This window comes from Mariniflexile aquimaris, assembly GCF_042676825.1.
GTDB classification, from domain to species: Bacteria; Bacteroidota; Bacteroidia; order Flavobacteriales; family Flavobacteriaceae; genus Mariniflexile; species Mariniflexile aquimaris.
Genome location: NZ_JBHTIB010000012.1, coordinates 1,095,633 through 1,153,303 on the forward strand (window position 1 = coordinate 1,095,633; position 57,671 = coordinate 1,153,303).

Annotated in this window: 46 protein-coding genes (2 of these 46 cut by a window edge); 21 read left to right on the forward strand and 25 right to left on the reverse strand. The window is 31.9% G+C overall.

Going from position 1 to position 57,671, the window contains the following annotated elements:
• The 5 genes in view from ACFQ0I_RS12915 to ACFQ0I_RS12935 are tightly spaced (at most 16 nt apart) and all read left to right on the forward strand, a layout consistent with a single transcriptional unit that may run on beyond the window.
• Window positions 1–178, forward strand: the 3' end of a protein-coding gene (locus ACFQ0I_RS12915) for a hypothetical protein (RefSeq protein WP_379942896.1). Its footprint begins 665 nt before the window's first position; 178 of the gene's 843 nt are visible here — the last part of the coding sequence; its start codon lies beyond the left edge, outside the window; it ends in the stop codon at window positions 176–178.
• Window positions 179–194: 16 nt separating this feature from the next.
• On the forward strand, window positions 195–812 hold the full coding sequence (locus ACFQ0I_RS12920) for a conjugal transfer protein TraK (RefSeq protein WP_379942898.1): 618 nt from the start codon (window positions 195–197) through the stop codon (window positions 810–812).
• 2 nt (window positions 813–814) lie between these two features.
• Complete coding sequence (gene traM, locus ACFQ0I_RS12925) at window positions 815–1,744, forward strand: conjugative transposon protein TraM (protein WP_379942900.1); 930 nt, start codon at window positions 815–817, stop codon at window positions 1,742–1,744.
• Between the two features lie 10 nt (window positions 1,745–1,754).
• The gene (locus ACFQ0I_RS12930) at window positions 1,755–2,588 is read left to right on the forward strand and encodes a DUF4138 domain-containing protein (protein ID WP_379942902.1); all 834 of its coding nucleotides are present in this window, start codon (window positions 1,755–1,757) and stop codon (window positions 2,586–2,588) included.
• A 6-nt stretch (window positions 2,589–2,594) separates the two neighbouring features.
• The gene (locus tag ACFQ0I_RS12935) at window positions 2,595–2,957 is read left to right on the forward strand and encodes a hypothetical protein (RefSeq protein ID WP_379942904.1); all 363 of its coding nucleotides are present in this window, start codon (window positions 2,595–2,597) and stop codon (window positions 2,955–2,957) included.
• A 6-nt stretch (window positions 2,958–2,963) separates the two neighbouring features.
• On the opposite strand, the gene ACFQ0I_RS12940 is transcribed toward ACFQ0I_RS12935, so the two are convergent.
• The 6 genes from ACFQ0I_RS12940 to ACFQ0I_RS12965 all read right to left on the reverse strand — a co-directional run bounded on the left by ACFQ0I_RS12940 (window position 2,964) and on the right by ACFQ0I_RS12965 (window position 7,400).
• Window positions 2,964–4,604: a type IV secretory system conjugative DNA transfer family protein gene (locus ACFQ0I_RS12940; protein WP_449288679.1), complete on the reverse strand. Its 1,641-nt coding sequence runs from the start codon at window positions 4,602–4,604 to the stop codon at window positions 2,964–2,966.
• Window positions 4,561–5,589: a MobB family relaxase gene (mobB, locus tag ACFQ0I_RS12945; protein WP_379942905.1), complete on the reverse strand. Its 1,029-nt coding sequence runs from the start codon at window positions 5,587–5,589 to the stop codon at window positions 4,561–4,563. The genes ACFQ0I_RS12940 and mobB overlap by 44 nt, the downstream gene beginning before the upstream one ends.
• Window positions 5,590–5,592: 3 nt before the next feature.
• Entirely contained in the window at window positions 5,593–5,985 is a 393-nt protein-coding gene (locus ACFQ0I_RS12950) for a BfmA/BtgA family mobilization protein (RefSeq protein WP_379942907.1), read from the reverse strand.
• Between the two features lie 392 nt (window positions 5,986–6,377).
• Window positions 6,378–6,575 carry a hypothetical protein gene (locus ACFQ0I_RS12955; protein ID WP_379942909.1) on the reverse strand — a complete coding sequence of 66 codons (198 nt, stop codon included), beginning with the start codon at window positions 6,573–6,575 and terminating at the stop codon, window positions 6,378–6,380.
• 11 nt (window positions 6,576–6,586) lie between these two features.
• On the reverse strand, window positions 6,587–6,967 hold the full coding sequence (locus ACFQ0I_RS12960) for a DUF6876 family protein (RefSeq protein WP_379942910.1): 381 nt from the start codon (window positions 6,965–6,967) through the stop codon (window positions 6,587–6,589).
• Window positions 6,968–7,043: 76 nt separating this feature from the next.
• Window positions 7,044–7,400: a single-stranded DNA-binding protein gene (locus tag ACFQ0I_RS12965; RefSeq protein ID WP_379942912.1), complete on the reverse strand. Its 357-nt coding sequence runs from the start codon at window positions 7,398–7,400 to the stop codon at window positions 7,044–7,046.
• 1,022 nt (window positions 7,401–8,422) lie between these two features.
• Between ACFQ0I_RS12965 and ACFQ0I_RS12970 the strand changes: the two genes are divergently transcribed.
• Entirely contained in the window at window positions 8,423–9,757 is a 1,335-nt protein-coding gene (locus tag ACFQ0I_RS12970; RefSeq protein WP_379942914.1) for an exonuclease domain-containing protein, read from the forward strand.
• A 999-nt stretch (window positions 9,758–10,756) separates the two neighbouring features.
• Here ACFQ0I_RS12970 and ACFQ0I_RS12975 read toward each other — a convergent pair.
• The 11 genes from ACFQ0I_RS12975 to ACFQ0I_RS13025 all read right to left on the reverse strand — a co-directional run bounded on the left by ACFQ0I_RS12975 (window position 10,757) and on the right by ACFQ0I_RS13025 (window position 31,387).
• Entirely contained in the window at window positions 10,757–14,041 is a 3,285-nt protein-coding gene (locus ACFQ0I_RS12975) for a type I restriction endonuclease subunit R (RefSeq protein WP_379942916.1), read from the reverse strand.
• A complete protein-coding gene (locus ACFQ0I_RS12980) occupies window positions 14,041–16,368 on the reverse strand; it encodes a DUF262 domain-containing protein (RefSeq protein ID WP_379942918.1) in 2,328 nt (775 codons plus the stop codon). Before ACFQ0I_RS12980 ends, ACFQ0I_RS12975 begins: the two co-directional genes overlap by 1 nt.
• A 6-nt stretch (window positions 16,369–16,374) precedes the next feature.
• Window positions 16,375–18,231: a DUF262 domain-containing protein gene (locus tag ACFQ0I_RS12985; protein WP_379942919.1), complete on the reverse strand. Its 1,857-nt coding sequence runs from the start codon at window positions 18,229–18,231 to the stop codon at window positions 16,375–16,377.
• A gap of 12 nt (window positions 18,232–18,243) precedes the next feature.
• Window positions 18,244–19,503, reverse strand: a complete 1,260-nt coding sequence (locus tag ACFQ0I_RS12990) for a restriction endonuclease subunit S (protein ID WP_379942920.1) — start codon at window positions 19,501–19,503, stop codon at window positions 18,244–18,246.
• Complete coding sequence (locus ACFQ0I_RS12995) at window positions 19,500–21,623, reverse strand: type I restriction-modification system subunit M (protein WP_379942922.1); 2,124 nt, start codon at window positions 21,621–21,623, stop codon at window positions 19,500–19,502. Before ACFQ0I_RS12995 ends, ACFQ0I_RS12990 begins: the two co-directional genes overlap by 4 nt.
• A gap of 20 nt (window positions 21,624–21,643) precedes the next feature.
• Window positions 21,644–22,630, reverse strand: a complete 987-nt coding sequence (locus ACFQ0I_RS13000; RefSeq protein ID WP_379942923.1) for a hypothetical protein — start codon at window positions 22,628–22,630, stop codon at window positions 21,644–21,646.
• A complete protein-coding gene (locus tag ACFQ0I_RS13005; protein WP_379942924.1) occupies window positions 22,614–24,587 on the reverse strand; it encodes an AAA family ATPase in 1,974 nt (657 codons plus the stop codon). The genes ACFQ0I_RS13000 and ACFQ0I_RS13005 overlap by 17 nt, the downstream gene beginning before the upstream one ends.
• A 24-nt stretch (window positions 24,588–24,611) precedes the next feature.
• Window positions 24,612–29,411: a RecQ family ATP-dependent DNA helicase gene (locus ACFQ0I_RS13010; RefSeq protein WP_379942925.1), complete on the reverse strand. Its 4,800-nt coding sequence runs from the start codon at window positions 29,409–29,411 to the stop codon at window positions 24,612–24,614.
• A 191-nt stretch (window positions 29,412–29,602) separates the two neighbouring features.
• A complete protein-coding gene (gene rnhA / locus ACFQ0I_RS13015) occupies window positions 29,603–30,289 on the reverse strand; it encodes a ribonuclease HI (RefSeq protein ID WP_379942927.1) in 687 nt (228 codons plus the stop codon).
• A gap of 56 nt (window positions 30,290–30,345) precedes the next feature.
• Window positions 30,346–30,975, reverse strand: coding sequence for a hypothetical protein (locus ACFQ0I_RS13020; protein ID WP_379942928.1), 630 nt, complete (start codon window positions 30,973–30,975; stop codon window positions 30,346–30,348).
• A gap of 154 nt (window positions 30,976–31,129) precedes the next feature.
• Window positions 31,130–31,387 (reverse strand): hypothetical protein, encoded by a 258-nt coding sequence (locus ACFQ0I_RS13025; RefSeq protein ID WP_379942929.1) that lies wholly within the window; start codon window positions 31,385–31,387, stop codon window positions 31,130–31,132.
• Between the two features lie 234 nt (window positions 31,388–31,621).
• Between ACFQ0I_RS13025 and ACFQ0I_RS13030 the strand changes: the two genes are divergently transcribed.
• From ACFQ0I_RS13030 to ACFQ0I_RS13100, 15 genes are all read left to right on the forward strand, one after another.
• Window positions 31,622–32,344 carry an endonuclease domain-containing protein gene (locus tag ACFQ0I_RS13030; RefSeq protein WP_379942930.1) on the forward strand — a complete coding sequence of 241 codons (723 nt, stop codon included), beginning with the start codon at window positions 31,622–31,624 and terminating at the stop codon, window positions 32,342–32,344.
• Window positions 32,311–32,574 carry a hypothetical protein gene (locus ACFQ0I_RS13035; RefSeq protein WP_379942932.1) on the forward strand — a complete coding sequence of 88 codons (264 nt, stop codon included), beginning with the start codon at window positions 32,311–32,313 and terminating at the stop codon, window positions 32,572–32,574. Before ACFQ0I_RS13030 ends, ACFQ0I_RS13035 begins: the two co-directional genes overlap by 34 nt.
• A gap of 30 nt (window positions 32,575–32,604) precedes the next feature.
• Window positions 32,605–33,069, forward strand: a complete 465-nt coding sequence (locus tag ACFQ0I_RS13040) for a TIR domain-containing protein (RefSeq protein ID WP_379942933.1) — start codon at window positions 32,605–32,607, stop codon at window positions 33,067–33,069.
• Window positions 33,069–33,908, forward strand: a complete 840-nt coding sequence (locus ACFQ0I_RS13045; RefSeq protein ID WP_379942935.1) for a RipA family octameric membrane protein — start codon at window positions 33,069–33,071, stop codon at window positions 33,906–33,908. Before ACFQ0I_RS13040 ends, ACFQ0I_RS13045 begins: the two co-directional genes overlap by 1 nt.
• Before the next feature lie 12 nt (window positions 33,909–33,920).
• Window positions 33,921–34,292 (forward strand): TIR domain-containing protein, encoded by a 372-nt coding sequence (locus ACFQ0I_RS13050; RefSeq protein WP_379942937.1) that lies wholly within the window; start codon window positions 33,921–33,923, stop codon window positions 34,290–34,292.
• A gap of 422 nt (window positions 34,293–34,714) precedes the next feature.
• Window positions 34,715–35,212: a GNAT family N-acetyltransferase gene (locus tag ACFQ0I_RS13055; RefSeq protein ID WP_379942939.1), complete on the forward strand. Its 498-nt coding sequence runs from the start codon at window positions 34,715–34,717 to the stop codon at window positions 35,210–35,212.
• A 162-nt stretch (window positions 35,213–35,374) separates the two neighbouring features.
• The gene (locus tag ACFQ0I_RS13060; protein ID WP_379942941.1) at window positions 35,375–36,304 is read left to right on the forward strand and encodes an ester cyclase; all 930 of its coding nucleotides are present in this window, start codon (window positions 35,375–35,377) and stop codon (window positions 36,302–36,304) included.
• Window positions 36,305–36,484: 180 nt separating this feature from the next.
• Window positions 36,485–37,066, forward strand: coding sequence for a porin family protein (locus ACFQ0I_RS13065; protein WP_379942943.1), 582 nt, complete (start codon window positions 36,485–36,487; stop codon window positions 37,064–37,066).
• A gap of 62 nt (window positions 37,067–37,128) precedes the next feature.
• Window positions 37,129–37,830 carry a hypothetical protein gene (locus tag ACFQ0I_RS13070; RefSeq protein ID WP_379942945.1) on the forward strand — a complete coding sequence of 234 codons (702 nt, stop codon included), beginning with the start codon at window positions 37,129–37,131 and terminating at the stop codon, window positions 37,828–37,830.
• 38 nt (window positions 37,831–37,868) lie between these two features.
• A complete protein-coding gene (locus ACFQ0I_RS13075) occupies window positions 37,869–38,387 on the forward strand; it encodes a hypothetical protein (RefSeq protein WP_379942947.1) in 519 nt (172 codons plus the stop codon).
• Window positions 38,388–38,499: 112 nt separating this feature from the next.
• Window positions 38,500–39,621, forward strand: a complete 1,122-nt coding sequence (chrA, locus tag ACFQ0I_RS13080) for a chromate efflux transporter (protein WP_379942949.1) — start codon at window positions 38,500–38,502, stop codon at window positions 39,619–39,621.
• A gap of 207 nt (window positions 39,622–39,828) precedes the next feature.
• Complete coding sequence (locus tag ACFQ0I_RS13085; RefSeq protein WP_379942950.1) at window positions 39,829–40,371, forward strand: DUF7010 family protein; 543 nt, start codon at window positions 39,829–39,831, stop codon at window positions 40,369–40,371.
• Window positions 40,372–40,549: 178 nt separating this feature from the next.
• The gene (locus ACFQ0I_RS13090; RefSeq protein ID WP_379942952.1) at window positions 40,550–42,271 is read left to right on the forward strand and encodes an amidohydrolase; all 1,722 of its coding nucleotides are present in this window, start codon (window positions 40,550–40,552) and stop codon (window positions 42,269–42,271) included.
• Between the two features lie 154 nt (window positions 42,272–42,425).
• Window positions 42,426–42,953 carry a hypothetical protein gene (locus ACFQ0I_RS13095; RefSeq protein ID WP_379942954.1) on the forward strand — a complete coding sequence of 176 codons (528 nt, stop codon included), beginning with the start codon at window positions 42,426–42,428 and terminating at the stop codon, window positions 42,951–42,953.
• A gap of 1,789 nt (window positions 42,954–44,742) precedes the next feature.
• Entirely contained in the window at window positions 44,743–46,659 is a 1,917-nt protein-coding gene (locus ACFQ0I_RS13100) for a glycoside hydrolase family 97 protein (protein WP_379942956.1), read from the forward strand.
• A 373-nt stretch (window positions 46,660–47,032) separates the two neighbouring features.
• Here ACFQ0I_RS13100 and ACFQ0I_RS13105 read toward each other — a convergent pair whose 3' ends face one another.
• The 8 genes from ACFQ0I_RS13105 to ACFQ0I_RS13140 all read right to left on the reverse strand — a co-directional run.
• Window positions 47,033–48,736 (reverse strand): sodium:solute symporter, encoded by a 1,704-nt coding sequence (locus tag ACFQ0I_RS13105; protein ID WP_379942958.1) that lies wholly within the window; start codon window positions 48,734–48,736, stop codon window positions 47,033–47,035.
• An 11-nt stretch (window positions 48,737–48,747) separates the two neighbouring features.
• Window positions 48,748–49,950 carry an aldose epimerase family protein gene (locus tag ACFQ0I_RS13110; protein ID WP_379942959.1) on the reverse strand — a complete coding sequence of 401 codons (1,203 nt, stop codon included), beginning with the start codon at window positions 49,948–49,950 and terminating at the stop codon, window positions 48,748–48,750.
• A 21-nt stretch (window positions 49,951–49,971) separates the two neighbouring features.
• On the reverse strand, window positions 49,972–51,480 hold the full coding sequence (gene araA / locus ACFQ0I_RS13115) for an L-arabinose isomerase (protein ID WP_379942961.1): 1,509 nt from the start codon (window positions 51,478–51,480) through the stop codon (window positions 49,972–49,974).
• A 21-nt stretch (window positions 51,481–51,501) separates the two neighbouring features.
• Window positions 51,502–52,203, reverse strand: coding sequence for an L-ribulose-5-phosphate 4-epimerase (locus tag ACFQ0I_RS13120; protein ID WP_379942962.1), 702 nt, complete (start codon window positions 52,201–52,203; stop codon window positions 51,502–51,504).
• Window positions 52,187–53,878, reverse strand: coding sequence for a ribulokinase (locus ACFQ0I_RS13125; RefSeq protein ID WP_379942963.1), 1,692 nt, complete (start codon window positions 53,876–53,878; stop codon window positions 52,187–52,189). Before ACFQ0I_RS13125 ends, ACFQ0I_RS13120 begins: the two co-directional genes overlap by 17 nt.
• A gap of 72 nt (window positions 53,879–53,950) precedes the next feature.
• Entirely contained in the window at window positions 53,951–54,790 is an 840-nt protein-coding gene (locus tag ACFQ0I_RS13130; RefSeq protein WP_379942965.1) for an alpha/beta hydrolase, read from the reverse strand.
• Between the two features lie 12 nt (window positions 54,791–54,802).
• On the reverse strand, window positions 54,803–56,818 hold the full coding sequence (locus ACFQ0I_RS13135) for an alpha-L-arabinofuranosidase C-terminal domain-containing protein (RefSeq protein ID WP_379942966.1): 2,016 nt from the start codon (window positions 56,816–56,818) through the stop codon (window positions 54,803–54,805).
• Window positions 56,819–56,827: 9 nt separating this feature from the next.
• Window positions 56,828–57,671, reverse strand: the 3' portion of a protein-coding gene (locus ACFQ0I_RS13140; protein ID WP_379942967.1) for a glycoside hydrolase family 43 protein. It continues 104 nt past the right edge of the window; the window shows 844 of its 948 coding nt (coding positions 105–948); its start codon lies off the right edge, out of view; the stop codon is at window positions 56,828–56,830.

Genomic DNA, 57,671 nt, shown 5'->3' on the forward strand with positions numbered 1-57,671 from the left:
CAATGCTATTTACACAGAAATCAATACTAATTTTTGGGTCAATCTTTTCGGAACAGATGTTGGCAGTCGGTTTTTTGCACCTGTAGTTCAGCTCGGTTCTGTAGTATTTATTGTGTTTTTAAAATTCAAACTCTACAAGCGTGCTACCTCATTTACTTTAAGGTTATTCACCGCATAAAACTTAATCATAACAAATGAAAACATCATACAAAAACATATATGCAATTTTGAACATCAACCGATTCATTGTGATTTCTGTCATTCTATGTGCTTTAGGTTCTAGTGCTTTTTCAGGATGGATCGTTTATGACATTCATAAAAAAGCACTTAACAACGCCTTTGCAATAAACACGGATGGATCTGTTATTCCATTAAAATGGGTCACACAAAAGGAAAATTTTCAAGTGGAGGCCTTAGCCCACTTAGAGTTATTTCATACATACTTCTACAATATCGATGCAAGTAATTATGAAAAGCATCTGGAAAAAGCTTTATGGCTTGGTAATAGTTCTGTCGATAATCTCTACCGACAAAAAAAAGCGGATGGGGTTTACAATCGCTTATTGCAATATTCCTTGGTTCAAAAAGTATTGAGCATTGAATCACAGTTAGATATTCAAACCGAACCTTATCAATTTAAAACAACCACTGTTTTTGAAATAAATAGAGGAACTGTTGTTGACACTTACGAGTTGGTTTCTACAGGAAACTTGCTAGTTGTAGATCGTAATTACCCGAATAATACCCACGGCTTATTAATTACAAATTACTTTGAAAACACTTTAAGAAAGGTCCAAAATAAACACCATTAATTATGAAAATAGAAAAAAATAAAATCGTTTTTGGTTCTGTATTAGCTATTATCTTAATATTTCTAATTTCCTATTCCGCTTTATTAATGGGAGATGATGAAACTGAAAATGACAATCTTAAACAGACCCTAGTTCCAGAACTTGAACAAGAACAGGAAGACTACTCCACAAAATTAGAAGCAATTGACGATCTTAAGGAAGTACGCGAAACTAATGCTCCAAGCATTTATGACGAAAAACTGATTGATTCGATGGGTTATTATGACCCGGACTTATTGGAAAAGGACAAAATACGTATTGTAGATAGTATCTATAATTTAGGAAAGATAAACTATACTGAAAACCAATACAGAGGACAAAAACCAAAGCCTACTAATGCAACATCCCAAAAGAAAACAGATTCTATAATTTCCAACACCAATCAAAAAATCCTTCCAAAGGAAATCGGATTGGAGCATCAACTGTTTTTTGCTTCTAATCCTCAAAAAAGTGCCTATCCAAACACCTTAAAAACAGATTCCACAATATACGTAGTTGTAAACGGGAACCAAACGGTTAAGAAAGATTATCGTTTACGCATGCGCCTGGAAAAAGATGCTGTCATCAATAACCGGGTTATCCCAAAGAACACCGCGGTTTACGGCTTCATTAGTTTTAAACCAAACAGGGCAATCATTGAAATTGAAAATATATTACATCAACCGGTACAATTAAAAGCATACGACTTTCAAGATGGTAGTGAAGGCATTTATGTAGAAAACAATTTTAGGGCTGATGCTACAAGTGAAGTTGTGGAAGATGTTGTTGACGATATTAACATCGCTGGAGTTCCACAAGTAACAGGTGTTAAAAAAATATTTCAACGTAGTAATAGACAAGTAAAAGTTACCGTAATAAACAACTACAAACTCATTCTAAAACCACAACCATAAATTTTAAATTATGAAAAAACAATTAATAATACTCAGTTTAATTTTGGTCTCCGTTTTTGTTAAGGCACAAACAAAAATGAATTTAGATACCATTTATGCCAATGACCATAAAAATGTTGCCTTGTTCTTTCCTAACCCAATACGACAAGGGATTACGGGTTCAGAAAACTTTGTTTTTACCTATAACAGAGAAAAAGAACAGTATTTCGGTTTACTGCAAGCAACACCCGGAAAAGAAAGCAATTTACTGATTATCAACAATAATGGTTCAATTTTTTCGTATATTGTGAGGTATAAAGAGCAACTTGAAACTTTAAATTACTTCATTACAGATTCGACATCTATTGGTAATGAAAAGCCGTTTTTTGAAACAACTGATGACGAAAATAAGACTATTGAGCGCTTTGACTTTAAAACCGATTATTATGAGCGCTTTTGCGCTTATCTTGTTGAAAGAAGACAACTCATTGGTAAGCTTAAAAAACGACAAAATGGAATAATTCTAAAGATTGAAAATATCGTTTTTGACAAAGAGGAATTATACTTTGTTATGACTATTGCAAACAAATCGTCTTTGGATTATGATGTAAATTTCTTGAACCTAAATATTCAAACACGCCAAAAAGGAAAGAAAAAATCATTACAAAATCTTTATTTAAAACCTGTTTTTGAATATAATAAGCCATTAAAGGTTAAAAAAAACCAAACTGTAAGGATGGTATATGTCGTTCCAAAGTTTTCTATCAGCGATGAACGAAAGGTTGTTTTAGAACTCAATGAAAAAAATGGAGAACGCAATATCAAACTTAAAATATCAGATAAAACCATTAATAACCCAAACTAAAATACCATGAAAAAGATGATTGTTTATTTACTGATTTCATTCGTAATGGGATGTAGCCAACCCCAATTGTCATATACCGATACTGCAAAGATTGTTGTTGAGAGTTTTTATAAAAATGACAATACCGTACTAAAAAAACACACTACTCCAGAAAGTTATGCGTCATTTATAGCAATTCAAGCTATGGTTGCGCCTGAGAATGATAATCCGTCAAACTTTAAATTAATTGAAGAAACTGTTGATGGCGATATAGCTTGGGTTAAATTCTCAACATCCTATGAAGAAAAACCAGAAACTTTTAAATTGGTAAAAGCAGATGGACAATGGAAAGTCGCTGAAAAAGGGTTGCGGGAGCAAGCTCCTTTTTAAAATTCATCATCGATTAAATATTGACCTTGCCTCTTTATAAATTCTTTCAAAATTCTCTTCCAAATCTGATTCTGAATAATATTGCCTAATTGTCGGCAAGTGTTTTTCTATTTTAGATAATTGGAAATGCACTTTTCTATCTACGCCATCAGCAAACGTAATAAACTCTCCTTCTTTTAATCTAAAAAACACATCCGCTCTTATTTTGGCAACTTCACGCTCTCCAGTTGTTATTCTGGTGTCAAAATTAAGATTGTGCCCTCGATTAATACTTGTGGTTTCTTTCTTTACGATTTCAAAAAAACGTTCATAATATTTGGCAGTATCTGGGTCATTTACCTTTCCAAAAAATTGATAAGACAAATTACTTAAAATAGCTTTACTAGCCTTATCTCCATACATCATATCGTTCTGTATCTTGTCTTGCATCACGTAAATGGTTGCGATATCATAGCTTCGTAATGTAGCTGGAATTCTGTGCATATTTAACAATCTAATCGTTGGCGCTTCTTCCATCATCAAAAATGAAGGATTGGCATTTCTAATACTCATTTGTTTTGTGATGGTATGAATTATCGTAGCAATGATTGGTGAATAAGCTGTTTCATATTTCGGGTTGTTCACGACTGAAATCACTAAAGGCTGTTCCTGATTATTAACACCAAGTGGCACATCGTCTGCAGATAAGACCATAAAAATACGTTGTGTGCTTACTTTCTTAAGCGCATTCGCTAAGGTACTTTTTACACCAGCTGTTTGTCTATCGGAATCTTTACCGCTTATAAAAGCATCTGCCATGGCTCTGGAGGTTGTATTGGAACTCAAAAAAGCAATTAGGCTATCGGTGTCCAAAAATTGGTATATAGCGATAAGATGGGGCAGTGTGCAATATTGCGGATAATTGGTTTTAAGCTTCCAGATTAATCCGCCTATAAGGCCTTCTGCTGCATCATTAAAAAATTTAGTTGTTCCTATACTTCCTGACTCTCGTTGCTCCAACAGGTTTTCAATAAGCACTCGGGCTACTTCATTGACACTTTCTTCATTGGTCATATATTTTGGTGCTATGGGATTCACTTTATCATAAATAGTGTCGAATGAAATGACTTTAAAATCAATTTCATTTTTTTCGAATAATGGATATGCCATTTCAGTGATTTCAAAATTTTTGTAATCATGGATAACGCCTGAAAATTTATGTTTGCTGAAATGCTGAAGAAAATTATAAACCACACTTTCTGTTTTACCACTTCCTGCAGAACCTATAATGGAAACTCCTCGTTTTATGTTGTTTATTTTAAAACTACCTTGCTTCACTTTAAATTGAACTTGAAATTTATTATTGGAATTGAAAGTTTCATTTTCAGTGTGCAGAAATACATATAAAACCGTATTGATTAACAAGAGTGGACATCCAATGTAAAGTATGGACACAAACCATATCAATCCAAATACCCTCATTTTAAACGCTATGAATAAACTTATAATAATCAGCATCAGGTTTATTATAAATCCATAGCGCATTATTTTGAGAAGTATTGAAAACACCAAAAGCATTCCAACCAAAAATCCAACTAGTAATGAGATTCCGAATGCTTCCATATTATATACCAATTGAACCAGATTTAATCGCCACTTGCACTCCATGTTTTAAATAACGGATAGTTTTGAGTGCCAGTTGAACTTTATTAGTTGGAATGCTAGCCATTGGAACGCCCGTTTTCGCCAGAATTTTAAAGGCAATGGCTTTCTCACTTGCTGGCAAACCTAGCAAAGTTGTGAAATACAATTTTGGATCTTTAACAAAATCTTTCTTTGATCTATAGGATTCTGCGTAGTTACGATTGTAGCCAAAGGTTTTATCAAAAGTAACTTCAGCTTTTGTGAAAAAGGCGTCTCTATCAAACCCACGTTTTACTAACTTACCGTGCATCTCAACCACTGAAGCTTTGTGTTTGGATCCTGGCGATAAACTCACAGAATTTGAGGCATCCTTCCGACTGACGATGATATGGATATGACTTTGATTACCCTCTTTTTTCATGCCTTGAACAATTCGTTTTCCGTTTTGTTGGTGTGGTGCATCAGCTTCTAATTTTGAGATTTGCATTTTTATTTTCTTGACATCCCCTTCCAATTGTTGGTGCTCTATTTTTCTAATCTCATTTTTAAGATGGAGTATTTTTGTCGCAAAAGGTTGGTTCTCCCGCACTTCTTTGTCAGTGCCTTTAAAGCTGCGTTGATGTTCTATTTTGGCAAAATATTTTATATCATTAACGGTAATAGGTTTGCCATTAATTTCTCTATTAAATGATGTTGCATAATCGCGCATAATTGCTCTAGTATATCGTTTTAAATCTTCGGAAATATTCTGCAACTTTTCCAACTCATATTTACTGGGACTCACGGTGATTGAATAAAATTTAGGCTCCCTGTTTTTGAGTTTTGCAGTGTTGCCATCGATTTCCTTAACCACTTCTTTCGCATCTATCTCATCCCCATATTGATTGAAAAAATGCTCCATATCCTCTTGTTCCAAACTCTGGTTTTCCTTCTCTAGATAGTCTACAAAATCCGCCGAACTTTGTGAATAATCCCCACCTAATTTTTGGGCTGTCACTGTGATATACATAATTTATAATTGATTATCTGAATTTCTCTTCTCTTCAAACTGCACTTTGTTTTTCTGAGGCTCCTTCTCCAAAAGGAGCTTTTTCTCTTTAGGTTCAAACTCCATAAATAGGGATTGCAACATGGCCGTTGTGGGCTTGTCATGGTGTTTTTCGATGTCTTTTATTATCGCGATTACGGCATCAATCCGTTTCTTGATTTTACTTTCCAAAGTTTGCATATTTGGTCCTATATTTTCATTTGGCGAAATACCATTTTCCTCAAAAAAATCGAGCATCAAAAGCAAGGTCATCGACTGTGATTTGGATAGTTTTTTGCTAAATTTCCTAAATCTTTTTGCGACTGAAACTTTGATTCCTAGCATCTCAAATCGTTCTTTTTCATATCCTTTATCCATTTTTTCTGAAAAAATTTATTGGTTTTATTGGGCTGCGAGGGTTTTTTCTGAAAAAACGATGCAAATAATTCAAAACTCAAAACAAAAAACCGCTGATAAGCACTGATTTTACTGATGTTTTGTAAATACCAAAAATTGAAACATCGCGCTAGCGTGTTACCCTCTTGCTATTCCTTTTCGTCCCGATTTATCGGGACAAAAAAATACCATTCCATCTAAAAATGTAATGGCTTTTGCTTTAATAAGAATAGAAATTCGATTTTTTAAGAGTGCTTAATTTGAAGTTTAAAATAATTCTTTGCAATCCCCTCATTTTATTGCAAAATTCAAAATAACAGAACAAAAAAAAAGGACCTTTAAAAACTTAAAGATCCTGAGTTTATAATTAGCTTTTAAATATTGAAAACATAGTCATAAGAATAAAGGTTTCTTATGGCTTCTTCTTCCAAAAGCGTTTCATATTTTAAATGATGTTCTTTGGCGTATCGTTTCAAATCATTTCCAAATTTCTGTTCAACATCTTTTTTGGAAATCGAAACCAAACGTTCTTGGGTTTCGTTATCGAGGTTTGTATAATTGAGATATACCATGACCAAAAAAATCAGTATTCACTGGGAAGCATCAGCGTATTATCTACAAAAAACAATCGCAATTCATCCAAAGGAAAATCAGTTACATTGTACCTATGCGTTTCAAAAATGTTATCATTTCCATCGCTATAATTAATGATAGCTTCACATTGTTTTTCTGCTCTTTCTTTTTCGGAAAGCCGTTTAAAATCGATGGTTACAAAATAGCTTTTAGTCATTAAACTTTTTGCTATTACTGATGCATCGGTCACTAACCAAAAGCACTCAGCTGTATCTGCCAAATATTTTATCCCATCTGTAAATTTAGTTCCTATTAACGGAATTTTATAAAAGGTTTCTGAACCTATAAATTGTTGCAGATCCTCTTTTATTTTGTTAACTTGTGTCTTCATTCTGATTCTATTTTTAGAAGTTAATAATGAAAAAGAGGGCGCAACTTTCCACGGGAACGCCCTCTTTTAATTTTAGTTATTCACTAGTGTTTCCATCACCTTTAATTCCCATAAGAAGAATTTCATTGGCTACCACTTCGGTAACATATCTTTTCTCTCCCTCTTTGGTTTCATAAGAGCGTGATGTCAATTTGCCCTCTAAGGCAACTTCTTTTCCTTTGCCTACATATTTTTCTACGATTTCGGCAATTTTTCCCCATGCTACGACATTGTGCCATTGGGTGTTTTGTTCTTTCTCGCCATTAGAATTTTTGTAAAACTCATTGGTTGCGATTGAAAATTTAGCGACTTTCTTTCCGCTGTCTAGGTTCGTGATTTCTGGCTCGTTCCCTACGTTACCAATTAACTGTACTTTGTTTTTTAGAGTACTCATAATTATAAAATTTAAAGATTAATATTGCCCCTTCTGAACCCTTCAGAAAGGCTTTGTTATTGATTTACTTATTATATCCAGAGCGTTTTCCTTCTTTTGTTTTTTTAACTTTTGTTCCGCTTCCTTTTTATTGATTTTGTAAGATTTCATAAGATTTATTTTAGATTTACTTCCCATAGAGCCGACGCTGTTACCTTTTTTTGTTGCTTGGACCCTTTCAATATTCAGGTTTGTGAAGACATATAAAAAGTGCGAAGCATGAGCCTGGTTATGCTGTCGTTCAAAACTGAATGTTGTTTTTTTGCTGTCAAAAAAAGGTATAGCGGTGTTGGCTCGGGATGTAAGTCTAAATTCCTTGTGAAATACAAAAGCATGGGAAGTGGAACAAAAATGATAAATATTGAGTTCCTATTAAGCGGACTTGATTCCCGCTTTTTACTTGGAAATGAAGTGTTCCTTTCCAGCGAAGCGGAAAGGGTTAACGGAATGAAAAGTAAAAAGCGGGGATTGTGTCCAAGACCTGTTATAATGAAGCTCTTTTCCCGGAATGTAGTTTTTACGAAATGTAGGGGAATGTGCTGATTGGCTTAGAAACTAAATTAAAATAGCTACCAAAAGTTTAATTTCAATTAGTAACTAATTTTATTTTACTAACTTTTTAAGTTTTGATATCTATTCAATCTATCCATTTCAATTGTAGTACATCACTAACTCTAATACCAGCAAAATAAAAACTTAACAACCAAGCATATAATGCATTACTTTGAACTAAAGCGGATAAGAAACAAATTCGTGCTTAAAAAAGCAAAATCAATGATTCAAAAGTGTACTAAAGTGCTCGAATCTAACCATTGATTTATGTCATTTTCTGAATTTTTAATACATTTCAAATTTGGAAGAAGAATTTTAGTTATACTAACACGCTGAACGCATATTAATTTTAAAATCAATTCCGAAGATTTACCAAATTCAATGAGTAAAATTGAAGATGAAAAAGTGGATTAACTTATTATATTGAATTTATGTACACCATTGTAGATATTGAAACTTCTGGCCCAGGAAATAAAATTACTGAAATATCTATTTTCAAACATGACGGCTTACAGATTATTGATGAATTTACATCTTTAGTAAATCCTGAAACTTATATCCCAGATTACATTACTGCTTTAACAGGTATAGATAATTATATGGTTGCCAAAGCACCCACATTTCCTGAAGTTGCCCAAGCTATTTTAGACATTACAGAAGAAACTATTTTTGTGGCGCATAGCGTCAATTTCGATTACAACGCGATTCGGAATGAATTTAAAGCTATTGGCATTGATTTTAGACGAAAAAAATTGTGCACAGTACGGCTGTCCAGAAAATTAATCCCTGGTCATAAATCCTATAGTTTAGGAAAAATTTGCGCTGCGCTGGATATTTCTATTAACGGCAGGCATCGTGCGCGTGGTGATGCTGAAGCCACGGTCATACTTTTTGAAAAATTATTGAATACCGAAGCTTCTGAAATCGTGTTTAACGATTTTCTAAAAAAATCATCTAAAGAAGCGACTTTACCACCACATTTACCGAGTGCTGTTTTTGATGGGATTCCAAACGAAGCAGGCATTTATTATTTTAAAAATAAAAAAGGTAAAGTCATTTATGTAGGCAAGGCAAAAGATTTGAAGAAACGGGTTTTAGGTCATTTTTATAACAAAACGGAAAAGGAACTCAATCTTTGCAGAGAAACGGCAGACATCGATTTTGAACTTTCAGGAAGCGAATTTATCGCACTTCTTATGGAAAATGCAGCTATAAAAAAATACTTTCCAGAGTTTAATCAAGCCTCCAAAAGAAACCCAAAAACTTATGCTATTTTCAAATTTGAGGACCGAAACGGCATCATCCATTTGGCATACAATACCCTAAAAGCAATACCATGCCCTCTACTTACTTTTTATAATATTACCGATTGCCGACAATTTTTAGAACGCCTTTGCATGGAGTACGAATTGTGCCCAAAATATTGTCATTTACAAGAAGGTGTTGCCCAATGTTCGCATTACCTTATTAAAACCTGTCAAGGTATTTGTATTGAAAAAGAACCCATAAAGTTATACAACGAACGCGTGCAAAAAGCCATCAAAAACACGATTGAAAACACCAAAGATGTTATCATTAAACAAAAAGGAAGGCATGCTGATGAAGAAGCCTTTGTTCTTCTAAAAAACGGCTTATATATGGGTTATGGATTTGTTGATAAGTCTGAACAAATTACATCCCAGGAAGATTTGGAAAACTATTTGATCCCTCAAAAGGATAATGCCGATATTCAAAAAATAATTAGAAGCAAGCTGGTGGACTTATGATTATTTGATTTTTAACCACGACTTGTTTATTAATCCATTTAAAATAAGCTAATATGTTCTCTATTAATTCAGGTATTTAACATCAGATAAATAGTTATCGATAGATAAACGACTCAGCTTAATTAATCTGAAAACTCTTGTTTGATTAGTGATTTTAGACTTGCAGTATAGTTCTTCTCTAATTATACCACCATTCTGTATAATCGATTGTTTAAATGCTATATTCCAAAATTTAATAGAATTTGATTGGTCAATAAAATTTTTATTGTTTTCCCAAGAAAATTTAAAATCATCCATATCACATATTTTAAGTTGAACAAATAATAAAAACCACAAAGAATATTGTGACTTTTTGCTAGATTTAGACTACTAATATATTAAATATTTTCATTTAATCCGATAAATTATACTTTTTATCGATATAATGTATAATTGTTTAAAGATTATGTATCCTTTTTGTTTAATATTTAATTGGATACTAAGTGAAACAAAATTGTTCTAGTTTGTAGCGTCTCTAAAAGGCTCATTTATTCACTAATTATTTTAAAACACCATACACATATCATGGATAATGGAATAAAGACTTTTAACAAAAAGGAAGATATGCTGATGAAGAAGGATTTGTGCTCTTTAAAAACGTTGTTTATCTAGGTTATGGTTTCGTTGATTGGTCGGATCAAATTACCCGCGAGGCAGAATTACCAGAAGTCCCATCGCCAACTTTAAATTCTATAACAAAAATAAAATGCTTAATAACAACATCAACGAGATTTCCCATTCTAGGAATGCCAAATTCAAAGTAAACTTGACCATTTTCAAAATCTCGTGGTTGGTCTTTTAATATTTGAATTTGACTAACCCAAGTATTCCTTTGAAGTTCTTCTAATGCAAATGGATGATTAAAGTTTAATTCACCTAAAATATTAAACTTATCATCTACAAGAAACTCCTTATTTGAATTTGAATATTACGCTCATCTCATAAAAAAACATATACACTTTAAGCCGCAAAACCTCTTCCTTGCTCTGCTAATTCATAAAAATGCTTAAATATAACTTCTGATTTTTCAGCAAAAATATTTCTATCATAAGAAGAGGGAAGATCCTTGTGCAAAATTTTCTGTATTTCCCTTTTCACCATCTCTTGGGTTGCCTTTTCTTTATGCCATTCTTGAATTAAAATTTTATTCTTAGCATCAAATAAAATTTTGAGTAAATCTAATGCTGCTAGTTTTACATTTTTTTCTTCTGCTTTGGTCAACTTATCTTTTTTAAGCAAGTCAAACAATTCTTGCTCGGCTTCCGTCATTTCGTTTCTTGCCGCTCTTTCCTGTTCTTTTGTTAAATCTTCTGCCTGCTTAACCAACTCTTCATATGCTTCATCAATTGACAAACTGCCAGAATTATAATCTTCTATTATTTTTTCAAACCGACTTAAAAATGATCCTCTTGTTTTATTTTGAGACACCATTTGTTTGAGCTTAATTTCCATCAACTCTCTCAAATCAGCGAACTGAATGTTTTTATGTTTTTTATCTGGAAATTCAGCTCTTAACTTATTGAAATCTAATTTACTTAAATCAATTTGAGATGAATTATCTATTGTATATTCATAGCCCTGATCTCGCAAATCTCCTTTACCAATAACACTTGTATCTAATAACTCATCTATCTTTTTCTTTGTTCTTTCTATAGCTTCATCTTGATCGACATTTCTATCTACAACTTTTCGAAGATATTCAAAAACATCTCTAGCTTTTTTAATTTCTGGATGACCATAAATTTCTGGTTTAGCCGAATCGTACAGCCCTACAATTGTATTTACATATAAACCTAATTGCTTTCTATATTCATCTTTTTCCAATAACAAATTAGCGTATTCCTGAAATAATTCAACCTCTTTAAAACCTTTTTCTCCAAGATCTAGAATCTTATCAATATCTGCATTAATTTCCTTGCAAAATATTTTGGTTTCAATAATAGCCTGTTCTAAAAGTTCTAATAATTCCTCAACCTCTTTAACAGGAAATTCATCCAATTCATCTTCTGATTTTCCTTTCGATCCTTCAGCATAATCCGCTAATGCTTTTTTAAGATTTCTAAAAACTCCAAAGTAATCAACTACTAATCCATTTTTCTTACCTTCAATTACCCTATTAGCTCTTGCAATGGCTTGCATTAATGTGTGATTCTGTAAAGGTTTATCTAAATATAATGTTGATACTGCTGGTGCATCAAACCCAGTTAGCCACATGGCAGTTACAAAAACTATTCTATACGTGCTATTGGGATCTTTGAAATAATCTTCAATATTGCGCCCATCGTCATCAGGATAATCCATCAATTTCCTGTGTGGTGTTATATTTAGACCTTCCTTTTCAAAGGCTTCTTTCTCTTCCTTATCAGATCCTTCTTGACTCACTACAGCAGACATTCTTGTCTCTTCCATAAAAGTTATCGCTTCTTTATAGCGTTCCTTTATTTCAGTATCTTTTTCCTTGACTATCTTTTTTCTTAAATCTTTAATTTCTTCTTTTTGTGCTTGCTGAACAAATTCATACATTCTTACAGCTGTAAATTTATCAATACAAACAACCATAGCCTTCATTGGCTTTTTTTGTTTTTCATCATTGTAAACATTTAAGCGATATGGATAATGCTGTACAATATGCAGGGCAATTTCTCGTAACCTATCTTCTCTTTTTACAACATGAAGTAATGTTGAATATTCTCGATCTAATTGTTTCTTTCCCTCTTCAGTCAGGTTCTCATTTTCTAAAATCGTAGCGGCATCCCCAACTAAATCTTCATTTATTTGCTCAACTCTAGGGACACTTTTCTTATAATACAATGGCACTGTGGCTCCATCTTCAATACTTTGCGCAAAATTATATTCAGAGACGTAAGGTCCAAACCAATCTTTAGTTAACTCACTTCTTAACAATGGGGTGCCTGTAAAAGCAATATATTGTGCATTTGGTAAGGCAATGCGCATATTTTCGCCATATCCTTTATATTGTGTTCTATGAGCCTCATCAACAATAACAATCCAATCTTTTCTATCGGTTAATTGCGGATATGTCTTTCCTTTTTCTATACCGAACTTATGAATAAGACTAAAAACAAACGTTCTATTTGATTGTAAATATTCTTGCAGTGCATCTCGATTACTTGGTCTATAATAATTGGCCTTTTGATCTTTAGTCTCAATAATTATTTCAGTCTCTTGAAAATTACGATAGATTTGATCATCCAAATCTGTTCTGTCTGTAATTATTAAAAACGACCAGTTTCCTTCAATTTTACGTCTTATTTTTTGAGAAAAGAAAATCATAGAATATGATTTGCCTGAACCTTGTGTATGCCAAAAAACACCAAGTTTTCCCTTCTTATCATCTTTATAAATTAATGACTCTATAGCATTATTAACTCCTAAATATTGATGGTTTTTGGCAATAATTTTAACCTTGTTTTTATGATATAATATAAAGTTTTCAAAGTAATCTAAGATTTTATCTTTTTTACATAGCCCTTCACCAAATAGTTTTAAACTTAATCGTTTATTAATTTTTTCACTTTCCTTTTCTACTTCAATACGTGTTTTTTGATCATGAGAAACAGCAGTGTCTTCTAATTTTATCCAAGAGAAAAAATGTTCCCAAGGAGCATTGAAAGATCCTACACGTGTTTGAATACCATTAGAAATACAAACAAACATATTATACCAGAACAATTGAGGAATATCTCTTTGATAATCCTTTAAATTTTGATCATAGCCAACTTTTACTTTTTCGGTGGCATTTTTTAATTCTATCATTACAAGAGGTAAACCATTAACATATAGTATTAAATCTGGTCTTCTTGTAATGCCATCGGTTTGTAAATACTCTATGCTGAGTTGAGATACTACTAAAAAACCGTTGTTAGTTTCATCGTCAAAATCTAATACTTTTACGTACCCATTTTCTTCTCTACCTTCCTTATTTTGGTAAGAAACAGGAACACCATTTTTAATTAGATTGTAGATTTCTTTGTTAGCAATTACAGGTGTTAAACTTGCACGACTTTTGCATAACTCATCAACAGCAAACTCAATACATTCTTTGGGTAAATTGTCATTAAGCCTAATTAATGCTAATTTTAAATCGTCTTTTAAAACTACATCTTTTAAGCTATCCCTACCAATGAGTTTTTTCTCCCAAGCATTTATATGTTGGTAACCCAATATCAATTCAAAAAATTGAATATCGGCTTCTTCTATATGTGATTCGTTTAAAAATGCCATTAACTCAGATAATTAGATTGTAAAACTTTTGTACAAAATAGGATTGCTGTTTCTATTTTATCTGTTCCTTTTAACTCTTTTAGAATATAATAATCATCTTCCTTTTCCATATTAAACTCATTTATAATATATTGATGATTTTTTAAATTAACCAGATTATGGAGTTTAAAACAACCATAATCAACATAAAGTTTAATATCTTTTGGCAAACTCAAAAAACTCAACTCTTCTGAATATCTCCCATTGTAGTGTTTAACAATTTCTGTACTAAAACCACACTCAATTAACTTTTTTCTAATGGTTATTAAATATGGATTTAAATGATGTGACGCTAGGGGCTGTACTCCAGAATTCCCCAAACTATTAATATTGAATCCATCTTTATCATTCCAAGAAAATAGATTTAATCGGCCAAAATAAGGTGAGGTTATTTCTTTATATTTTATAAAATAATACCTCCAATCTTTATCTTCTGATGAATAGGCATTTAACATTTCATCTAATCTATCTAAGATGGCATCTTTTACTGAGTTAATATACTCGGTTAAAAATTGATTTAATATTTTTTTTGTGTTTTGTTTTTCATCTTCATTTGAAGGTGCTATAATTCTATTCCAATAGTCTTCTGTTCCAAAATACTTTATATACCCTAGTTTGGAATAATCGTGAGTAGTTACTGAAAAATCTCCTTTTGTTAAAAGTGCCCTTACCAATTCAGAATTACTGACTTTATCAAAATTCCATATTTCATAAAAGGCTTCTACTTTCTCTTCAAAATTCTCATCTTCAATAATAAAATTATCTGGAATACCATATACATAATTATGATCTTCTAACTTGTAGATGTTTTTTTCTATTTGCGGATTTTTAAGAAGTGAGTTTATTTTTTTCTTCTCTAATGTAAATGAGTCTTGCGTAAACCCTTTAAAGGAATTGTTCACAAAAGAGTGATATACCGCTTTTTCTTCAGTTATATTTTTAATAAAACCGTCAATAAATTGCACATAGCTATTGAAGTATGGTAAGCGTAAATTAGATATAACTTCAATACGTTTTGAAGTATTTATTTGCCTTACCCTTAAAAGCATATTTCTTAATATGCGAATAAAGTTAATGAGATCGTCTGTTGGTTGTGTTGTTTTAGTTTCGATTAAATACTTTAACAAGCCATAAAACAAGACTCTCAATAAAACCTCAAAAGAACTGTTTGTAAAAGACTTAAAAAATAAATCTGTATTGGTTTCTCCAAATAATTTCACCTTACCTATTTGATACTCATCAATACTGAAGATTGTATCGAAAAATAGTTTTTTATCCTTAATACCAACTAATAAATCTAAAGATTTAAAAAGAAAATCAACGTTCTTTTTTTTCGAGAATACCGTTTCAAGATATTCAAAATTTCGTTGAAAATCATCTTCCTTATTTTCTCTATAATGAAGCATTTCTGCGATGTAATAAAAAAAGTTCAGGAAATTATCATCTAAATTATCACGAGTATCTTTATAATCCCAAAATAAATCTGTCCACTTACCATCAACTTTGAATGAAAAATATTGTTGGTAAGTAACTTTACTGTTTTCGTACTCAATTTTTTCTTTATAATAATCTGAATTTTCATCGTTTAATACTTGAGAAAAAATAGCTTTGAAATTTTCAAAAGGTGTCAATGGTTTACCTCTTGAATTCATTTTTATATATAATTCATCTGTAAGTTTAAACTCTTCAGATTTTATATCTATGTAGTCAAAAGTTATTCTGTTTTCTTCAGTTAATTTATGCCAAACATTTTCGATACTGCACATTCTGGTGTGAATTGTGTCTATCATGTTCAACATGGCCTTAATTGTTGGATCATTGTTCCAAGAGGACATAAACCATGATGCATCAACAATTTTGTCTTTTAACGATTTCGTTTTGTTATCAAAAATCAGTGGGTTTTGCACTAGCTTTTCACAAAAACGTTTAGATGAAATTCTGGTTTCATAGGTAAAACCTAAAAGTAAAATTTCTGAGTTTTTGTCCCGACCATCTTTGAGAATCCCTTCTTTAATTGCAAAATACCAATGTATTAACCATAATGTCGTTAAACGTTGCTGACCATCTAACGGAATAAAATTTAAATTATCATTAGAATGCTTGGTTGTGTAACCGTAAACAAAATCTAAGTTTAGTTTTTTGTTTTCTTCTAATAAGTTGGATTTAATTTTATCAATAAAATCATTACGAACCTTTTCTTCAGAAGCTCTTCCTTGTGCGTAATCCCTTTGTATTAATGGGATTTTTACCGTGTTTTCTTCAAGTAATTTATATAGTGTATACCCCATTATCCTCTAATTTCTCACGAAATAATTATATGTTTTTACAATACTTTCTAAATAATCTTCTCTATCAGTATCTGTCCAGTAAGCATTATTTTGCGAATAACTTGTATACGCTTTTAAAAACACATTTCTAGAAGATACTGGTATATAAAACCCTTTTAATTCTCGTTGCTTTATTATTTCGCGTTTAACATCAAAAACGGCCTTGTTTAAGGCACTATTTGTATTAGCATCTAGTAAACACAAATTACTTATCAGGTGTTTGTTTTTATCATTGATACCAGATTCTGTATCTATTAAATCATAAACTTCATTGTAAATATCATCAAATTCATCTTGCTCTATTTCCTCTTTATTAGAAACTTTCTTCATTTTACTTAGAACCTTTTTAAACTTCTTTTTATTTAGTTTTTCAACCGATTTTATATGCTCTTTTAACCAAGATTTTTGATGATCTGCATTTGAAATAGCATCAGAGTTTCTAGCATGAATATGCTCTAAACTCCATTTTTCATTTTCCTTCGTTTTTTTGTAGAGGTTAAATGGAAATTTAGCCTTTTCCTTTTCTGATTTTTGAGTGGCCACAACGTTATGTAGAAATAAAATTCTTGTAATAAGCGGCTTGTCATTTCGCTTATTAACCTCATCTTCATAACAAAGATGTTTTAGTAGTAGAGGATGTTCCTTACCTTCATTATCGGTTATTATACCCGAAACTTTAATGACTTTAGAAATTTCTTCTTCTAAAAATACTACAAATTCCGTTTTGGTAAGTTTTTTAGAATTAGCAATATAGGCATCTATAATTCCAGCACCTTTTATTTCTATTAAATAACCTATATAATGGAATAACTCTCTATTATTAAACCATTCTTTAAAATATTCAAAGTAAGCAGTAATCTTATCCCAGATTTCTTTTACAACTTCTATTCTATGTTTTTGACGATTAGTAATTTGATCTTCTAAATAGGCAGCCAATATTAAAAATGTAGCGTGTTTTAAGTTTTTAGTTTCTAAATAATTGAATTCTTTTAAAAAATGATGTTCTTTTTCTATGGATTGTGCGATTGCATCAAAAATAAACTCAATGTGTGTTGGCTTTGTGTTGTCTTTATTGTTTAAGAAATACCAAAACTCTTCTTGTTGCAAAGTATATTCAATGCTATCCCATTCTGACGCTATTTCAAATAGCATCATTTTGATAAACTTTAAATCTTCTTTAGGATATTTATCACTTTGAAGCAATAACGCTTTTATCAACTCTGCATCAGTTAGCGGTATTTTACCCACATTTAGTCTAATAAAAACATCTATGGGATTAGTAGATTTAGGCACTTGATACCAAATGAAACGAATATTACGATTACCTAAACCATTATCGTCCAACAAAACAGGAATCATCTTACTTTTTGCTCCTGCATGATTATGAAACCAAGATTTAATGTAATTATAGCTTTTAGAAATATGATCGAAATCTATATTGGAATCATCTATTTTCTCTTTAAACTTTTTATCCTTTAAGAAAGATTCACTGTTTGGTCTTGTTTCGTACTTAAGCCTAAATAAAGGTTGATTATAACCATCTTCAAAACGTCTTTCTTCTAAAAACATTATAATTAAATACAATGTGGTTAATCGCTGTTGCCCATCTAGTACAATATATTTTTCTTCGATATCAACTCCTTCCTTTTGCACAACGATTGGCTGCAAACAATAAAACTCACCATTGTTTGATGTTTTGGTGAAATACCATATATCGTTTAGAAGTTCTGTAACCTCTTGTTCTCCCCATCGATAGCCACGTTGGTAGTGAGGTATAATAAAATCTTTATCAAAAAGAGCTATAAGTGGTTTTGTTTGACTCATTTAATTACTATATTATTCTTGAGGCTCTGCAGCCATATGTAATGTTTCTAACTCCAAATTTTCCACAGATAACTTACCACTTATTAAACGTGGTAATAATAAATCTCTAGTTTCTTGAAGTACTATATTTTTATCTGACAGAACGTGTATTTCTTTTATCATTGGAAAAACAATTTCTTCAAACGATTTTAATAAATCGTCAGTAGGTTTATTAATGGAATAATTTTGGACTTCATTCCAAGAAATCGTTGGCATTTTAGTGCCATTACTAAAGTTGATTGACCAATTAATAAATTGATTACTGAAAAATGTAAAAAGTGAATAACTTCTATAAATCTCTTTTTTAGGTCTAAAAATTAAAACAGAAACATTGGTTATTCCATTCTTATTAGCACTACTCACTTTATGAAAATACGACCTTATAGAACCAAACAAAATGTCATTTTCTTTAAATATTATACGTGATGATTCAAGTTCGCCAGAATCTCCAAACTGTGGAATTAAAAGACTTTTTCTCGGCATTCTAGATAAATCAAATATTCCTAAATGAAAATGCTCTTCTTCCTTATACTTTTCTTTTTTATTATGTACAATCTCTTTAATAGATTTTTTCTCCCATCCATCAGGAATAGCCCCTTTTGTTCCAGGAGCAACTTGCTTTCCGTCTTTATCTAAAAAGACCGCTTCGTTATACCCAGGAAAACGCAACCGTACAAACCACTCTTTGTAGATTTCTTCTGCCATGTCTTCTAAAAGCTTGATGCGTTGGTTGTTGTTTTCTATTAAATCATCGTAAGCAGAAAGAATGGAGGCTATTTTTTTTTGGGTTGAGGGATTTGGAAGATAACTAATTTTTAAACCTCGTATATCCTTCATGTTCAAATGAGCTACAGTTGCACCACTTGTTTTTGTCAAAATTTGACCTTGAGCCTCATTTCCTAACAAATAATAACAAAGATATCTTGAATCAACTTTATCATTATTAGGCCTAACCAAGACTGTCCTCTGTCCGAGACAAACTTTTAACCCTTCAGGAATAATAGCCACATTTCCAACTGGTGCCTCACGTGCAATAATTAAATCACCTCCTTTAGGCTTTCCTCTTTTTGTCCAGTCTTGATAAACTTCTTCAGAGACACGATTTACATCTTCTAAAATTAAGTTTCCTCTTCCAATATTTGGAGTTCTTATTGATGGATAACCCGTTTCTTGAGTAGGAGCTGTTTTATGCTCACAATCAATTATAAATTCACATAAATCATTTAAAATCATTCAACAAGACATTTTGAGTTAGCAATGATTTTATTTTCTAAGTCTTGACCACTTTCAACTAAAATCTTAAAATTATCTTGTAAGCTTTTGAATTTAGAATTAAACTCTTCTTTATTAATTAAATCATCTTCAAATACAACTCCAACATAACGTCCAGCATTTAAAGAATAATCTTGTTCTTCAGCATACTCTGTTTTATCCGCCATTTTACATAAACCCACTATATCTTCATATTTTGCTTCAGGAAAACGAGATTGTAACCAATTTATATTGTTAACCCAATAAGTTGCTTGTTCTGTAGCTTCTATATAGTTTTGTAAGGCCTCTTCTAAAGGTTTATCTGCTCTGCTTAAGCTGTTTATTGTCCAATCTTTATCTGTAGGTAACTTTAAGTTTTGGTCGGCTATTTTGTACAAATCTAAAAGTGTGTTAACATCTTGTTTAAGCGCATCTGCATTTAATTGGTTTTGGGTTACACTCCATTGCAAATGAGCTGCCGCCTCTAATTGCGCATCGTTTTCTAAAGGTGTATTTTCAATGGGGTGTGCTAAATTGCCCAACACCGTTTCATTTGTTTTTGCAATTGCCTTAGTAAAACTTTCCACTTTTTTAAAGAAATCTGTTTCTTTTAAGGCCTTTACTTTGGCAGGCGTACGTTGGGCATCTTTGGTATCTGCTACGTATTTCTTTAAACGTTTAATTAGCTTTTCAATTTGTGCCTCTAAAGCTTCCATTGCTGGTTCAACCTCATTTGCCGTTACAGCTGCTTGTTTTATATAGCTATATATTAATTCTAAATAGCGTTCTGTTTCACCACGATATAAACGCACAATAGCTGCTAAATTTTGTTGGTTTTCTGTGGTCCATTCTCTATGCGCACGATCAATTTGATTATACACATTACGTGCATCTAAAAACAAAATTTTGTCTTTACGTGCAGTATGTACTTTTTGCTTATCGAAAAACCATAAGGTTGCAGGCAATGTTACTGTTAAAAACATATTGGTTGGCATACTTACCATACAATCTACAATGCCAGAATCCACAATATTTTTACGAATGTCGTGTTCCGAATTACGGGCATCAGACGCTGAATTAGGCATAACAAAACCTGCACGCCCATTTTTATTTAAAGAAGTTGCAAAAAGTGAAATCCATAAGTAATTAGCATCACTTATTTTATCGTCGCTTTTTCCTTTGTTTTTTGGTAAACCATATTCGTAAAAACGCTTGTCGTTTTTAACGGTGCTTTCTTTTACCGATTTTACGTTAAATGGTGGATTAGCCATTACAAAATCAAACTTTCCATACCCATCATATGGATCGCTATCATAAGAGTTAGCTTCGGTAATTTCGCCACGTAAATTGTGCACCAGTAAGTTCATTTTTGCCAAACGAACGGTTTCTCCCATATACTCTTGCCCATAGACGTAAATATCGTTTAAGTCGTGACCTTCGTGTGCAATAAAATCAGCAGATTGTACAAACATACCACCAGAACCACAGGCTGGATCGTATATTTTACCTTTATAAGGTTCTATAACCTCAACAATAAAACGTACTACTGAAGTTGGCGTAAAGAACTCGCCACCTTTTTGGCCTTCGCTCATTGCAAACTTGCCCAGGAAGTATTCGTAAATTTTACCAAAAATATCTCCACTGGCATCCTTTGGGATGTCTGAAAATGTTTTTAAAAGTTGTGGTAAGATGTCATCTTTTTTCTTTTCAATTTCAAAATAGGCTTCAGTTGGCAGTACATCTTGAAACTTCGCATCTTGATGCTTCTCAATACCTTTCATAGCATCACGCAAGGCTTCAGCTCTTTTATTTCCCTTTAATTTCAATAAATAATCGTATCTCGCATTGTCCGGCAGATAGAAACCACATTTTGCAATAGCAACATCTTGAACAGGGCGTTCCATTCTGGTGCCTTTATCCTTTTGGTATTCTTTTAAGATTTCAGGTTCGTGTTGGCTATACTTATTTTCGGCAAACTTTAAGAATATTAATCCTAAAACGGGCACTGCATAATCTGATGCTTTTAATCCGCCATGTGCACGCAAGGCATTGGCAGAATCCCAAAGTTTTGCTTCTAAATCTTTTAATTGTTGATTGGTCATTTATATTTTATTCTTTTCTTTTAAATTAATTTAAAATCTTCACTTATATCTTTCATCATTTTTGCTAAAGGTCGTTTTAGTAAATCCTTGTCTTCAGTATAGTTACCGACAATAAAACGATCTATCATTTCTTTGGTTAAAGTAATGCCTTTATACTTTTTAAAAAAGGAGACAAGTTCTTTTTTTCTGCTAGAGTTATAGAATAAACCTTTTAAGTAAGTTTCTCCAACAACGTCTTTAAATTGTTGATACTGCGTCTCTACTTTAAACTCATTTTTATAGTTGCTTAATTTCTTTTCTATTTTTAGATCTCCAATATATTTTGCCCGAACATTTAATTGAAGTTCTATCATATTTTCGTTTTTATTGACATTTAAAAGAAATTGAGCCAGACTTTTACTGGTCGCTTTATATTTAGCTATCTCATCTAAACTATCTTCATATGGATGAATGTTATCTGCTATGTTATAAGGTTTATCAGATTTACTCATGTTACAACTCGCACAACATGGTATAAGATTATAATAGGACAAACTCAAATATGGATACACACTTTTAGGAAAAAAATGGTCTAAATGAAATAATAATTTTTTTTTAGAATTATGCTCAACAAACAAGGTATATTGAGTATTGCAATAGGTACATGTTTTAATATTTAAATTTTCAGCTAACCAAATTGCTTTTTTACTATCACGAAAACCCTTATAATTAAAAAGAGTTTCAATATCTAATCCTAACTTGTTAAGCTTTCCCTTCTTATTAATAATTTTTTTCTGATATCCTTTTGAAATAAATTCATTAATTATTTTCTCTAGATCTTTAGGCTCTGCCGTAAGTATATATTTAATATTAGTTTTTAGGTATTTAAAAATAACGCCACCACGATTCTTAGGGTTAGCTGCCAACCAATTATCGATTTTAGTTGTTAGAGCATATTTACTTCCTGGTTTCAAAAATAAATCAGCAAAATCATTTGCGTTCACTTTATTTTTATTGATCGTTATCATTTTGCCTTTTTATTTGATTTTCTAGATTCTCAATTCTTCTTCTCATAATAGATACATCAGAAAGATTTAATCTTTGCTCTCGCATAGATTCTAATTGCATTTTTAATATTGGCTCTCCGATAGCTTCAATGATGAAATTCACCTGTGCCATAACATCTTCAGTTAAATTAATCTCTTTGTTGTCAAGCGTTTCAATTACCCATTCAATTTTCTCCTTCGCAAATTCTCCAATAGTTCCTTTTTTCATGAAGAATGAATCTGATAAAAGCGAATATATATTTGCTCCAAATGTTTTTTCTCTTTCTAAATCCGCAATTTCAGCGTTTCCTGTTTCTGAATTCTTTTTCATAAAAATGACATTATTTTTAGGAATATCTGACAGTACAAATGGGCTATGAGTAATAAGAATTAATTGGACTTCCCTGTCGTGAAAAAGTTCACTTAGATAATCAATTGCCTTTTTAAAATAATTTCTTTGCCATTCAGGATGTAACGAAACTTCACCTTCATCAATATAAATAACGACGCTCTCAATGTGTCTGTGATAATGATCCTTTTCTATAAATAGCATCTCCTCCTTTGCCCAATAAAATCTTGAATAAAAATTTAATAAATTCTGTTCTCCAGAACTTAAATTATGGTCAAATTCATAATGGAAATGTAGTTGGTTTTTTAAAAGAGTTTTAGTTAGGGAAATTAATTCCTTAATAATTTTTTTGTTCTTGTCTGTTTTAATATTAAAGTGAATATTATTAAACAATTTAAATCTATCTTTTTCATTCTTATCCCAAGAGGCCGAATCCGAATTTTCAATTTCTTGTTTATATTCTGTCCAGTCTGCAACTTTGAACAATTCACTCAGGCTGGATTTTAAATTATTTAATTTCTTTCTTAATTTAGGATGATCCAAATTGTACTTTAACTCAAATATAAATTCGTCAAAAAAACCTATTGGAAATGTTGTCTTATGAATATTAATATATATCCTGAAAAATTGAATAAAAAATAAAACTCTAAATCGTTCCTTTTTTTGTTTTTCTGAAATTAAGTATGTATCATAAGCACTATTATCTTTTGCTTGTATTTTGAATCTTTCTAAATCCCAATGTCCAATATATTCTCTTTCTAAATCACGAAGTCTATCTAGATTAGACTTCATTAATTCTTCATTTTCACTTCTATCCTTATATGGATAAGGAGTTAAATTTAATAACTGATTATCTGATTCATGATCTATGGTAAGTATCATTTGATCTGAAAGTTGCTTTAACCAATTATTTATTTTATTGTAGTTTAAAACAAGATCGGATTCTCTAATTTTCTCATTTCTATAATAAGCATACAATAAATCTGTTTTTTCTCCTCTATCTTTGTATCTATAACCTATATTATATTTAGAAGAATTATACACATCATTATTCATCAAATAGTTTGTAGAAATATTAATAATATTATCAGATCCAGAGCGTAGATACAACATTTTAAAATTGGAATTTGGGCTGTAATAAATATATTTATTTTTCTCCATTTCATTCCAGCGTAATTCGCCTTGACCTTTATCTAGTGGATTATATTCATATTTTAATACTTTGTACCCTTTGTTCGTTAACTCACTTTGGTTTAAAATTTCAATTTCCTCTTGTACAAAAATTAAATCATCCAAAACAATTATTCCTTTACCTAGCATATATCGAGATAATCCATGACTGGTTACATGTGCAAGATTATAATTAAGGAACTCACTTAAGTTAGTCTTTCCTGATCCATTTTCTCCAACGATAGCAGTAATCCCTGATATATTATTAGGATAGAAATTTAATGGAATAACCTCCTCTCGATCTTTAATAATCAATTTTTGATTTTCAAATTGAAAATATTCTTTCCCTGAATGATTGAAGTTAAACTCAACATCAATAAGATTGTTATATTCTTTAATCCATGCATATTTTAAATTCATTTTATTAAATTTAATTAGTTCTATTCACTCCTTTTGAAATTGTAATTCCGGTAAAATTATCTTGACATCTACATTAGTGTCTTCCTTTTGCCAATAAACTAAATAATTAATCTCTGCGCTTTTTAAACAATAGCCTTTGCTATTAAATGCCATTATTTTTTCCTTAAAACTATTGGAAAACTTTACAATAATATTCCCCTTATCGTCTGAGCATCCATCAATACTCACTTTTAGTTTATTACCACTGATTAAGTCAGAAAGATGATGTTGATTTGAAATGTAATAGTCTAACCAAATATCCTTATGTGTTAAATGTAAAACCAACAGCTTGGAATCTTCATAACATAAATTGTCTATAACATGTTCTAAACCAGTGCAAGTAATATTATTTAAATAATTACCATTTAAGTGAATGGATAATTTTTGTTTAGCACGAGTCATGGCTACATAAAGTTGTCTTTTTTTCTCATCGGAATCTGGATTAAAATGATCCAGCATCAAAAAAACATTGTCAAACTCCTTTCCTTTTGCTTTGTGTATTGTAGATACAAATATTGTTTCTCCATTTGTGTTTATAAAATCTTCAAGTTTTGATTCTCTAATAAACACCTCAAAATCTGATAGGTACTTTCTCTTTGGATTACTTAGTTCAAATTCTTTAATAAGGTTAATACAAATGTCAATTTTTGTGCTTCCCTTGTAATTATCCCACAACTTTCTTTTAGCATCTTTCCAATTACTGTCGCTAATTATAATCGTATTATTTGTAGCGCTTAACTGTTCAATAAAATACCTTACTTCCAACAAATTATATAAACTAAAACCATCATTTGTTTGGATTAATTTAGCAGGTAAGCCATTTTTAATTAGTAGTCCCGTTATTTGTAAAGCTTCATTATTAGTTTGTGTTAAAACACAGGTTGTTCCAGAAAGGTCTGAAGTCAAAACATCCTGAATAGTTGGGTTTATTAAATGATCACTAGAATATTGGGTTACTTTAACTGATGCATTGTCTTTTTGATGCGCAATAATAGAAGTTTGTTTTAGCCGATGATTTATTGTCTCCACGAATTGATTGGTATATTCTACCAAATTACTTTTACTCCTAAAGTTTTCATTAAGCTCATATTTTTTAGCTTGATGTTGAATAATAAACTGTTCCAGGTATTTCGAACTTGCTCCTCTAAATTCATAAATATTTTGGTCATCATCCCCAACGGCAATAACCCTCATTTCATCATTTTGGGCCATTAACGTCTTAATAAGCTCGAATTCATGACAATCCATATCTTGAGCTTCATCGATAACTAAAACCAATTTAGTTATCTGATTAGATTCAATATCATTATTCTTGATTTTTTCGATGGCTAGCTTAATAATAGTATCTGACTTTTCTATTGATCCAACTTTGCCCAGTAAATCAAAACAATACGAGTGAAACGTTTTTATTTCAATAAAACTCGCTGCATTTCCGATTAATTGAAATAGTCTTTTTTTAAATTCAGAAGCTGCAGCTCTTGAAAACGTTACCATTAACAACTGTTCGTGTTTTATGTCTTCCATTAGTAATAGAGAAGCTAGTTTATGCACGAGCAGTTTTGTTTTTCCACTGCCAGGTCCAGCAACTACCGCAATATATGGGGAACTATTATCTTTAATAATATTTAATTGAATTGGAGAAAGTTCACCGAATAACTGTCTGAATTTTGCAGGAGTGATATTCCTGGTAATTTCTTTTTGCCTACTTACATTAAAGTATTTATTCAAAAAAGAGGAATAATTCAGTTGAAAATAATCTTCAACAAATTGTAAAGCTTCCTTATAATCGCTAATCATTTTATTAGCGTACTCACCAACAATATGAATTTGTTGGATTTTATTTTCATAAAACTGTTTAAGCTTCGTATAGTCTTCAGCTTTATAACGCTTTTTATTATCCCTTTCTAACCGCTCAATACTTAATTTATTATACACGACTAAAAACCCACCTTCTATTTTTAATGCATCAATTCTTGACAAATAGAATAATGCGTCTTCAATATCTGAAATTTGAATATTTAATTTAAAAAGAATACTTTCAAGTTCATATTCTTGTTTTAATTCATGCACCGAAAACTCAACAAGTATTTGTTCTTTTTGCAAATCATACGCCTCTATATTTTGACTACTTTTTTTAAATAAGTACTCAATAATAAACTTAGCTAATACATGTCTCTTCTCTAATTTGATTTTAAGTTCACTAATGGGATGATTTGCAACTATAGTAAAATGGTTATTTGAATAACCATCATTATTTCTTCTAATCCAATTTTTTATAGCCCAATAGTTAATTATTGTTTTAAGTTTATTGGGAGAAACATCCTTAAACCCCTCTTCTTCCGCTAGTTCATTAAGGCTTTTTAAATGAAAAGATTTTTCCGTTTCTTCTAATTGTGCTAAAAAAAAGTTTTCAATTTCACTAAAAACTAGAACGATTCCAAGTGAACGATTCATATTTTCACCCCTTTTAATAAAAGCCGTTAAATCCTTCGTATCAGCTAATATATTTTCCTCTCGAAGCAAATTAACCACATTAATTACTTCTTCTTTTAAAATCCCAAGATGATCTGAAATGTAATCAATTCTTGATTCCGCTGCTTCGTCATTTGCTTGTTTTCGGCTTTTACTTGAAAACAACTTTTTTATAATACGTATACCATGTTGTTTTTGTTTTTCATTAAAACGTTCTGATTTACTAATCTTTTCGATTGCTTCTTGTGCATTTTTAGATAATATACTAGTCGCAAATATTCTTGGCATATTTTGACCACGTTTAAGATATCCCGCTTCTTCTAGTGCTGCAATAGCAGTGGTAACTCTTGTTTCTATTTCAACAACATTATCGTCCCAACCTGCCTTTCTAGCAATTTCTAATGCTGAATTTGAAACATTAGAGCGAAATCTTGTGATGTCTTTAATTGCTTTCCAGATTTGTTGTATCTCTTTAATATTGAGTTTCGTTTGATTTAGTAAAATAAAGTGTTTACTTAAATCTTCTTCGTTATAAAGAACATAGCATTCTGCTGATATATTTTCATCCCGACCAGCTCTTCCTGCTTCCTGTACATAATTTTCTAGTGAATCTGATATTTCATAATGAATTACCATCCCTACGTCTTTCTTATCTACTCCCATACCAAAAGCAGACGTTGCGACCATAACCTGAACTTCACCTGATATAAATTTATCTTGATTCTCAGACTTTTCCTGTTTATCCATTTTACCATGGTATGGTTTTGCTAAATAACCATCATTCGATAGTCTTTCAGCTAACAGAAATGCCTTTCTGGTTCTGGAAACATATATTATTGTTGGGCATTGTTTGCCATCTATAAGATTACGAACGGTATTGTACTTTTCCTCTTCAGTATCCTTAGGAATAACTTTATAATTTAAGTTTGTTCGTGAAGCTTTGGAGCTAAAAGTCTCTAATCGAATAGTCAGCTTTTCCTGAAAATAGTTTTTGATATCTTCAATTACCATTTGTTTAGCTGTGGCAGTAAAACAAGATACAGGAATATTGTCTTCTAGATTTTTCTTTTCTTGTAACAGCTTTATAAAATCGCCAATATAAAGATAATCCACTCTAAAATCTTGACCCCAAGATGAAAAACAATGCGCCTCATCAATTACAAAACGAACTACATTTCGTTTAAGTAACAGATTTTCGATAGTTTTAGAACGTAAAGATTCAGGCGAAATATATAATATAGAGGCTGATCCATTTTCAACTCTTTCAAAAGATTTTGCCCTTTCAATTGGATCTAGTAAACCATTAATAGTAACAGCTTCGGTTATACCTGATTTTTCAAGATTATCAACTTGATCTTTCATTAGCGATTGAAGAGGCGAAATAACCACTGTTAATCCTCTCACATTCTCTCCACTCATTAATGCAGGAACTTGAAAAGTAATAGATTTTCCTCCCCCAGTTGGGAATACTGCTAAAAGTGATTTATTATTAATTGCTGCATTAACAGCTTCTTCTTGTAAAGGTTTACCATTATAAGTTCGGTAAGAATTAAATTTAAAATATTTTTCTAAACCAATTTTAGCATCCAATGCTTGATTGCAATAATGGCAACTAGTAATACATGGATTGTTTCGCAATAAAAACATCACCCGCTCAACATCAGGGTAATTTTTGACAACCCAAGGAGGCGTTATTGAATATCGACTATTTGTGTTAATTAATGCCAAACAATAAGCAAGTTCAACAGGGTTTTCATTAACAAGTTTTTCTATTTGAGCGTTCCAACAAATTTGAGATTTAAATCTTTCTTTTATTAGCTCTATTGTGTTTTTATATTGAAGCTCACATTCTAAAAATCTAAAAAATGGCGCAAATTCATTTACCCCTCCTAATAGTGCAAAAAAGATTTGTTTTAAATCATTATCCATGTCCATAAACACAGAAACCTCATCGTAAAAAAGATCTTTTGCTTTTATAGCATCATTCAAGGGATTATTTTGTTCTTCCGATTGTAATTTATCGTCTTTAAGTAATGCGTGATAAGGTGTTTTTGGAAAAAGCAGAGGAGAGAGGTATAATGTATCAATTGCATAATTGCTTGAAAAATCAATTTTCAATGTCTTTTCAAGATACGGTATATCATGTTTTAAAATATTGTGTCCACACACGTATTTATTACCATTGATATATTTTATTAAGTCATCTATCGAGTTGGAATGAAATAGTTGCCCTTCTTTATTAACAGCTCCTATATCTGTTATATTATTTCTTTTTGGGTCAATTTCAATGTCGATAAAAACTATGCCGCTCATTAATATTTAATAAATAATTTATTCTCGCTGGATACCCGTATTAATAACATTATAAGATTCTGAAATATGTCATATTTTAAAAAGGTAATCCAATTACATATTAGTAAATATATAAATTCTTATAGTAAAATACTGGCTTAAGTGAGCTAAATTATGATGATAATAGTTATTCTTTAAAATAAATTATTTTGTTACGGAATCTCCCTTTTGGCTTCCTCCACGAAGTACATTGTTTTGCATGTTGGACAAAATAGATAATACTCAAAATAATAAGTTTGGCCTTGCTTCGCCTTTTTGCTTTTTGGAGTTTTTTTAATTACTGAAGTATGGCATTTTCTACAACTATCACCTTCGTTCACAATGCTCTGTTCTTGGTAGTACTCAATATTTTCTAGATACTCTAAGTAGCCTTCATCCTTGATTTTATGTTCTGAGTTAATACCTTGATTAGCTAAAACATCACAGTGTTCATTTTCTTCATGACCTGCGTGTCCTTTTACCCAGTTAAATGTAACTTCATGTTTATCAATAACATCCAATAATCTTTCCCATAAATCCTTATTGAGCACTAAATTGCCTTTTTTACGAATCCAATTGTTCCTTTCCCAATTTACTGCCCAACCTTTTACTATACCATCAACAACATATTTGGAATCTGAGTACACTGTAACCTTTGCTTTGGTTTTTAGTTGTTCTAGCCCAAAAATAACGCCCATTAACTCCATACGATTATTTGTAGTTAATTCGTATCCCTGGAAGAACTCTTTTGATCTGCCTTTGTATGTTAGAATAACACCAAAACCACCTTTTCCTGGGTTAGGTTCAGCGCCACCGTCAGAATACAATTCAATATCTGGTATCTCTTTCCATTCTTTCATATGAATTGAGAGTTTTAATAAAGTAATATAATTTTACATAAATTGGTAGTTCAAATTTAATCATTTGCCCAAATTCTTAAAGCATTTGATAGTTCGGTCTCAAATGAATCTTTCTTATTGTTTTTTTCAAGCCAATCTGCAATCCAGTTAAAATCAATTACTAGATTTTCATTATTATGGTTAACGGGTTGTATGTAAATAATTTCTAATTCTTTATTTTTTCCATTGTATTTGTTATCCGCATCTAATAAACCCACTTGTTGTAATTTACTTTTTAAATGATTATATTTAGTAATATAAGTGCTAACATTTGAAATTTTTAGTATTCCATTTATGATGTTAGCAGTACCTAATTGTTTAGAATTATTTAAATACTCATCTTGTTTAGTCCTTCGTGAATTTGTATCCGTTTTAAACTCAATCAAATAATTTGTACCATTTTTTCCAACAGCAAAAAAATCTACTTTATACGATCTTTCGGCATATTTTGTATTTTCTAATTTTGGTTGAACTGTTCCTAATCGAATCGGCAATTCAGGAATGACGCCTTCAATTTTCTCTTTAAGAAAATCTGCCAATATAGGTTCTAGAAAATATCCAATTAAACTATCTATTCTAGGTTCGGCTTTGTAAGCTGGAAGTTTTTTCCAGTCTTTCATCATTTCAAAATATGCTTTCCAATCCATGATTATGATTTAATGTCATGATAAAATATTTTATCATGCCTAAAATAAATCATTCAATGAAGGTGTTTTATGACAAAAGTCACAAAATGCATAAAACTGTATATTAGCTTTAAACGTAAGTAATTGATGGGATAAGGAGAAGTAAATAAAATATTTAGGAACACATTTTTCGTAAAACTATATTTGGATCTTCTCCTAAAGTCAACTTTAGAATTTTAGATTGTAATCTCTTAATTCTAACATCATATTTATAATATTCCTCCCTGTTTTTATTTGACTCCTTTATATCGAGAAGTTCCTGCATTCTACTTTCAAGAGACACAATATTCATGAGTTTAGCAAATTGTTCCACATTTAGGTTTGGAACCCCTTGATTCCTTAAAACGCCGCTAAAGTATTTTGTGTATTTCATAGATTTACAAAGTTAAGAACAGAGTGTTTTAAGTCTTGCTTACCGTTGTAGTAATTCTATAACTTTTCTGAACAAGAATTTAAGCGATAAAAAATATTACAATATCATATAATTAGTGGGTTTTTTCTTTAAATTTGGACTTATAAAACTGAACATATAATGAGGATATGGTTAATTGGCTATATCCTAATTATTGTAAGCAAGCTGAACAAACGACATTAACTGAAATAACCTATGGCAAGAATCCCTATTGAAATTGAAAAAATAAAAAGAACTTACAGAAATGTTTTTTTAAAAGACAATATAGAAAGAGAATCGACAGAATATCTAATATCTGTAACTGAAAAAGGGCAGAATTGGAACAAAACTTTTCGTTGTGATTTAAAAGAATTAACAAAATTGCGTGATGAAATTTCGGAATTAATAGAATCAACAACAACAGCCGAAAAACTTGACATTACGAATGATAAAGCAAACATACTCGACAAACATTTTGCAGATGATGAACTTTGCCAAAATTGTAACTACAAATTAACAAACCATTGTCTTACTTGTATTTTCGACTTGCAAAGTCCTTTAGAAAGGAAATTATTCCTTGCCTTAAATAAAAATTATATTCGATTTGAGGCACAATATCCTCTGAATTGGAAAGGCGAAAATATAACTATTGCAGGAAAGACATATAACAATCCAAAAAACAACTTTAAGGAAGTACTAACTGTTGTGGACTTTTACATTGAGAAAAAAGATGTGAAATTATGTATTTACACAGATGGTCATACCTATCACGAAAGAACTGAAGAACAAGCTCAAAGAGATAAACGAATTGACAGAAAACTACAAGAGTTAGGTTTTCAAGTATTGAGATATACAGGAAAAGACGTTAATGAATGTACGGAAATAATAGTAGAGGAAATTAAAAAATGGATAGAAAAGCCAACTTACAAAACCGGGTAAAAAACATTGCTTATTTTAGTTTAACCCTTTGGTCGTTGCTTTGTTTGCTAGCATCTGATTTTCCTTCGGAAAATCCTCGCACTCAAACACGCAACGTTCCTTACACATCAACGTTTTATGCCATGCTGAAAAAGCCGACAGCACAAATAGCACATTTGGTTTTTGCCGACACACAGGCAAACGCTGAAAAACCAAATGAGCTATTTTTTGCCAACGCTAATAAAACATAAATGAATGAGAATAATACTAAAAAGTCGAATATGTGGCCAGTAATTCTTGGTGCAGGTGCAGTTGCCCTTCTTCTAAAAGCACTTTTTGAAGATGAAGAAGAATCAGGCAAAGAAATAAAGAAACGCATCTTTATCAGTTTTGCTATTGAAGATGAGCAATACAGAAATTATTTGGCATCGCAGGCTAAAAGTGAACGGTCACCTTTCGCATTTGTAGATATGTCCGTTAAACAACCTTGGGACGAAAAGGTGTGGAAACATAAGTGCCGTACTAAAATAAAATCCTGTGATGGTATGATTGTTCTTTTAAGCAAAAATACTTGGCATTCAAGCGGTGCTCGTTGGGAAATAAAATGTGCAAAGGAAGTAGGTTTACCTGTAATTGGTATGCACATCAAAAAAAACGATCAAGGTGCAATTCCACCAGAATTGAGAGGCAAAAAAGTAATAACATGGTCTTGGGATAATTTGGCCAAGGTCATTAAAAGGATATAATGAAGTTATTTATTTGTAATAGAACAATTGAAAATCAAGAAGTAGAATCCTTGATTAAAAGTTTACTCAAAACTTCTGAGAATGCTCTTGCCATTCAAAGAGAAACAGAACACTCCGAAAATTGGAAAGATATTGTTGAGCAAAAGATGCAAGAGTCAGATTTTATTGTTTTTGCGATAGGTAAAGAAACATTCCAAAGTGACCAGTTAAAATGGGAATATGCCAAAGCGAAGCAGTTAAATAAACAAATCATTGGAATTAAGTTAAAAAAGACAACAGAAGATTCAATCCTATTCTGTCAAGGATTTCAGGTTTTCGATAATGCAGAACAGAGCTATAGTTTTTTAACCAAAACATTTGAAGACGATCGCAAATTGAAATTTGAGCAATACAAAATGATGGTCAGTTCAACAGAAAAGGTTACTGAAAGCCGAATGAAAGTAAATAACCTTTTCTTCACTATTACTTCTTCAATATTATCAGTTGGGTTTGTGCTAGGTAAAACTTTCGGGTTTTCAATAGCTGCGACTATCGGAATGTTTGTCCTGACTTTGTTATCGTTTATTATTTCACTTTTCTGGGAACGATTGATTGATTCATATGGTAAGCTTAATACAGGGAAATTCAAGGTAATTGACAAAATTGAAAAGCAACTAAGAACAAATATGTTTGAGGACGAATGGAAAATCTTGACGGAAGAAATCAAATATGAACCGAATTCAAAAACAGAAACCAAAGTAATAACCTATTTCAGAACGTTTATTGTAATTATTGGCATTCTTGAACTCAGCTATTTAGGTTATTTACTTATTCAGTTAATTCCACATTGTCACCACTAAAAACAAATAATTATGGCAGATAAAAAAGTAGTATTTATTGCTTTTGCAATAGAAGACGAGAAACAAAGAGACCTTTTGAAAGGACAATCTTTAAACACTAAATCACCATTCGAATACATTGATATGTCGGTTAAAAAAGCATACGATTCAGAATGGAAAGAAAAAGTAAGAACAAGAATTAAACGTTCAGATGGAGTAATTGCATTGGTAAGCAAAAACTCATTGACTTCAAGCGGACAAAAATGGGAAATCCAATGTGCAAAAGAAGAAGGTAAAAAAGTTAGAGGAATTTGGGCTTACTCGAATGACCGAACTGACGTTGCAGGAGTGAATACTAAAGTATGGACTTGGGACAATATTAAGGACTTTATTGATTCACTTTAATAAAGCCAACCCTTAGCATCCATACAAATTGCCAAGTCGCTCAAAAAGCCAACCGCACGAGCCAAAACTTGTCAAAGAGTATGGCTGTCTCAATGCTGACTAAAAAGAAAGCACGGGCACACAACAAAGCGTATAAATCACTGTATAGCAAGTGTTTAATATGGATTTTAGAGCTATAAATAAAATTTACGGTAAACTGAAAATGAAGTGCTTCGAAATGCCCAACACTTCATACACAAACCGAAGTGCATAGTTTTGACCCGTCCTGAAATAAGGCTACATAATTTTAAACATTATGTATAAAAATGACAAAGTAATCAGACGGTATTCAGAACCTTTCAAACTGATCCTGAAGCTTCGGGATTAACCTGTAGCCATATTTCAGGACAAGACAGCTAAAAAACTAATTCTCGAAATAAAGTATGGAGAAAATTATAGAAACTGAAAGACTCTATTTGAGGGAATTAAATATTAATGACGCAGATTTTTTTTATCATCTAAATCTCGATAAAGACGTTTTGAAATATACAGGAGACAAACCTTTTGTTGATTTGAATAGTTCAAAATTATTTTTAGAAAATTATGACCATTATAAAAAGTTCGGATTAGGAAGATGGGCAGTAATTAATAAAGAAAATAATGAATTTTTGGGCTGGTGTGGACTTAAATTCTCTGAAGAACTAAATGAATATGATATCGGATTCCGATTTTTTAAAAAATATTGGAATAAAGGATATGCAACTGAATCTGCAAAATCCTGCATTGAGTATGGACTTGGCAAACTAAAATTACACGAAATTATAGGTCGAGCAATGAAAAAAAACAAAGCTTCTATCAAAGTACTTGAAAAAATTGGACTTGAATATAATCGAGACTTTGATTTTGAAGGAAATAAAGGAGTCATTTATAAAACAAAATAAAGCCGAAAGCACAACACGGTATATAAAAAATTGCTATTTTTAGCTTAACCAATGTAAGTTGCTTTGTTTGCTAGCTTCTGATTTTCCTTCGGAAAATCCTCGCACACAAACACGCAACTTTCCATAAACATAACCGTTGGCAACAATTAAAGAAAACCAATTATGAATAGAAAATTGAGATATGGAATAATATCATTTATCACAATTGGTGCATTTGTTATAAGTTGTAAAAAAGAAAACGACAATTCCGAATTATCTAAAAATGTTCCGACCGAAACGAAGGCAACAGAATTGAATCCAGATGAAGAAAAAATAAAAACAACTATCAACGAATTGTTATTCAATGCTGGAAATTATAACGTTTCGGCATTGGATTCGATGGTGTCTGATAAAGCAATGCTTGGAATAAGCAGTTTAAAAGATGGAACTTGGTCTAATTCAGAAATAGCAATTAATGATTTCTTTGAAAGTATTGAAAAGAGAGAACGTAGTCCTTACTGCGAAATACCTAATGCCTATGACATAATAATTACAGAAGGTCAGATAGCTCTTGCAAGAGCTGATTGCATTTTATATAGATGGGGAATTCCTCAATCAAGGGAAGTAAATCATTTTACATTCATTAAAGAAAATGGGAAATGGAAAATACTCAATATCTCTTGGACTAAAAAAGAACTTACAGAAGAACAAAAGAATTATAATTTAGAAATATTCGCTCGTGGTTATGCTCAAGCTTGGTGTAGTCAAAGACCAAATTTCGTGTCTTCCTTTTTTGCAGAAGATGGTGAATTAACAGTCAATAATGGAGAACCAGCGAAAGGCACATTGGGAATTACTAATGTAGCTAAAGGATTTATGGAAGCTTTTCCAGATATGATTGTTTCACTTGACAGTCTTAAAACCAAATCAGATAAAACTCAATTTTATTGGACGCTTACTGGTACAAATAACGGACTTAACGGAACTGGAAATAAAGTTAAAATTAGCGGATTTGAAGAATGGACTCTTAATAATAAGGGATTAATCCAAAAATCTACTGGTTCTTTTGATGAGAATGAATATAAGCGACAATTAGAAGTTGGAACGAACTAAAAATAACAGCAGCCAACGTGTATAACCAATTGCTCAGTTTGTGCGTACTCGGAAAATCCTATCGGATTTTCCTACTGGTTCGGTTTCTTTTACTAACTTAGTTCTCCTCTTTCTCTATATAAATATATTTATAACAAACTAAAGGAAAACGTTGCAAACAATTTAAACAAACTTTACGCAATGAAAAAAACATTACTTATTGGATTAATATTACTGTTTTCATATAATGTTTCTTCTCAAGATAAAATCGGAGTTTTTGCCGGAATTAACGGTTCCTCATTATCTAATGGATTTTTAAAATCAGGTTATTTAGGCAGTAATTCATTTAGTTTCCACATTGGAGGATTATATGAATTTCGATTCACAGAAAAAATTGCCTTCAGACCAAAACTTTTATTTTCTCAACAAGGAGACAGAGAAGATTTTGACGATAATATTAAATATGAAACTTCGTATCTAAATATTCCTCTTAACTTTAAATTTTTCAACAAACCATATTTGTTGTTTGGACCCCAAGTTGGTTTTCTAATTGATACTAAAAAGAAAGAAATTGATTTTGGCGACTTAAAATCTTTGGACTATGGACTGAATTTAGGGGTTGGAATTGATATAAAAAGAATTTTTATTGAACTTAACTTATACCAAGGTTTCAATGAATTAATTGCGGTTGAGTATAAACAAACCAATCCATTCAGAGATATTGATATAAATGCGACGAATACAGTTATTCAGTTGAGTATTGGATATAATTTAGAATTATAAAAATAATAACTACTTTATTAATAGTTATAAAGTAAAGATAAACGTTGGCAACAATTTGAGAAATGAGTGCAAAAATAACATTAGGAGAAAAAATTGGGACTAAAAAGATTGTTCATATCTCAAATGTAAAAAATGGTCTGAAATGCAAATGTTTGTGTACCGAATGTGGAGAGAAATTAATTGCCATAAATAATAAAAACAATAAAAGAGAAATACACTTTAGACATGAGGTCGATTCTGAATGTAAAGGAGGAATTGAAACTGCTCTTCACCTGCTAGCTAAACAAATTGTAACAGAAAACAATTCAATAAAATTGTTTGAAAACACTTTTTTTAACTATTCAAAATCTGAACTTGAAGTTTTACTATTTGATTACACTCCAGATGTTATAATTGAAAACCCTCAAACGAATGAAAAATGGTTGATTGAAATAGCTGTTACAAGTTTTATTGCAGAAGAAAAATTAAAAAAAATACAGAGAGATAAGCTTAATTGTTTAGAAATTGACCTAAAAAGAATAGATAGAAAAATAACTCCTTCAGAATTAAAACCAATATTATTAAATGATAATAGTATTCGGAAAATTATAAACAGACAAGCTGAAGAAACAATAGAAATAGTAAAGCTGGAAGAAGAAAGAATTTCTAAAGAAGAAACTAAATCAAAAAAGGATTACAGTTCCTATAATTGGTTATTGGTCATTACTCTACTATTGATTGGGTATTTTGGTTTTAAAGCTTTGAGAAAAAGAAAAAACCTGTAGCCATATTTCAGGACAAGACATTGAAAAATATTACGCAAATGAAACATATTTTTAAAATATTTTTTTTGTTTATTTATATTTCTTCCTTTTCACAAGAAAAAAATTCTTTTTTAGTTGGAAAGTGGAAAATGATAAGCATCGAAACTCATCTTTTGAGTTATAATACTATTACGGATTCCCTTTCTTATTCAGAAGATTTTAAAAAAATGATTCCTGAATTTCTTAAAAAGTACAAGGATAAGTATAAGGATATAGATGCTATAAATGAATACCATAAAAAACAAAATTCAAATAATTACTTTGTTTTTAATGAAGATGGTAGTTATTTAAGAATAACTAATAATAAAATTACTATCGATGGTAAATACAAAGTTAAACCTTCGAAACAGATAATTGAAATTAGTTTCAAAAGCAGCAGAAATAAAATTGAAAAAAGTTCAATGAAATATTCAGTCAAAGATGATAATCTATATTTAACATTGACTTTTGACGACAGAAAAGGAAAAAAAATTAGACCAACTAATTTTATCTTAAATAAACAACTCATAAAAGATTAAAAATCGTTGCACAACACAGTTTAAAAATAATTGCGGTTTAGTGCTTAACCAAAGGGAGTTGTGCGCAAGCTTGAAAATTGTGCTAACATCGAACATTTGATCTGAAATTGAAATGTCTCAAACAAATGAACTAAAACAAATTGCGAAATTATTCTTCAAGTTAGGAAGTATTGCTTTTGGAGGTCCAGCAGCTCATATTGCAATGATGGAAGATGAAGTAGTCAAAAAAAGAAAGTGGATGACACAAGAACACTTTCTCGACCTTGTTGGTGCTACCAATTTAATTCCGGGTCCGAATTCGACTGAAATGACAATGCATTGCGGACACGAACGTGCAGGTTGGAAAGGTCTTTTTGTTGCAGGATTTTGTTTTATTTTTCCTGCGGTCGGCATAACTTCTGTTTTTGCATGGCTTTATCAAGCATATGGTCAATTGCCAAAAGTTGAGCCATTCATTTATGGAATTAAACCAGCAGTTATTGCAATAATCGTATTAGCAGCTTTCCGACTTGGAAAAAAAGCGGTAAAAAATTATAAACTCGCAATTTTAGGTATCATAACTTTGGTGGCTTGCTTATTCGGAGTAAATGAAATAATTGCTCTTTTTGGTTGTGGTTTACTTGGTTTGGGTATTTATTTCTTCAAAAAAAATACTGGTAATTTAAAAAGTTTTATACCACTTATACTATTTCAAATAGCCGACCCTTCAAAAATCGGAGTATTTAAAATATTCTTGACTTTTCTAAAAGTTGGTGCAATTCTATATGGTAGCGGTTACGTTTTGTTTGCATTTCTCGACACAGAATTAGTTGCAAATGGATGGCTGAAAAGACAAGTATTAATTGACGCAATTGCTATTGGTCAAATAACGCCAGGTCCAGTTTTATCGACCGCGACTTTTATAGGTTGGCAAATGAACGGCATAACGGGAGCACTTGCTGCAACGCTAGGAATTTTCCTTCCTTCATTTCTTTTTGTTTTGATATTAAATCCATTGATACCAAAAATGCGGAAATCAAATATTATAGGTGCATTTTTGGATGCAGTAAATATTGCAGCTGTAGCATTGATAATTGCAGTTTGTATGGAAATGGCGCAAGACACATTAACGGATTGGCGAACAATCGTAATTGCTATTGCAAGTTTGGTGGTTGTCTTTGTTTTCAAAAAACTGAATAGTGCATTTATAGTTTTGGGTGGTGCAATAATTGGTTATTTGTTGACATTTATTTAAGAACATTGAGAGAACAAAGCCTGCGCACAACAAAGCCATGTATAATTAATTGCTTGGGTCTGTGTGTACATAGAAAATCCTCGCGGATTTTCTATTCGGTTTTTATTTATTAACTTCCGTGCTTAATCACACCACTAATCAAACACATAACAATTGTACCTCATGCAAAAAAACTCTAAACTTCAATTGAATTTTTAAAATTAAATTATGCCGAATTTGTCCTTTAAAGAATTACAAAAAGATATGCGCGTTGCCTACGTAGGAGGTGGAACAGGTGTGTTAGTTTCAAGTATTGTATGGTTTGTCTCTGGAGTCGTTGCAGTTTATTCAACAAAAGAAATGAGCCTTTTGACTTTTTTTCTAGGCGGTATGTTAATCTACCCTTTAGGGATACTTTCTACAAAGTTATTTAACAGAACCGGTAAACACCAAAAAAATAATCCACTCGCCTTTTTGGCTTTTGAAAGTACTGCTATTCTGTTTATTGGACTTTTTATGGCTTATTCGATTTTCCAAATAGAAAAACAATGGTTTTTTCCAATGATGCTTATGATAATTGGCGTAAGGTATTTGGTATTCCAATCGATTTACGGAATGAAAGTATATTGGATATTAGGCATTTTATTGACCGTATTTGGTATGCTATGTTTGATTTCAAATCAACCATTTCATATTGGCGGAATAATAGGTGGAATCGTTGAAATTATTTTTGGAGTTTTGATTATTAAATTGGAGAGAAAATCCAATTAAAGCGAACTGAGAAAACAGAAAAGAACGACTTCAAGAACAAATTAGGCATAGCTTACAGTTTGATTTTAAATGAGATGTAAGTAAGAATAAACGATAGATTCTCTATTACTCTGACTAAGTTATAGATCAAACATTAATTAACCATTTCTTTAACTTTCAAAAACTAATTACAACTATTATGACACTACAATTTTATAATTTAACTATAATATTAGTCTGCTTTTTTTTAAGTTCATGTGCTAATTTTGAAAAAGAATTTGGCACCATGATTATTCATGGAGGAACCATTTATACAGTCGACTCTACACAGCCAACAGTAGAGGCAGTTGTAATAAAAAACGATATAATTCTCTTTGCTGGAAGTTTTGAGGAAGCCAAAAACTATCAAAATGAACAAACGGAGTTTATAGATTTAGAAGGTAAGACTATGACTCCTGGTTTAATTGAAGGACATGGACATTTTATGGGTTTAGGTTATAATGAATTAGAGCTTGATCTTATGAATACAAGTAGCTATCAAGATATTGTAGACGCTGTTGCTGAGAAAGTTAAAGCGTCTAAACCAGGCGAATGGATTCTTGGTAGAGGTTGGCACCAAAGCAAATGGGATAGTATGCCTGCAAACGTTGTTAAAGGATTTCAGACGCATCATTTGCTTAGCGAAATATCACCAGATAATCCCGTTTATTTAAGTCATGCAAGCGGTCATGCTGGCTTCGCAAATGCTAAGGCTATGGAAATTGCAGGTTTTAATGGTCTTATCAGAGAAGGAATTAAGGCTTTTGAAATAGAAGGTGGAGAAGTTATTGTAGATCAATTTGGAAATCCAACTGGTATTTTCAATGAACGTGCCCAATCTATAATTTATAAGCATATTCCAGAAGATACACCAGAAACTAACATTCAAGCTTTTAATCTAGCAATTGAAGCATGTTATAAAAATGGTATAACAAGTTTTCATGACGCAGGTATTTCAAGTAAAACCATCGCATTATATGACGAGATGAAATTGGCTGGAAAAATGAATATTAGAATTTATGCTATGTTAAGAGGTGGTGAAGAATTGCTAAATGAATGGTATGAAAAAGGTCCTATGATAGATCCAGACCATCGTTTTACTATACGTTCCATAAAATTAAGTTGTGATGGTGCGTTAGGATCACGAGGCGCTTGGCTTTTAGAGCCTTACACAGATCGCCCAGGTCACTTTGGCCATGAAACGCTTCCCATGGATTTTGTACATAAAACAGCAATAAAAGGACTTAAAAACAATTTTCAAGTTTGTTCACATGCCATTGGAGATCGTGCGAATAGAGAAATTCTTGATCGTTATGAATCTGCCTTAAAGGAAATGTCTATGTTAGGAGCGGATCACAGATTCCGTATTGAACATGCTCAACATTTACATCCAGATGACATTCCTCGTTTTGCAGAATTAAATGTAATTCCTGCAATGCAGGCCATACACTTATCTTCAGATAGACCTTGGGCCATTGACCGTTTAGGTGAAAAACGGATCAAAGAAGGCGCCTACATGTGGCAAGATTTATTACAGAGTGGTGTTCCTATTGTTAATGGAACTGACGTGCCTGTAGAACCTCTTAATCCTATTGCTAGTTTCTATGCTAGTGTAAGCCGAAAAACACTCAAAGGAACTCCTGAAGACGGTTATGAGTCAGAACAAAAAATGACCCGAATACAAGCATTAAAATCGTATACTTTAGATGCTGCTTATGGCGCCTTCGAAGAAAACATTAAAGGTTCTATTAGTAGTGGCAAGCTTGCTGATTTTACAATTTACAATCAAGATTTGATGACAGTTGATGAAAATCAGATTTTAAATACAGAAATTGTCATGACTATTTTTAATGGTAAAGTAGTTTACAAGAAAACAGAATAATAACGAAAGCACAACACCATAAATAAAAAATTGCTATTTTTAGCTTAACCAATGTGTGTTGCTTTGTTTGCTTTCACCTGATTTTCCTTCGGAAAATACTTGCACACAAACACGCAAATTTCCATACACAAACACTTTGGCAAATATTTGAGAAATGAAATACCTAAAAATAATATTTGCTCTTTTTCTTTTAATATATCTGACCTCTTGCCAAAATAAAATAATTGGAACTTATTATAAATGCCATAAAGATGGTAGTTATTATGAATATAAAATAACTGACCAATACACAATTATGCTTTCAAATAAATCTGATATTGTTTGGATTCATAAAGTTAAACAAATCGACAACGGAATCATTGTTTCAGATTTTGATTCTTCTGCTAATCGGCTTATGATAAATAATGACACGTTGATTGTCTTATCAAAAACTAAAGATAAAATTATTTTAAAAAGCTCTTACACTTGGGATAAAATGGAGCTGAATAAAGCGGATTTTGACTTTGACGAAATTGATTCTACAAATTTGGATTCTTGGAAAAACAAAACTATATCGGAATTTAAAAAAAGAGCTGAATTAATAAATTGTCCTGACTTAAGAACTAAAAAAGAAAAAAACACTCCGACTATAGATTTAGACGATTTTGAGGAAGAAGAAATACCGATAACTGAAGTAAAATAAAAAACGATTTGCCAACAAAGACCTAAGCTATAAAACATAGCCATAACATGATTTTCAAAGAAGCCTGTATGTATTTAATTAGTAAAGAGCTTTTACAACTAAATTTCCCATACTTAAACGTTATGAAAAATGGCATAATAATTAAACTAAATTATTATATTTACATATCATTTTTTATTAACAATAGTGAACACAAAACTGAACACGTTTTGGAACACGATTTTGATTTTTGTATTTTTTAACTAATTGATTTTGAGACATTTGAAAAATGTAAAAAATTGATTACATAATTCATAACCCGGAGGTCGGGGGATCGTGCCCCCCTCTCGCTACTTGTAAACAAAGGGAAACCCAAGGATTTTAATTCTTGGGTTTTTTGTTTAGGTACAACATAGCTAAAACATTTTGAACTTTTTTACTTAGGCATACCAAACACACACAAATAGCACCAAATTCAATCAAACTCTTGTTATTTTCCTACATTATTTCCTTGGAAGAATGAAAATAAGCAGGAAAACCTCCCGTTTGCCAAAAAAGAACATTAGAATTTTTTCTTAATTCTTTATTTTTTAAATGGTCTAACATGTCATAAAATGTCATTTCTGTATATACGGGTACGCATGCTAATTATTGAATTTATGCAAAAAGTGAGCTTAACCCCTATTAAACCAATTATAAACAATAAAATTCTGAACCTATTCTAATAAAAAACCATTCAAGTAATTAAATGGTTTAATTTCCCTAGTTAACTCCAAAAACCGACCTCCGGGTTAGACACCCTCTGAAAATTATTGCTTACTTATAATTTCAGACGAAAATCTATCAGATGTAATTTCAATTTTTCCTGAAAATCGACTATAGACTTCCTTGAAAATATTTTCAAATATTCTTTTAAAACGTCTTCAGATTATTTCATAGCTTCTGAAAACAATTCCATCTTTTCCATAACAATCAGCAAATGCGATAAAGTCTCCTACTTACAATAAGCTGAATGTTGTTATTTTGTTGTCCAAAAAAGATATGGCAATTGTGCCTCAGGACGTGAACCTAAATTCTTTGTGAAATACAAAAGCATAGGAGGTGGAACACAAAGATAAATATGTTTTCCTATGAAGCGGACTTAATTCACGCTTTTTCTGGGAATAGAGTGTTCCTTTCCAACCCAGAAGTTTCGGTATGGCAAGGGTTAACGGAATGAAAAGTAAAAAGTGGGGATTGTGTCCAAGATCTTTTTTAATAAAGCTCTTTTCCCGGAATGTAGTTTTTACGAAATGTATGGAAATGTGCTGGAATGCGTGTTAAATAACAACATAAAAATGCCACTAATCAATCTAACAATTAGTGGATTCTATTATGAATTCACCGACTATTTGAGTTTTTCAATCCGTTCATTCTGTTTACTTATTCTTTGATTGACAGTCATATTAACTCATTCCAAATTTTTCGATTGATATGAAGTTTAGTAGTCGAAATATCCTCTGTCCAAGTCAAATATTTAATATTCTTAATATCTTAAGTCACTTACTATTTCTAGTAGAGAAAACTTGACTCAAATCAATAACCTTCCGGTTATGAGTTCATCTCTTAAATTAATTTAATCACAAATTTTAACTTTAAAGCCTTATAATTTATAAAGTTGTTTAAAAACATACGCGCTTTTTAGTATTCTCATAATTAATCTAAGTAAATAATATATTCATTTAATCAAATAACTTCATTTAAAACAACTAAATAAACAATCGTTATTAAAATTCTTTTATCTTTACAAGTGTAATTAAAACACTTACATATGAAAGCTAAAATTATACTCATCATTTCAGGACTTCTACTAATTTCATGTAGTTTAAAAAGAGAAGCATTAATATTTGAGAATCATAACAAAACAATTAAATTAGTTTTTGATTTAGATTCTAAAAACACTCCATTTTACAAGGTACTTTATGAAGGCAAAATAGTTCTGGACTCATCGAAATTAGGAATAATTAGGGAAGATGGTAATTTCTATAATAACCTAAAAATATTAAATGTATCAGGCCCAAAAAATATTTCTGATAATTACTCAATGCTTCAAGGGAAAAGAAAAGATATTTCCTATACCGCAAACCAATATACAGTGCATTTAGAAAATAATACAGGCAGTTTGATGGATATTATTTTTAATTTGTCGGATGATGGTATTGCTTTTAGATATCATTTTCCTGAGAGTTCAAATGAAACAAAAAAAATAGTTGAAGAAAAAACAACATATAACTTTGAAAAAGACACTAAAGCTTGGCTACAACCCATGTCTAAAGCAAAAACGGGATGGGAAAGCACCAATCCATCTTACGAAGAACATTACTTGATGGATGTTTTAATAAATACTCCGTCACCAATTAATGAAGGATGGGTATATCCTGCCCTTTTTAAGAAGAATGATACATGGCTTCTTGTTTCTGAAACTGGACTTAACGAAAATTATTGTGGGACACGTTTATTTTACAACGAAACTGAAAAAGCAATGCAGGTTTCATTCCCACAAAAAGAAGAAATTTTTCCCAATGGAGCTTTAAATCCTGAGTCAATATTACCTTGGTATACCCCTTGGAGAATTATTTCAATGGGTTCTTTGAATACAATTACGGAAAGCACTTTAGGCACAGACGTAGCAGACAAGGCAATTGAAATAAACACTAAATTTATAAAAAGTGGATTAAGTTCTTGGAGCTGGGTTTTACTAAAAGATGACTTTACTACATACGAAACTTCCAAAATATTTATTGATTATGCTTCTGAAATGAACTGGTCGTATTGCCTAATAGATGCAGATTGGGATACTAAAATTGGTGATGAAAAAATAAAAGATTTAGCAACTTATGCAGCCACAAAAAATGTAAAAGTGCTAGTTTGGTACAATTCATCAGGCTCTTGGAACTCCACTCCATATCATCCGAAAAGCAAATTACTGACGCACAATGACCGGATAAAAGAATTTACAAAATTAAACGATATGGGCGTAGCAGGTATAAAAGTAGACTTTTTTGGGGGTGATGGACAATCTATGATTGCTTATTACCACGCCATTTTAAAAGATGCTGCAACGCACAAATTAATGGTTAATTTTCATGGAGCAACCTTGCCAAGAGGTTGGCAAAGAACCTACCCACATTTAATGACTACTGAAGCTATTAAGGGAGAAGAATTTATAACATTTACTCAAGAAACAGCCGATTTACAACCTAGCCATTGTGCAATGCTGCCTTTTACGCGAAATGTTTTTGACCCAATGGATTTTACTCCTATGGTTTTAGACTCAATTCCTAATATTACGAGAAAAACTACACCAGGGTTTGAATTAGCATTACCTGTTCTGTTTTTATCAGGAATTCAACATATTGCAGAGATCCCAGAAGGAATGGCCAAACAACCACAATATGTAATAGATTATTTAAAAGACATTCCGACTAATTGGGATACGTCAAAATTTATTTCAGGATTTCCAGGTGAAGATATAATTATGGCAAGAAAAAAAGATGACACTTGGTTTATTGTTGGTATCAATGGAGAAAACGAACCTAAGGAATTTGAAATTGATCTTTCGTTTATTTCTAAAGATGGTTTTATTATTTCAGAGAATGAAAAAGATTTTGTTAAAAATATTATGAAACCAAATTCAAAAGTTAATGTGAAAATGAAACCATACGGAGGGTTTGTTATGAAATTCTAATTAACATAATTTCTCCAAATTCATTCAATGGATGTTTATATCTGTTTGAATTAAATAATTAATAATACCAATTACAATTTAAACTGCGATTTGTATTATTGATTATAATTTTATTATCCTTTTTTGAATTACAAACTCTAATTAAAAACATTCCAAAAAGGATTTAAGATTTTGCAATACATAACTAATTTAAAGTGCGTTACTATTTTTTTGTAGAAACAATTTCATAACTAACGTTAATTCCGATTTAAAGGATTAACTTTAATATTCACAATCATTTTAGTTATGATAATTATAAAATGGTATTCAAACTAAAAAACCTGCTCTAATATATTAGAGCAGGTTTTTTTGAAAACAAAATAGGTTATTCCTTTTACCAGAAATACCAATAAAACATGCCTGTAATAAATAAAATAATGCAAGAATGAATTACATCCCACTTATTCCAAGAGTGTCTTTCTTCAGCTAATTCTTCTTTTGATGAAGTGCCAAAAACCAAACCTTTAATTTTCTCGGCAGAAGGTGCTTCTGTTATTAAACTAACTCCAATAACAACCATAATACACACCAAAAACATCCAGCCACAGAAAAATAACCAGTTTAAATCATAAAATAAATACTTAAATAAAGATTCTCCTGCATCAATCGAAGTTGAATAATATACCTTGGCTCCTAAACGCGTTAAACCAATTATAAGACCAGAAATTAGACCCCACATTCCTCCTAAGGCAGAAGTTCTTTTCCATGTTACACCTAGTAAAAATGCAGCGGCTATTCCCGGTGCTAAAACAGATTGAACATCTTGTAAATATGTATAAAGTACATCGCCAACACTTCTCATAATTGGAATCCAAAGAATTCCTAGTATTACAACTACTAAGGTTGCTATTTGTCCGATTCTAACCAATTTTTTCTCTGGCGTTTCTGGTTTTATTCTTTTATAAAAATCTATAGTAAATAACATTGCAGATGAGTTAAACAAAGACGCTAGCGAACTCATTAAAGCTGCCAAGATTCCACAAACAACCAATCCTTTTACTCCTGCTGGTAATAATTTAGCTACTAAGGTTGGAAACGCTGCATCAGCATTGGCAACACCATTTTCTAAATAAGGTAAAAAGCCTTCTCCTCCTGCACCAACATGTTTTTGATGAATGGCAAAAGCAATCATCCCAGGAATTAAAAATAAAAATACCGGCAATAATTTTAAATAAGCTCCAAATATGGTACCTCTTCTTGCTTCTTTTACATTTCTTCCAGAAAGTACTCTTTGAACAATATATTGATCTGTACACCAATACCAAAACCCAATAATGGACGACCCAATAAGTGCACCTAACCAAGGAAAATCTTGATCCTTATTGCTTCTTATTAAATTGACCATAGTATCACCATAATCATTTACGGGTACCGCTCCTGCTATTTTAATCATTTCATTCCAACCTCCAAGTTCCTTTAAACCTAGAACTACAATAATTAAAGAACCTAATAATAAAATAGGCGTTTGTAAAACCGATGTGTACAATACAGATTTCATACCACCAAAAATGGTATATAAAGCTGTTATTAAAACTAATCCTATTGCAGCAATCCAGAAAAAGTCTATACCCCATAATTCATCAATTCCAAAAACTTGTTGAAAAACCAAACCACCAGCATACACTGTAACAGCAACTTTAGTTAACACATAACTTATTAATGAAATAACAGAAAGAATAGTTCTTGATTGTGGATTGTAACGTCTTTCTAAAAACTCTGGCATGGTATAAACCATACTTCTAGAATAAAAAGGCACAAACACCCAACCTAGAATTAAAATCATCCACCCTTGAATTTCCCAGTGCGCCATCGCCATACCACTAGAAGCGCCAGCTCCTGCCAATCCAATTAAGTGCTCCGAACCAATATTTGAAGCAAAAATAGAAGCGCCTATAGCGATCCAACCTGCATCTCTTCCTCCTAAAAAATAATCATCTGAGCTTTGTTGTTTTTGTTTTACTACATAAACAATAATACCTATGAGAAGTAAGGCAAAAATACCAATAACAATCCAGTCTAATGTTTGTAATGCTTGCATATAGTATTGTTTTATTTAGTTGAAAATTTGAAGATTGTTTTTGTCTCGTATTTATCGCCAGGGTTTAAAACAACTGATGGAAAACCCTTTTGATTTGGAGCATCAGGATAATGTTGTGTTTCCAAACAAAAACCGGTTCTAAAATTATAAGTCCCTCCTTGTTTGCTTGGTAACGTTCCTTTTAAAAAATTACCAGTATAAAGCTGAATACCAGGTTGATCGGAAAAAACCTCTAATAATCTACCACTTTCACTATGATACGCAGTTGAAGCTAATCGCATTCCTTCATTCTGATTATTTAATACCCAACAATGATCATAGCCTAATCCTCTTTTTAATTGTTCATCTTTAGCATTTATATCTTGCCCAATAGCTTTAGAAATCCTAAAGTCAAACGGCGTGTTTGAAACATCTTTTAATTCTCCAGTTGGAATTAAAGTCGCATCAACTGGTATAAATTTATCTGCATTAATAGTGATTTCATGATCTAAAATAGGCTTTGAAAAATCTCCAGACAAATTAAAATATGAATGTTGTGTAAGGTTTACAATAGTCTTTTTATCTGTGGTGGCTTCATATTTAACTTCTAAAACATTATCATTAGTTAAAGTATAAGTTACCAACGTATTTAAATTACCTGGATAGCCTTCTTCTAAATCTTTACTCATGTAGTTTAAAACCAAGGACGCTGATATACTATCAGATATAGTTTCTACAGCGCTCCATACAACTTTATCAAATCCTTTTGCACCACCGTGTAAATGATTTTTTCCATCATTTGTAGCTAACGTATAATCAATACCGTCCATAGAAAATTCACCTTTGGCTATCCTATTTCCATATCTACCTATTAAAGCGCCAAAAAAAGGACAATTTTTTATGTATTCTGGATTCAAATATTGTTCTAGAGAATCAAAACCAAGTACAACATCTTCAACCACCTTTTTTTTGTTGGGCACTTTTAAAGATGTGATTATTCCACCATAAGTGATAATAGATACTTCCATTCCATTATCATTTTTTAATATAAACTTATCGACTTTTGTATTATCGCTAGTAAGTCCGAAATCCTCTTTTGAAATCATTACACTACTTTTTGTTTCGGTTTTTGTATCCAGCATTTTATCTTCTTTTTTATCACCTTTACATTGGATGCTTAAATAAGCCGCGCCAAATAGACAATAAAATATGAATGCCTTTTTTAATATATTCATAATTGCGATTAGTTTTGTTAATTACAATCGATGCTGAAACATATTGTAATACGCTTCATTTGCATTGATTTTATCTTTAAAATCTCTTACCGTTGTTTTATCATCTATAACTAACAACTCTATACCTGCTATATCGGCAAAATCCTCCATAAATTCTGTAGTAACCGATTGACTATAAACCGTATGATGTGCGCCACCAGCCAATATCCATGCCGTGGCTGCAATTTCTAAATTAGGCTTAGCATCCCACAATACTCTAGCAACAGGAAGTTTTGGTAAATCTGCCATAGGTTTTACGGCTTCAACTTCATTTACAATTAATCTAAACCTGTTACCCATATCTACTAAAGACACATTAATAGCATTACCTGAAGCAACATTAAATACTAATCTAGCGGGATCTTCCTTTCCTCCAATACCCAATGGATGCACTTCACAAGAAGGCATACCTTCTGCAATTGAAGAGCAAATCTCTAACATATGGGATCCTAACACATAAGATTTTTGAGGGGTAAAATGATACGTATAATCTTCCATAAAAGAGGTACCACCTTCTAATCCATAATTCATAACTTTAAGAGCTCGCACCATTGCAGCTGTTTTCCAATCTCCTTCACCTCCAAAACCATAGCCATCAGCCATTAAGCGTTGCGTGGCGATTCCAGGTAATTGTTTTAGCTCTCCTAAATTTTCGAATGTATCTGTGAAGGCTTTAAAGCCTCCTTCGTCTAAAAATGATCTTAAGCCTAATTCAATTTTTGCAGCGTCAACTAATGATTGTCTCTTATTTCCTCCTTTTCTAAGAGAAGGAGTTAGTTCATAAGAAGTTTCATAAACCCCTAATAAATTATTTAAATCGGTTTCAGAAACCTTATTCATATGCTTAATTATATCCGAAGAATCATAACCATTTACCGAAAATCCGAAACGAATTTGAGCTTCAACTTTATCACCTTCGGTCACGGCAACTTCTCGCATATTATCACCAATTCGAGCAACTTTTAAGTTTTGTAATTCATCCCAACCAAGCACCACACGCGACCAAATTCCTAATTTTTTCTGAACACGGATATCTCTCCAATGCCCAACAACTACTTTCCGTTTTTTACGCATTCTGGACATTATAAATCCAAATTCCCTATCACCATGAGCCGACTGATTTAAATTCATAAAATCCATATCAATCGAAGACCAAGGTATCTCCGCATTAAATTGTGTGTGTAAATGGCAAATTGGTTTATTTAAAATATTTAGCCCCCCTATCCACATTTTTGCGGGTGAAAAAGTATGCATCCAAGTAATTAGACCAATACAATTTTTTTGTGCATTTGCTTCTTGACATACGTTTGTAATTTCTTCGGGAGATTTTACTGTAGGTTTAAAAACGATTTTTACTGGTATATGTGATGAAACATTAAACCCTTTAACTATTTCCTGAGAGTTTTTAGCAACTTGTTTTAAGGTTTCTTCACCATATAAATGTTGGCTTCCAGTAACAAACCAAATTTCCTTTTGAGATATATCTATCATTTTGTAAATTATTTAAAATTATTATTGTCCGTAATAGGAGTTTTTTCCATGTTTACGTTCGTAGTGTTTTTTTATTAATGAATCTTTAAGTCTTGATGCTTCAGGATTAATTTGCCTTGTTAAATAAGCCATTTCCGCAATCACTTCTAAGACTTTACTATTATATACAGCTTTAGCCGCATCTTTCCCCCATGTAAATGGGCCATGATTTCCAATAAGAATCATTTCAACTTCCTTGTGGGAAATCCCCTTGCTACTAAAACAATCAATTATTTGAATACCAGTATTGTGCTCATAATTACCTTCAATAAGTGTATCACTCATAGGTGGTGCGCACGGAATATCTGAAGTTAAATGATCTGCATGAGTAGTTCCAAAAATGGGAATATCCAACTGAGATTGTGCCCATGCCACGGAATACTTAGCATGTGTATGCGCTATACCTCCTATATCATCCCAATTCTTGTATAGGTAAGAATGCGTTTTTGTGTCTGAAGAAGGGCGCATGCTGCCTTCAATAATTGTGTTTTCAAAATCAACAATTACAATGTCTTCTGGTTTTAAAACCTCATAAGCAACACCACTTGGTTTAATGGCAAATACTCCATTTTTTCTATCAACCGCGCTAACATTTCCGAACGTATATACTACTAAATTTAAAGCGTTTAGTTGCATATTAGCCTCATAACATTCTTCTTTTAATGCTTTAAACTTGGAATTCATATTCTTTAGATTTTATAGTATTTTCAATAAATTCCCCTAAGGTTTTATATGATTCCATTCGGTGTTTATATACTTTAACATAATCTGCCTGTGGAAAATATTCTGCCTCAAAATCACTTCCCATATTTTTGCTGGCTTCAATAACATTTGGGTAAATACCGGCAGCTACGGCTGCATAAATTGCGGCTCCTAACGCTGGTGCTTGATCAGATTCTGCTACTTTTACCGGCATATTTAAAACATTAGCCAATGTTTGCATTATAAATGGGGATTTTCTAGCAACACCTCCAATACCAATAACTGATTCAATTTTAACCCCCTCGCTTTCAAAACGATCGACAATCATTTTTGAACCAAAGCAAATAGCATTTACCAAAGCCTTAAAAATGTGTGGTGCTTTTGTGCCAAGAGACAAATTACTCATGGCGCTTTTTAACTCCTGATTTGCGTCTGGTGTCCTGCGACCGTTTATCCAATCTAATGCTGTTGGAATACTTTCTGATAATGGTATATTTTCGGCCTGTTCTGCTAAGGTTCTTATAAATTTTGCATCAATTTCGGCCTGAAGTTTTTGTTTAACATCGTCTGAAAGTAAATTAGAATTCATCACTAGATTATCAATAGGCCAACTCAGCACACTTTTAAACCAGGCTAGAACGTCACCGAATGCCGATTGCCCTGCTTCTAAACCTACTAATCCAGGTATTACCGAACCATCAACCTGCCCACAAATACCGCGAACTGTTTTTGTTCCAATTACTTTATGCGGAGAAACCATAATGTCGCAAGTAGATGTCCCCATAACTCTTACCAAGGTATGCTCGTCTATTTTAGCGCCCACTGCTCCAGAATGTGCATCAAAAGTTCCTACTGCTATTACTGTTTTTGTTGTTAATCCCAATTTTTGGGCCCATTCGGTATTAAGATTACCGGCAACAACATCAGATGTGTATGTTTCGTTATATAAATTCCCTCTTAGTTCAGCCAAATAAGGATGCAACTGACCCAAAAATTCTTCCGGAGGTAAACCATCCCAGTCTCTATGCCACATTGCTTTATGGCCTGCAGCACATCGACTTCTTTTAAAAGTTTTTAAATCTTTATCTTCAATCAATAAATAGGTCATTAAATCACAATGTTCTAACCACGTGTGCGCTGCATTTTTAACGGCTTCGTCTTCTCTTATCACATGTAATATTTTAGCCCAAAACCATTCTGATGAATAAATTCCTCCTTCATACTTTGTAAAATCTTCACCTCCCCAATTTGCGGCAAGTGTATTTATTTCATTTGCTTCTTCAATGGCTGTATGATCTTTCCATAAAATCATCATGGCATTAGGATTGTCCTCAAAACCTTTAACCATAGCCAACGGTGTTCCATCTTTAGCCACTGGAATTGGCGATGAGCCTGTTGTATCGATACAAATCCCTTTAATGTCTTCAGGTTTTACACCACTTTTTATTACTACAGATTTTATTGTATTCTCTAATCCTTCAATATGATCTAATGGATGCTGCCGGAATTGATTGATTGTAGCATCACAATACAAGCCGCTTTTCCATCTCTGATAATAGTGAACACTTGAGGCTAACTCATTTCCTGTAACGGTATCTATTAACACTGCTCTCACAGAATCCGACCCATAATCTAACCCAATTACATAATTATTCATTTCAAAAACTTTTTAACATTTAAACAAATATAGTATTTTTATTTTATAAGTGTAAAAAAAACACTTGTATTTTTATTTAAATAAATTTTGGGAAAACAAATACAAATCATTCTTCCAAACTTCAAAATCATGTGCCCCAGATTCTTTATACCAAATGTGCATAATTTGATTTTGCTCTAAATAATTATGTGTTCGCGTACTAAACAGTAATAATTCATCGTCTTCTCCACATGAAATCCACAACAAATAAATTGGAAAGGCCATAGCTGATGGATTTGGAATTAACTCGTTTGGTAATTTTGTATTTGGTGCCGACGAAAATCCCCCAATCCAAGAAAATGTATCTAAATTTCCTAAACCAAAATTTAACGACTGTCCACCACCCATTGATAATCCTGCTATTGCTCTATGAGATCTATCGTTTAAAACGGAATAATTAGCTTCAATAAATGGAATTAAATCTGTTAGCAAATCCCTCTCAAAATTCATAAATGCTTCTACATTTTCTGCTGAAAAAATATCACCTTCAACCCTATCATTTTCTTTGGCTCTTCCATTTGGAAAAACAACTATCATAGGTGCTAGTTTATTTTCGGCATATAAATTATCCAAAATCGCTTTGGCATTTCCACCTGCCAACCATTCATTTTCATCGCCTCCGATACCATGCAATAAATAAAGCACTGGGTACCGAAGTTTATTGGAATATCCAGGAGGTGTATATACATTTACATTACGAACAACCCCAACGGTTATAGAATTATATTGTACCGATTCTACATTACCATGAGAAATGTTATCATTAATAACATCGAAACCTTTAGGTGCTCTTTGAATTTCAGATTGTGAAAATACTTGAGCACAGAAACCAATTAATAAAAGAAATACATACGGTTTATTAAATAAATCCATCTTTAAAAAAGATTATAAATTAAATTTTAAAATAGAAAAGGAATATGGTTGTAAACTCAGTTCAGCCTTATTCCGTTTAAGTATATATTCTGTTTCTTTTGGACTAATTGTGAAGGGGTCTTCAAAAGAGTTTATACCCATTAAATTAGGATGAGATAAAACAATAATTTCACCCTTTGATTTTAACTTATATCCTGTGAGATCAATAATTATACTTTTAGGTTGATTTGAGGTATTTACCAATTTGATAATAACTTCTTTCTTTATCATATCTTTGGCTGCAGTAGCATACAAATCATTTTGTCCAGTTACAGCTTTACCATCTCGAGTAATAGCTATGAGATCTGTTCCTGAATTGTTTCCATATAACTTTTGAACATAGTAATTTGCTGTTCCATAAGATTCTAAATTATTAAACCAAATCATGTCTGGTGCCCACTGAAACGCATCAACATGGGCCATTAACGGAGCGTATGAAGTTAAATTAACTACATCTGCATTACGTTCTAAACCTGTCATAAAAGCAGCTTCAGAAAGAGCAGTTTCCCAATTGTTCTCTTTTGAACCATCTTCAACATCTTTCGGATGAGCCGCGTATTCACCAGCGAATACTTTTGGACCATTTCGATCATAACTATCATATCTATTAGCATTGTCCCTAAACCATTGCGGTTGGCGATAGTAATGTTCATCTACAATTTCAACATTCAATTTTTTCAGCTCTTCCCAGCCGTATTCAAAATAATCGCCATCAGGAAAAGGTCCGCTTCCTGAAACAAGTACGATTTCTGGGTATTTAGCCTTAATTGCCTTATGAAATACTTCGTAACGTTCTATGTAAGCTTCGCCCCATTGTTCGTTTCCAATGCCTAAATATTTTACATTGAAAGGCTCTGGATGTCCCATATCTGCGCGAAGTTTTCCCCAAGAAGTTGAAATACTACCATTAGCAAACTCGATTAAATCTAATGCGTCTTGCACATAAGGATCTAATTCTTCCATTGGAACTAATTCTCCAGTATTGAACTGACAAGCAATTCCACAACTTAAAATTGGTAATGGCTCAGCACCCAAATCTTCGGAAAGCAAGAAATATTCAAAGAAACCTAAACCAAAACTTTGGTAGTAATCTGGTGCTGGTTTGTGGGCAAACTCGGTATTCCAACGGTTTACCAACAACTCTCTATCTTCAATATTACCAATAGTTTTTTTCCATTGGTATCGTCTTGCCAAGGTTCTTCCTTCAACTATACATCCACCTGGAAATCTTAAGAATCCAGGATTTAAATCGTCTAATAATTGCACTAAATCTTTACGAAGGCCTTTTTTTCTACCTTTCCATGTATCAACAGGAAATAACGATATCATATCCAAATCTATTTCTCCAGTTCCTTCAAAAGTGAATTTCAATTTCGTCTTCAATATAGTTTTTGAAGCTGTTAACTGAGTCTCGTAACTTTTCCAGTTCTTTCCTTTTGGCAGAATAATTGTTTCCCCTAAAACATTATTTAAAGAATCAATAAATTGAATCTTAATTTTTGTGATATCTCCACTAAACTTTTTAGCATTAATAGTCAGGTTATATTTGGCATCTTTTTTAACTCCCATGCCTCTAAAACCCTCATTAATCAATTCGTATTTAGGGCCTTTAACTTCCACTCTTGCGTACGTTTGATTCGTGTTTTGTCCAGCATATTTTATAGGGCTCAAATAACCTGATTGATTGTTAAGACTAAGTTTATTACTATTTGGTTCTAACCAACCCATTTTAGAATCCAAAAATTCAAAAGATCGATTTTTAACCATTTCAGCGTACAAACCACCATCTGCAGCAAAGTTGATATCCTCGAAAAAGATACCATACATAGTTGGTTGTATTTTTACACCTGTAGCATTTAAGTCTACAACTAGATTGATAGTTTCATTCGAAGACGATGTAGCTTTCAGTTGGCCTATCGCCTTAAAACTGAATAAGCTCGCAACTAAAAAAGGGATAAAAAGTTTGTTAACTAAAAATTGGAGTTTCATAACTTAAATTTAATAATACTCGAATAGTGGTTTTCCGGACTCGTCAAATTTTACTTCCATAACTCTTGCGTGTCGGTTGGGATCATATAAAGGGTCACCAATAATATTTTCGTAATCTCTAGCATGATAAATACTTAAAGGAACTCCATCTTCTGAAACGGTAAAACTGTTATGCCCTGGACCATAAATACCTTTTTCATAATCTGTTTCTAAAACAGGATATCTAGATTTTTTCCATGAATTTCTATCTAATAAATCGGATGCTGCATCAGCTTCCATCATTCCCATGCAATAACAAGCGCCTGTTGCACTTGCTGAAAACGTGATATAAATTTTGCCTTTATTTTTTATTACTGCGGGTCCTTCATTTACCCAAAAATCTATTCTCTCCCAATCATAATCAGGTGTAGTCAACATAAACTGAGCTGTCTTTAGCTTAATTGGCGATTCCATTTCAGCTAGATACAAATTAGAAGCTGCAAACTGCCCACCGGTTTTTTCAGCCCAGCAAAAATATCGCTTACCATTATTTTCGAAGATCGTTCCATCTAGTGAAAAATCAATAAATGTTTTATTATCGCCTTCGGCTGCCTGCATTTGTCCAAGTTCCACCCATTCATCTTTTAATGGATCTTGCCCTTTACATTCAAGTACGTAAGGTCTTAATTTCCAAATATCATCAACTTCACTTGCTGCAAAATATATATACCATTTTCCATCTAAATAATGAATCTCTGGTGCCCAAATATGCTGACTCATAGGCCCTCTATCATGTTTATACCAAACATGGAAGGTTTCAGCATCTTGTAATTCACGAATAGTTTTAGCCCTTCTAAGCTCGATTGAGTCATAT

What these genes read in the sequence shown, in the direction of transcription:
- ACFQ0I_RS13070 (WP_379942945.1), top strand. Translation starts at nt 37,129, where the DNA reads ATGAGTGCAAAAATAACATTAGGAGAAAAAATTGGGACTAAAAAGATT.
- ACFQ0I_RS12965 (WP_379942912.1), bottom strand. Translation starts at nt 7,400, where the DNA reads ATGAGTACTCTAAAAAACAAAGTACAGTTAATTGGTAACGTAGGGAAC.
- ACFQ0I_RS12975 (WP_379942916.1), bottom strand. Translation starts at nt 14,041, where the DNA reads ATGGCATTTTTAAACGAATCACATATAGAAGAAGCCGATATTCAATTT.
- traM (WP_379942900.1), top strand. Translation starts at nt 815, where the DNA reads ATGAAAATAGAAAAAAATAAAATCGTTTTTGGTTCTGTATTAGCTATT.
- ACFQ0I_RS12960 (WP_379942910.1), bottom strand. Translation starts at nt 6,967, where the DNA reads ATGAAGACACAAGTTAACAAAATAAAAGAGGATCTGCAACAATTTATA.
- ACFQ0I_RS12950 (WP_379942907.1), bottom strand. Translation starts at nt 5,985, where the DNA reads ATGGATAAAGGATATGAAAAAGAACGATTTGAGATGCTAGGAATCAAA.
- ACFQ0I_RS12920 (WP_379942898.1), top strand. Translation starts at nt 195, where the DNA reads ATGAAAACATCATACAAAAACATATATGCAATTTTGAACATCAACCGA.
- ACFQ0I_RS13130 (WP_379942965.1), bottom strand. Translation starts at nt 54,790, where the DNA reads ATGGATTTATTTAATAAACCGTATGTATTTCTTTTATTAATTGGTTTC.
- ACFQ0I_RS13005 (WP_379942924.1), bottom strand. Translation starts at nt 24,587, where the DNA reads ATGAATTTAAAATATGCATGGATTAAAGAATATAACAATCTTATTGAT.
- ACFQ0I_RS12995 (WP_379942922.1), bottom strand. Translation starts at nt 21,623, where the DNA reads ATGACCAATCAACAATTAAAAGATTTAGAAGCAAAACTTTGGGATTCT.
- ACFQ0I_RS13010 (WP_379942925.1), bottom strand. Translation starts at nt 29,411, where the DNA reads ATGAGCGGCATAGTTTTTATCGACATTGAAATTGACCCAAAAAGAAAT.
- ACFQ0I_RS12970 (WP_379942914.1), top strand. Translation starts at nt 8,423, where the DNA reads ATGTACACCATTGTAGATATTGAAACTTCTGGCCCAGGAAATAAAATT.
- ACFQ0I_RS13065 (WP_379942943.1), top strand. Translation starts at nt 36,485, where the DNA reads ATGAAAAAAACATTACTTATTGGATTAATATTACTGTTTTCATATAAT.
- ACFQ0I_RS13120 (WP_379942962.1), bottom strand. Translation starts at nt 52,203, where the DNA reads ATGAATTCCAAGTTTAAAGCATTAAAAGAAGAATGTTATGAGGCTAAT.
- ACFQ0I_RS13095 (WP_379942954.1), top strand. Translation starts at nt 42,426, where the DNA reads ATGAAATACCTAAAAATAATATTTGCTCTTTTTCTTTTAATATATCTG.
- ACFQ0I_RS13030 (WP_379942930.1), top strand. Translation starts at nt 31,622, where the DNA reads ATGGCAAGAATCCCTATTGAAATTGAAAAAATAAAAAGAACTTACAGA.
- ACFQ0I_RS13110 (WP_379942959.1), bottom strand. Translation starts at nt 49,950, where the DNA reads ATGAATATATTAAAAAAGGCATTCATATTTTATTGTCTATTTGGCGCG.
- ACFQ0I_RS13085 (WP_379942950.1), top strand. Translation starts at nt 39,829, where the DNA reads ATGCCGAATTTGTCCTTTAAAGAATTACAAAAAGATATGCGCGTTGCC.
- ACFQ0I_RS13055 (WP_379942939.1), top strand. Translation starts at nt 34,715, where the DNA reads ATGGAGAAAATTATAGAAACTGAAAGACTCTATTTGAGGGAATTAAAT.
- ACFQ0I_RS13135 (WP_379942966.1), bottom strand. Translation starts at nt 56,818, where the DNA reads ATGAAACTCCAATTTTTAGTTAACAAACTTTTTATCCCTTTTTTAGTT.
- ACFQ0I_RS12980 (WP_379942918.1), bottom strand. Translation starts at nt 16,368, where the DNA reads ATGGGGTATACACTATATAAATTACTTGAAGAAAACACGGTAAAAATC.
- ACFQ0I_RS12940 (WP_449288679.1), bottom strand. Translation starts at nt 4,604, where the DNA reads ATGGAGTGCAAGTGGCGATTAAATCTGGTTCAATTGGTATATAATATG.
- ACFQ0I_RS13125 (WP_379942963.1), bottom strand. Translation starts at nt 53,878, where the DNA reads ATGAATAATTATGTAATTGGGTTAGATTATGGGTCGGATTCTGTGAGA.
- ACFQ0I_RS13045 (WP_379942935.1), top strand. Translation starts at nt 33,069, where the DNA reads ATGAAGTTATTTATTTGTAATAGAACAATTGAAAATCAAGAAGTAGAA.
- ACFQ0I_RS13000 (WP_379942923.1), bottom strand. Translation starts at nt 22,630, where the DNA reads ATGATAACGATCAATAAAAATAAAGTGAACGCAAATGATTTTGCTGAT.
- ACFQ0I_RS12930 (WP_379942902.1), top strand. Translation starts at nt 1,755, where the DNA reads ATGAAAAAACAATTAATAATACTCAGTTTAATTTTGGTCTCCGTTTTT.
- ACFQ0I_RS13025 (WP_379942929.1), bottom strand. Translation starts at nt 31,387, where the DNA reads ATGAAATACACAAAATACTTTAGCGGCGTTTTAAGGAATCAAGGGGTT.
- ACFQ0I_RS13020 (WP_379942928.1), bottom strand. Translation starts at nt 30,975, where the DNA reads ATGGATTGGAAAGCATATTTTGAAATGATGAAAGACTGGAAAAAACTT.
- ACFQ0I_RS13040 (WP_379942933.1), top strand. Translation starts at nt 32,605, where the DNA reads ATGTGGCCAGTAATTCTTGGTGCAGGTGCAGTTGCCCTTCTTCTAAAA.
- ACFQ0I_RS12955 (WP_379942909.1), bottom strand. Translation starts at nt 6,575, where the DNA reads ATGGTATATCTCAATTATACAAACCTCGATAACGAAACCCAAGAACGT.
- ACFQ0I_RS13075 (WP_379942947.1), top strand. Translation starts at nt 37,869, where the DNA reads ATGAAACATATTTTTAAAATATTTTTTTTGTTTATTTATATTTCTTCC.
- ACFQ0I_RS12990 (WP_379942920.1), bottom strand. Translation starts at nt 19,503, where the DNA reads ATGATTTTAAATGATTTATGTGAATTTATAATTGATTGTGAGCATAAA.
- chrA (WP_379942949.1), top strand. Translation starts at nt 38,500, where the DNA reads ATGTCTCAAACAAATGAACTAAAACAAATTGCGAAATTATTCTTCAAG.
- ACFQ0I_RS13100 (WP_379942956.1), top strand. Translation starts at nt 44,743, where the DNA reads ATGAAAGCTAAAATTATACTCATCATTTCAGGACTTCTACTAATTTCA.
- araA (WP_379942961.1), bottom strand. Translation starts at nt 51,480, where the DNA reads ATGATAGATATATCTCAAAAGGAAATTTGGTTTGTTACTGGAAGCCAA.
- rnhA (WP_379942927.1), bottom strand. Translation starts at nt 30,289, where the DNA reads ATGAAAGAATGGAAAGAGATACCAGATATTGAATTGTATTCTGACGGT.
- ACFQ0I_RS13035 (WP_379942932.1), top strand. Translation starts at nt 32,311, where the DNA reads ATGGATAGAAAAGCCAACTTACAAAACCGGGTAAAAAACATTGCTTAT.
- ACFQ0I_RS12935 (WP_379942904.1), top strand. Translation starts at nt 2,595, where the DNA reads ATGAAAAAGATGATTGTTTATTTACTGATTTCATTCGTAATGGGATGT.
- ACFQ0I_RS13090 (WP_379942952.1), top strand. Translation starts at nt 40,550, where the DNA reads ATGACACTACAATTTTATAATTTAACTATAATATTAGTCTGCTTTTTT.
- ACFQ0I_RS13060 (WP_379942941.1), top strand. Translation starts at nt 35,375, where the DNA reads ATGAATAGAAAATTGAGATATGGAATAATATCATTTATCACAATTGGT.
- ACFQ0I_RS12985 (WP_379942919.1), bottom strand. Translation starts at nt 18,231, where the DNA reads ATGAGTCAAACAAAACCACTTATAGCTCTTTTTGATAAAGATTTTATT.
- ACFQ0I_RS13105 (WP_379942958.1), bottom strand. Translation starts at nt 48,736, where the DNA reads ATGCAAGCATTACAAACATTAGACTGGATTGTTATTGGTATTTTTGCC.
- ACFQ0I_RS13050 (WP_379942937.1), top strand. Translation starts at nt 33,921, where the DNA reads ATGGCAGATAAAAAAGTAGTATTTATTGCTTTTGCAATAGAAGACGAG.
- mobB (WP_379942905.1), bottom strand. Translation starts at nt 5,589, where the DNA reads ATGTATATCACAGTGACAGCCCAAAAATTAGGTGGGGATTATTCACAA.